The organism is Streptomyces sp. NBC_01454 (assembly GCF_036227565.1).
Taxonomy (GTDB): domain Bacteria; phylum Actinomycetota; class Actinomycetes; order Streptomycetales; family Streptomycetaceae; genus Streptomyces.
In genome coordinates this window covers 7,189,659-7,246,585 of sequence record NZ_CP109460.1, presented here as the reverse complement: position 1 = coordinate 7,246,585, position 56,927 = coordinate 7,189,659, and the positions used below count along the sequence as shown (strand labels likewise).

Annotated in this window: 47 protein-coding genes and 1 pseudogene (1 of these 48 only partly in view); 15 read left to right on the top strand and 33 right to left on the bottom strand. The window is 73.6% G+C overall.

The features are described from left to right. Window positions 1-111, bottom strand: the start of a protein-coding gene (locus tag OIU81_RS32115; protein ID WP_329153455.1) for an ABC transporter ATP-binding protein. It extends 990 nt beyond the left edge of the window; only the first 111 of its 1,101 coding nucleotides appear in the window; it begins with the start codon at window positions 109-111; its stop codon lies beyond the left edge, outside the window. Between the two features lie 260 nt (window positions 112-371). Here OIU81_RS32115 and OIU81_RS32110 point away from each other — a divergent pair. The 4 genes and pseudogenes from OIU81_RS32110 to glpK form a co-directional block, all read left to right on the top strand. Next, a pseudogene (locus tag OIU81_RS32110) lies at window positions 372-809 on the top strand (Zn-ribbon domain-containing OB-fold protein); the annotation flags it as partial. A 207-nt stretch (window positions 810-1,016) separates the two neighbouring features. Next, on the top strand, window positions 1,017-2,204 hold the full coding sequence (locus OIU81_RS32105) for a lipid-transfer protein (protein WP_329155512.1): 1,188 nt from the start codon (window positions 1,017-1,019) through the stop codon (window positions 2,202-2,204). Window positions 2,205-2,417: 213 nt separating this feature from the next. After that, complete coding sequence (locus tag OIU81_RS32100) at window positions 2,418-3,185, top strand: MIP/aquaporin family protein (protein WP_329153453.1); 768 nt, start codon at window positions 2,418-2,420, stop codon at window positions 3,183-3,185. Window positions 3,186-3,294: 109 nt separating this feature from the next. Continuing rightward, complete coding sequence (gene glpK, locus OIU81_RS32095; protein WP_329153451.1) at window positions 3,295-4,851, top strand: glycerol kinase GlpK; 1,557 nt, start codon at window positions 3,295-3,297, stop codon at window positions 4,849-4,851. Between the two features lie 107 nt (window positions 4,852-4,958). Here the strand turns inward: glpK and OIU81_RS32090 are convergent, their stop codons facing one another. From OIU81_RS32090 to OIU81_RS32065, 6 genes are all read right to left on the bottom strand, one after another. Further along, window positions 4,959-5,570, bottom strand: a complete 612-nt coding sequence (locus tag OIU81_RS32090) for a GTP-binding protein (protein WP_329153448.1) — start codon at window positions 5,568-5,570, stop codon at window positions 4,959-4,961. Window positions 5,571-5,795: 225 nt separating this feature from the next. Beyond that, the gene (locus OIU81_RS32085; protein WP_329153446.1) at window positions 5,796-6,407 is read right to left on the bottom strand and encodes a TetR/AcrR family transcriptional regulator; all 612 of its coding nucleotides are present in this window, start codon (window positions 6,405-6,407) and stop codon (window positions 5,796-5,798) included. Between the two features lie 57 nt (window positions 6,408-6,464). After that, on the bottom strand, window positions 6,465-7,334 hold the full coding sequence (locus OIU81_RS32080) for an alpha/beta fold hydrolase (protein ID WP_329153444.1): 870 nt from the start codon (window positions 7,332-7,334) through the stop codon (window positions 6,465-6,467). A gap of 177 nt (window positions 7,335-7,511) precedes the next feature. Continuing rightward, entirely contained in the window at window positions 7,512-7,925 is a 414-nt protein-coding gene (locus tag OIU81_RS32075; RefSeq protein WP_329153442.1) for a DUF742 domain-containing protein, read from the bottom strand. Between the two features lie 96 nt (window positions 7,926-8,021). Continuing rightward, window positions 8,022-8,462, bottom strand: a complete 441-nt coding sequence (locus OIU81_RS32070) for a roadblock/LC7 domain-containing protein (RefSeq protein ID WP_329153440.1) — start codon at window positions 8,460-8,462, stop codon at window positions 8,022-8,024. Continuing rightward, window positions 8,459-11,326 (bottom strand): nitrate- and nitrite sensing domain-containing protein, encoded by a 2,868-nt coding sequence (locus OIU81_RS32065; RefSeq protein ID WP_329153438.1) that lies wholly within the window; start codon window positions 11,324-11,326, stop codon window positions 8,459-8,461. The genes OIU81_RS32070 and OIU81_RS32065 overlap by 4 nt, the downstream gene beginning before the upstream one ends. A 269-nt stretch (window positions 11,327-11,595) precedes the next feature. Between OIU81_RS32065 and OIU81_RS32060 the strand changes: the two genes are divergently transcribed. Continuing rightward, entirely contained in the window at window positions 11,596-12,084 is a 489-nt protein-coding gene (locus OIU81_RS32060; protein WP_443074079.1) for a hypothetical protein, read from the top strand. Between the two features lie 21 nt (window positions 12,085-12,105). Here the strand turns inward: OIU81_RS32060 and OIU81_RS32055 are convergent, their stop codons facing one another. Continuing rightward, window positions 12,106-12,438 (bottom strand): bifunctional 3-phenylpropionate/cinnamic acid dioxygenase ferredoxin subunit, encoded by a 333-nt coding sequence (locus OIU81_RS32055; RefSeq protein WP_329153436.1) that lies wholly within the window; start codon window positions 12,436-12,438, stop codon window positions 12,106-12,108. A 160-nt stretch (window positions 12,439-12,598) separates the two neighbouring features. Between OIU81_RS32055 and OIU81_RS32050 the strand changes: the two genes are divergently transcribed. Then, the gene (locus OIU81_RS32050) at window positions 12,599-13,405 is read left to right on the top strand and encodes an IclR family transcriptional regulator (RefSeq protein WP_329153434.1); all 807 of its coding nucleotides are present in this window, start codon (window positions 12,599-12,601) and stop codon (window positions 13,403-13,405) included. A gap of 228 nt (window positions 13,406-13,633) precedes the next feature. Beyond that, complete coding sequence (locus tag OIU81_RS32045; protein ID WP_329153432.1) at window positions 13,634-14,719, top strand: S-(hydroxymethyl)mycothiol dehydrogenase; 1,086 nt, start codon at window positions 13,634-13,636, stop codon at window positions 14,717-14,719. Between the two features lie 27 nt (window positions 14,720-14,746). Here OIU81_RS32045 and OIU81_RS32040 read toward each other — a convergent pair whose 3' ends face one another. From OIU81_RS32040 to OIU81_RS32005, 8 genes are all read right to left on the bottom strand, one after another. Next, window positions 14,747-19,459, bottom strand: coding sequence for a hypothetical protein (locus tag OIU81_RS32040; RefSeq protein ID WP_329153430.1), 4,713 nt, complete (start codon window positions 19,457-19,459; stop codon window positions 14,747-14,749). 91 nt (window positions 19,460-19,550) lie between these two features. Then, on the bottom strand, window positions 19,551-20,483 hold the full coding sequence (locus OIU81_RS32035) for a hypothetical protein (protein WP_443074078.1): 933 nt from the start codon (window positions 20,481-20,483) through the stop codon (window positions 19,551-19,553). Continuing rightward, entirely contained in the window at window positions 20,480-20,641 is a 162-nt protein-coding gene (locus OIU81_RS32030) for a hypothetical protein (RefSeq protein ID WP_329153428.1), read from the bottom strand. Before OIU81_RS32030 ends, OIU81_RS32035 begins: the two co-directional genes overlap by 4 nt. Continuing rightward, on the bottom strand, window positions 20,641-22,164 hold the full coding sequence (locus tag OIU81_RS32025; protein ID WP_329153426.1) for a hypothetical protein: 1,524 nt from the start codon (window positions 22,162-22,164) through the stop codon (window positions 20,641-20,643). The genes OIU81_RS32030 and OIU81_RS32025 overlap by 1 nt, the downstream gene beginning before the upstream one ends. Window positions 22,165-22,330: 166 nt before the next feature. After that, window positions 22,331-22,975, bottom strand: coding sequence for a pyroglutamyl-peptidase I (gene pcp / locus OIU81_RS32020; RefSeq protein ID WP_329153424.1), 645 nt, complete (start codon window positions 22,973-22,975; stop codon window positions 22,331-22,333). Window positions 22,976-23,069: 94 nt separating this feature from the next. Beyond that, a complete protein-coding gene (locus tag OIU81_RS32015; RefSeq protein ID WP_329153422.1) occupies window positions 23,070-24,038 on the bottom strand; it encodes a DUF979 domain-containing protein in 969 nt (322 codons plus the stop codon). Continuing rightward, window positions 24,035-24,745 carry a DUF969 domain-containing protein gene (locus tag OIU81_RS32010; RefSeq protein WP_329153421.1) on the bottom strand — a complete coding sequence of 237 codons (711 nt, stop codon included), beginning with the start codon at window positions 24,743-24,745 and terminating at the stop codon, window positions 24,035-24,037. The genes OIU81_RS32015 and OIU81_RS32010 overlap by 4 nt, the downstream gene beginning before the upstream one ends. 167 nt (window positions 24,746-24,912) lie before the next feature. Beyond that, complete coding sequence (locus tag OIU81_RS32005; protein WP_329153420.1) at window positions 24,913-25,656, bottom strand: GntR family transcriptional regulator; 744 nt, start codon at window positions 25,654-25,656, stop codon at window positions 24,913-24,915. 301 nt (window positions 25,657-25,957) lie between these two features. Here OIU81_RS32005 and OIU81_RS32000 point away from each other — a divergent pair, with 301 nt between their 5' ends. Genes OIU81_RS32000 through OIU81_RS31990 form a run of 3 tightly spaced genes read left to right on the top strand, consistent with a single transcriptional unit; the run spans window position 25,958 to window position 28,214 of the window. Further along, the gene (locus OIU81_RS32000; protein ID WP_329153419.1) at window positions 25,958-26,734 is read left to right on the top strand and encodes a LamB/YcsF family protein; all 777 of its coding nucleotides are present in this window, start codon (window positions 25,958-25,960) and stop codon (window positions 26,732-26,734) included. Then, the gene (pxpB, locus tag OIU81_RS31995; protein ID WP_329153418.1) at window positions 26,731-27,351 is read left to right on the top strand and encodes a 5-oxoprolinase subunit PxpB; all 621 of its coding nucleotides are present in this window, start codon (window positions 26,731-26,733) and stop codon (window positions 27,349-27,351) included. Before OIU81_RS32000 ends, pxpB begins: the two co-directional genes overlap by 4 nt. Further along, on the top strand, window positions 27,351-28,214 hold the full coding sequence (locus OIU81_RS31990) for a biotin-dependent carboxyltransferase family protein (RefSeq protein WP_329153416.1): 864 nt from the start codon (window positions 27,351-27,353) through the stop codon (window positions 28,212-28,214). Before pxpB ends, OIU81_RS31990 begins: the two co-directional genes overlap by 1 nt. Before the next feature lie 73 nt (window positions 28,215-28,287). On the opposite strand, the gene OIU81_RS31985 is transcribed toward OIU81_RS31990, so the two are convergent. The 5 genes from OIU81_RS31985 to OIU81_RS31965 all read right to left on the bottom strand — a co-directional run bounded on the left by OIU81_RS31985 (window position 28,288) and on the right by OIU81_RS31965 (window position 36,902). Continuing rightward, entirely contained in the window at window positions 28,288-31,923 is a 3,636-nt protein-coding gene (locus tag OIU81_RS31985) for a hydantoinase B/oxoprolinase family protein (protein ID WP_329153415.1), read from the bottom strand. After that, window positions 31,920-32,849, bottom strand: coding sequence for an SGNH/GDSL hydrolase family protein (locus tag OIU81_RS31980; protein WP_329331427.1), 930 nt, complete (start codon window positions 32,847-32,849; stop codon window positions 31,920-31,922). The genes OIU81_RS31985 and OIU81_RS31980 overlap by 4 nt, the downstream gene beginning before the upstream one ends. Before the next feature lie 20 nt (window positions 32,850-32,869). Continuing rightward, complete coding sequence (locus OIU81_RS31975; RefSeq protein ID WP_329153413.1) at window positions 32,870-34,108, bottom strand: glycosyltransferase; 1,239 nt, start codon at window positions 34,106-34,108, stop codon at window positions 32,870-32,872. Beyond that, on the bottom strand, window positions 34,105-35,232 hold the full coding sequence (locus OIU81_RS31970) for a glycosyltransferase family 4 protein (protein WP_329153411.1): 1,128 nt from the start codon (window positions 35,230-35,232) through the stop codon (window positions 34,105-34,107). The genes OIU81_RS31975 and OIU81_RS31970 overlap by 4 nt, the downstream gene beginning before the upstream one ends. Window positions 35,233-35,477: 245 nt before the next feature. After that, entirely contained in the window at window positions 35,478-36,902 is a 1,425-nt protein-coding gene (locus OIU81_RS31965) for a HEAT repeat domain-containing protein (protein WP_329153410.1), read from the bottom strand. Window positions 36,903-37,212: 310 nt separating this feature from the next. Here OIU81_RS31965 and OIU81_RS31960 point away from each other — a divergent pair, with 310 nt between their 5' ends. Then, window positions 37,213-38,679 carry a PP2C family protein-serine/threonine phosphatase gene (locus tag OIU81_RS31960; RefSeq protein WP_329153409.1) on the top strand — a complete coding sequence of 489 codons (1,467 nt, stop codon included), beginning with the start codon at window positions 37,213-37,215 and terminating at the stop codon, window positions 38,677-38,679. Window positions 38,680-38,855: 176 nt separating this feature from the next. Here the strand turns inward: OIU81_RS31960 and OIU81_RS31955 are convergent, their stop codons facing one another. Beyond that, entirely contained in the window at window positions 38,856-40,382 is a 1,527-nt protein-coding gene (locus OIU81_RS31955; RefSeq protein WP_329153407.1) for a DNA-binding protein NsdB, read from the bottom strand. A 285-nt stretch (window positions 40,383-40,667) separates the two neighbouring features. Between OIU81_RS31955 and OIU81_RS31950 the strand changes: the two genes are divergently transcribed. Continuing rightward, window positions 40,668-41,798: an aminoglycoside phosphotransferase family protein gene (locus OIU81_RS31950; RefSeq protein ID WP_329153405.1), complete on the top strand. Its 1,131-nt coding sequence runs from the start codon at window positions 40,668-40,670 to the stop codon at window positions 41,796-41,798. Window positions 41,799-42,283: 485 nt separating this feature from the next. Then, window positions 42,284-44,287, top strand: coding sequence for an N-acetylmuramoyl-L-alanine amidase (locus tag OIU81_RS31945; RefSeq protein WP_329153403.1), 2,004 nt, complete (start codon window positions 42,284-42,286; stop codon window positions 44,285-44,287). Between the two features lie 126 nt (window positions 44,288-44,413). Here the strand turns inward: OIU81_RS31945 and OIU81_RS31940 are convergent, their stop codons facing one another. The 3 genes from OIU81_RS31940 to OIU81_RS31930 form a co-directional block, all read right to left on the bottom strand. Further along, window positions 44,414-44,914: a hypothetical protein gene (locus OIU81_RS31940; RefSeq protein ID WP_129246861.1), complete on the bottom strand. Its 501-nt coding sequence runs from the start codon at window positions 44,912-44,914 to the stop codon at window positions 44,414-44,416. A gap of 98 nt (window positions 44,915-45,012) precedes the next feature. Then, on the bottom strand, window positions 45,013-45,408 hold the full coding sequence (locus tag OIU81_RS31935; RefSeq protein ID WP_329153398.1) for an ACT domain-containing protein: 396 nt from the start codon (window positions 45,406-45,408) through the stop codon (window positions 45,013-45,015). Between the two features lie 190 nt (window positions 45,409-45,598). Further along, window positions 45,599-45,886, bottom strand: coding sequence for a hypothetical protein (locus tag OIU81_RS31930; RefSeq protein WP_329153397.1), 288 nt, complete (start codon window positions 45,884-45,886; stop codon window positions 45,599-45,601). 398 nt (window positions 45,887-46,284) lie between these two features. On the opposite strand from OIU81_RS31930, the gene OIU81_RS31925 reads away from it, so the two are divergent. Further along, window positions 46,285-47,421: an FAD-dependent oxidoreductase gene (locus tag OIU81_RS31925; protein ID WP_329153395.1), complete on the top strand. Its 1,137-nt coding sequence runs from the start codon at window positions 46,285-46,287 to the stop codon at window positions 47,419-47,421. Between the two features lie 108 nt (window positions 47,422-47,529). Here the strand turns inward: OIU81_RS31925 and OIU81_RS31920 are convergent, their stop codons facing one another. From OIU81_RS31920 to OIU81_RS31895, 6 genes are all read right to left on the bottom strand, one after another. Beyond that, complete coding sequence (locus OIU81_RS31920; protein ID WP_329153393.1) at window positions 47,530-48,120, bottom strand: GNAT family N-acetyltransferase; 591 nt, start codon at window positions 48,118-48,120, stop codon at window positions 47,530-47,532. A gap of 578 nt (window positions 48,121-48,698) precedes the next feature. After that, window positions 48,699-48,938, bottom strand: coding sequence for a DUF397 domain-containing protein (locus OIU81_RS31915; protein ID WP_189096904.1), 240 nt, complete (start codon window positions 48,936-48,938; stop codon window positions 48,699-48,701). Between the two features lie 138 nt (window positions 48,939-49,076). Further along, window positions 49,077-50,243, bottom strand: coding sequence for a thiolase domain-containing protein (locus OIU81_RS31910; protein ID WP_329153391.1), 1,167 nt, complete (start codon window positions 50,241-50,243; stop codon window positions 49,077-49,079). Next, a complete protein-coding gene (locus OIU81_RS31905) occupies window positions 50,243-51,325 on the bottom strand; it encodes a thiolase domain-containing protein (RefSeq protein WP_329153389.1) in 1,083 nt (360 codons plus the stop codon). Before OIU81_RS31905 ends, OIU81_RS31910 begins: the two co-directional genes overlap by 1 nt. Next, window positions 51,325-52,281, bottom strand: coding sequence for a Zn-ribbon domain-containing OB-fold protein (locus OIU81_RS31900; RefSeq protein WP_329155506.1), 957 nt, complete (start codon window positions 52,279-52,281; stop codon window positions 51,325-51,327). The genes OIU81_RS31905 and OIU81_RS31900 overlap by 1 nt, the downstream gene beginning before the upstream one ends. 24 nt (window positions 52,282-52,305) lie before the next feature. Continuing rightward, window positions 52,306-53,106, bottom strand: a complete 801-nt coding sequence (locus tag OIU81_RS31895) for a crotonase/enoyl-CoA hydratase family protein (protein WP_329153387.1) — start codon at window positions 53,104-53,106, stop codon at window positions 52,306-52,308. A 163-nt stretch (window positions 53,107-53,269) separates the two neighbouring features. Here OIU81_RS31895 and OIU81_RS31890 point away from each other — a divergent pair, with 163 nt between their 5' ends. Beyond that, entirely contained in the window at window positions 53,270-54,898 is a 1,629-nt protein-coding gene (locus OIU81_RS31890; RefSeq protein ID WP_329153385.1) for an acyl-CoA synthetase, read from the top strand. Between the two features lie 49 nt (window positions 54,899-54,947). Here OIU81_RS31890 and OIU81_RS31885 read toward each other — a convergent pair whose 3' ends face one another. Together OIU81_RS31885 and OIU81_RS31880 are read right to left on the bottom strand one after the other, a co-directional pair. Next, window positions 54,948-55,583: a chorismate mutase gene (locus OIU81_RS31885; protein WP_329153383.1), complete on the bottom strand. Its 636-nt coding sequence runs from the start codon at window positions 55,581-55,583 to the stop codon at window positions 54,948-54,950. 403 nt (window positions 55,584-55,986) lie between these two features. Further along, the gene (locus OIU81_RS31880) at window positions 55,987-56,778 is read right to left on the bottom strand and encodes a DAPG hydrolase family protein (protein WP_329153382.1); all 792 of its coding nucleotides are present in this window, start codon (window positions 56,776-56,778) and stop codon (window positions 55,987-55,989) included. Window positions 56,779-56,927 lie beyond the last annotated feature (149 nt).

The window sequence follows — 56,927 nt, the reverse complement described above, 5'->3', positions numbered from 1 at the left end:
GAATTCCTTGCGGACGGCGGTGAGCCGTACGGCGGGTGCGGCGGCAGTGCGGGCGGGCCGGGTGTCGGTGCGGGTGTCGGTGCGGGCGTCAGGGCGGGCAGCTTCAGCCACGGGCGCTCCCCCTCGTGAACGACGTGATCGCCCGGCGACTGTACCGGGGTTCCGTGCCGGGCGGCACCGTGCCACACTTCTGACGTTCCGTCAGTTCTGGGGTTCTCCGGGATTGCCGGCCGCCGGTCCGCCCGCTGGTGTCAGCTCGCGTCATCCGCGCCTGCCGTGTCCGCCGTCGTTCCGGTCCGCCCTTCCCGGACTGCTGATTGCGGACTGCTGATTCCGGACATCTGATTCCGGTCTGCGCTCGGGGAGGTTCTGTGACACGTGTACGGAAGCCGGCGGTGCCGGGGTGGTTCGATCAGGACGCGGCGGACTTCCGGCTGCTGGGTACCCGGTGCCGGGCCTGCGGCGCGGTGTTCTTCCCCCGCGAGGACACCTTCTGCCGCAACCCCGTCTGCGGGGGCGACGAGCTGGTGGAGGTACCGCTGTCACGGCACGGCACCGTCTGGTCGTACACCGACGCGCGCTATCGCCCGCCCGCCCCGTACGTCTCCGACCCGGACGCCGAGTGGCAGCCGTACGCGCTGGTGGCCGTGGAGCTGACGGCGGAGCGGATGGTGGTCCTCGGGCAGGCCGCGCCGGGCGTCGGCGCGGCGGACCTCGCCGTGGGCACCCCGGTCGAGCTGGTACCCGGGATCCTCGACGAGGACGACGCGCAGGTCTGGACGACGTGGCACTGGCGGCCGGTGGAAGTGGAGGTGGAGGCCGGGCGGGAGCATGCGGCGGCGGGGCCGGAGGACGTGGCGGGCGGGCGAGGGGGCGGCGGCGGAGAAACCGAAACCTCACCTCCACACCCGCCCACCCCCCGAAGGGGGGTGGGCGGCGGGGAAAAACCATCCGGCCCGAGAAAGCCACGGCCCGAGCCGAACCCCGCACCCCCCGCACCCCCCGCACACGGCGATGTGGCCGTCCTCGGCGCCGGGATGCACCCCTGGGGCAAGTGGGGGCGCAGTTTCGTCGAGTACGGCACCAAGGCGGCCAGGGCGGCGCTCGCGGACGCCGGGCTCGACTGGTGTGCCGTGCAGAGCGTGGTCGGGGCGGACACGGTCCGCGGCGGCTACCCCGGGTATGTGGCGGGCGCGGCCTTCGCCAAGGCCCTGGGGTGGCAGGGCGCCCGGGTGACCAGCGTCTACGCGGCCTGCGCCTCCGGCGCCCAGGCCATCGGTACCGCACGGGCGCAGATCCTCGCGGGCCTGGCGGACGTGGCCCTGGTGGTCGGCGCCGACGCGGCGCCCAAGGGCTTCTTCGCCCCGGCGGGCGGTGACCGGCCCGACGATCCGGACTGGCTGCGGTTCCGGGTGCTGGGCGCCACCAACCCCGCGTACTTCGGGCTCTACGCACGCCGCCGGATGGCGCTGTACGGCGATACGGCCGACGACTTCGCGCAGGTGAAGGTGAAGAACGCGGCGGCCGGCGCGGCCAATCCGTACGCCCGCTACCGCACCCCGGTCACCGCACAGCAGGTCGCGGCCTCGGCCGTGGTCGCCGATCCGCTGCGGCTGCTGGACATCTGCGCCACCTCCGACGGCGCCGCCGCACTCGTCCTGACCAGCATGGACTTCGCACGGCGGCACGGCGCGGCGGATCCGGTGCGGATCCGCGCGGTCTCCACGGCCACCCCGCACTACCCGCGGACCGTGCTGGACCTGCCGGACATCGCCACCGACTCCGCGGCCGCTGTGGCCGCCGTGGCGCAGCCCGGGACCGGCTTCCGGGCGTCGATCGCGCGCACCGCCTACGAGGAGGCCGGGATCGGCCCCGAGGACCTCTCGCTGGCCGAGGTCTACGACCTGTCCACCGCGCTGGAGTTGGAGTGGTACGAGGATCTGGGGCTGTGCGGCGCCGGTGAGGGGGCCGGGCTGCTGCGGGACGGGGTGACGGCGCTGGGCGGGCGGCTGCCGGTGAACACCAGCGGCGGTCTGAGCTCGTTCGGCGAGGCGGTGCCGGCCCAGGCCATCGCCCAGGTCTGTGAGCTGACCTGGCAGCTGCGGGGGCAGGCGGGCGGCCGTCAGGTGGCCGGCGCCCGGGTGGGCATGACCGCCAACCAGGGGCTGTTCGGGCACGGATCGGCGGTGGTGGCGGTGCGGTGAGCCGGTGAGGACGGTGAGATCCCGGCACCAAAATCCTCTGGCGTGCGCGACCTTGACGCCCCCTCAGCACCGGTGAACACTTCCGGTTGCCAGTCGGCACTGCCGTACTCAGGCACCCCGGCCCGGTGGCAGCCCCTGCCCGCTGCCCGCCGGTGGCACGCACCCTGCACGCAGGACCGGGGGACGTCCCCGGGCGAGGGCCTAGGAGCCGCCATGTTTTCCAATGGGGACATCTTCGTCGGTGAAGTGATCGGTACCGCGATACTCATTCTCTTCGGCGCCGGTGTGTGCGCCGCCGTCACCCTGCACCACTCCAAGGCGAAGGGCGCCGGCTGGGTCGTGATCGCCTTCGGCTGGGGCATGGGCGTCCTGGCCGGCGCCTACACCGCGGCACCGCTGTCCGGCGGGCATCTCAACCCCGCGGTGACCGTCGGCTCCGCCATCGCGGGCGGCACCCCGTGGTCGAAGGTGCCGCTGTACGTCCTGGCGCAGATGGTCGGCGCGGCGATCGGGGCCGTACTGGCCTGGGCGCTGTACTACGCGCAGTTCGCCGCCAACGCGGAACGGGAGCTCGCCCAGCCGACGCTGGGGATCTTCTCCACCGGCCCGGAGATCCGCAAGCCGGCCGCCAATCTCGTCACCGAGGTCATCGCCACCGCCGGGCTGGTGCTGCCGCTGCTGTGCTTCGGCCAGAACCAGGGCATCGGCATCGGCCAGGTCCCCGGCGCGCGGGCGGGGGTCTACGGCTCGGGCATCAATGTGCTGCTGGTCGCGCTGCTGGTGGTCGGTATCGGGCTGTCGCTGGGCGGGCCCACCGGCTATGCCATCAACCCGGCGCGGGACCTCGGTCCGCGTCTGATGCACGCCGTGCTGCCGATACCCAACAAGGGATCCTCCGACTGGGGTTACGCCTGGATACCGGTGGCCGGACCGCTGATCGGCGCGGTGCTGTCCGGCCTGCTCTACCGACTGGCGTTCTGACTGCGTCTCTCGTGGTTCTGCCGCAGCTCTGCCGTAGCTCTGCCGCAGTTCTGCCGCACGGACCGGCCCCGCTGCACCCACTCACCAGGACGCCAGGAGGCGTGACGGCATGACGGAGCACACCGGGAAGACCGAGAAGACCGGGAAAACCGAGAAATACGTAGCCGCGATCGACCAGGGCACCACCTCCAGCCGCTGCATCATCTTCGACCACGGCGGGGCGATCGTCGCCGTCGACCAGCGCGAGCACCGTCAGATCTTCCCCCGGCCGGGCTGGGTGGAGCACGACGCCACCGAGATCTGGTCGAAGGTGCAGGCCGTAGTGGCGGGCGCGCTGACCAAGGCGGGGCTGCGCGCGGACCAGCTCAGTGCGCTGGGCATCACCAACCAGCGGGAGACCACGGTCCTGTGGGACCGCGCCACCGGGCGGCCGGTGCACCATGCGATTGTCTGGCAGGACACCCGGACCTCCCAGCTGTGCGCGGAACTGGGCGGCACGGACGGCCAGGACCGCTTCCGGGAGGCCACCGGACTACCGCTGGCCAGCTACTTCTCCGGGCCCAAAGCGGCCTGGCTGCTGGACGAGGTGCCGGGACTGCGGGCCCGTGCCGAGCGCGGCGAGATCGCGTTCGGCACCATCGACTCCTGGCTGATCTGGAATCTGACCGGCGGCACCGACGGCGGGGTGCACGTCACGGACGTGACCAACGCGGGCCGCACCATGCTGATGAACCTCAGCACCCTCCAGTGGGATCCGGCGATCCTGTCGGCGATGAACGTGCCGGCCGCGATGCTGCCGGAGATCCGGTCGTCGGCCGAGGTGTACGGCACGGCGGTGGGGCAGCTGCACGGCGTACCGGTGGCCGCCGCGCTCGGCGATCAGCAGGCGGCCGTCTTCGGCCAGACCTGTTTCGGCGTCGGGGAGGCCAAGAACACCTATGGCACCGGCTCGTTCCTGCTGCTCAACACCGGCAACCGTCCGGTGCCGTCCAAGAACGGGCTGCTGACGACCATGGGCTACCAGCTCGGCGGGGAGGCCCCGGTGTACTGCCTGGAGGGGTCGATCGCCATCACCGGCGCCCTGGTGCAGTGGTTCCGCGACCAGCTCGGCCTCATCGCCTCGGCCGACGAGATCGAGCCGCTGGCGGCGAGCGTCCCCGACAACGGCGGCGCCTATGTCGTCCCGGCGTTCTCCGGCCTCTTCGCGCCCTATTGGCGCTCCGACGCCCGCGGAGTGATCACCGGCCTGACCGGCTTCGTCACCAAGGCGCATCTGGCCCGCGCCGTGCTGGAGGCGACCAGCTGGCAGACCCGTGAGGTGGTGGACGCCATGTTCCAGGACTCGGGGGTGCGGATCACCCGGCTCAAGGTCGACGGCGGGATGACCGCGAACACGCTGCTGATGCAGCATCAGGCGGATGTGCTGGGGGTACCGGTCATCCGCCCGGTGATCTCGGAGACCACGTGTCTGGGAGCGGCGTACGCGGCCGGGCTGGCGACCGGTGTCTGGCAGGACCTGGACGAGCTGCGGACCCACTGGCAGCGCGACCAGGAGTGGACACCGCGGATGGACGGACCGACCCGGGACCGCGAGTTCGCCCAGTGGCGCAAGGCGGTGGAGCGCAGCTTCGGCTGGCTGGCGGAGGACGGGTCGGCACCGGCCTAGCCGTTCCCCGGCCCGCGGGCTGACGACGGGACGTCACGGGCACCGCCTGGAGACGTACGGCCCGTACCCCGGACGGCGGGGTACGGGCCGTACTGGGGTGCGCTCCGTCAGGACAGCGCGGGCTCGCGCCGGCCGGCGCCGGTCTCCCTGGCATGCTCGACGACGGAGATCAGCACATCGCGGGCGTCGTCCTTCCGCCGGGCGTCACAGAGCACCACCGGGATGTCGGGGGCCAGGTCCAGGGCGTCGCGTACGGCCTGCGGCGGATAGCGGTCGGCTCCGTCGAAGCAGTTGACGGCGACCGTGAAGGGCAGCCCGCGGCGTTCGAAGTAGTCGATGGCGGAGAAGCTGTCCGCGAGCCGGCGGGTGTCGGCGAGCACCACGGCGCCGAGCGCGCCGCGTGCCAGTTCGTCCCAGAGGAACCAGAAGCGGTCCTGGCCGGGGGTGCCGAACAGGTACAGGACCAGGCCCTCGTTGACGGTGATCCGCCCGAAGTCCATCGCGACGGTGGTGGTGGTCTTGGCCTCCACGCCGTCGAGGTCGTCGACCGGCCGGCCCGCCTCGGTCAGCCGCTCCTCGGTGCGCAGCGGTTTGATCTCGCTGACGGCACCGACCAGGGTGGTCTTACCGACCCCGAAGCCGCCCGCGACCAGGATCTTCAGCGTCACCGGCTCGGCGGCGGCGGACCGGCGGCGTCGATCGGAACGCCCAAAGGCCATGGGATTCTTCTCCTGAATTGCCGGGTGTGCGGGTGGAACTCACGCTTGGTCCCCGGGCGTCGGCGCACGAGGCGACAGGTGCAAGGGAACGGTACAACGTGCTCGGCACGGGGCCCACTTGAGAAGGGTCACGCCCCGGTCACACCACGGGCCCCAAGGCCCCCAACCCGCCCAAAAGGGTGCCGGGCAGGGCGGTGAACGCGGGGCCCCGGCCCCGGCGGGCGCTCAGCGCGGGGCGAGGGCCCGGGGCCGGTCGAGCAGCCCCAGCAGGTTCACCAGGCTGGATTCGATGAAGGCGCACAGCTCGTCCCGGGCGCCGGGCTGCTCCGCCGGCCAGGTGGTCACCGCCTCCTCCGCGAACGCCATCCAGGCGCGGGTGGCGAGTTCGGCCTGCGGGGCGTCCGGCATACCGAGCCGCCGCCGGCCGTCGTGCACCCGGCGGGCGACGGTCTCGCGGGTGGCGCCGACGATGTCGCTGACCGTGGGGTGGCTACCGGCGGCGCCCCGTACCAGGGCGAGATACACCTGCCGGTGCTCCAGGACGTACGCCACGAAGCCCGCGATGAAGGCGCGCATCCAGGCGACCGGCTCCAGGGAGCCGTCCGGTTCCGTCGCGGCGGTGAAGCGGTCGCACGCGGCGCGGACCACCGCACGGTAGAAGTCCCGCTTGGAGTCGAAGTAGTGGAAGAGCAGCCCGCGGGAGATCCCGGCCCGCCGGGCGACCTCATCGGTGGACAGCTCGTCCAGGGAGCGGTCGGCGAGCATCTGCAGCCCGATGCCGACCAGTTGCTCCCTGCGCTGGTCGGGGGTGAGTCGGGTGCTGCGCTTGCCGGACATGCCCGCAGTTTACGGCGACGGGCCGGAACCGCCGTGGGGTCCCGGCCCGTTCCGGCCTCAGGCGTACTGCCCGAGATGGTCCAGGATCTTGGGCGCGACCACGCCGGGGACCTCTTCGGGCAGCCAGTGGCTGGCGCCCTCCAGGGCCTCGAACCGGTAGGGGCCGTCCACCCACTCCCCCGTCGACTCGGCCGCGCCGCGGCCCAGGGCGGTGTCCTCACTGCCCCACAGGAAGAGGGTGGGGACGGTGATCCGGCCGGCCGGGATCGAGATCACCGACTCGGGGGCGCGGTACCAGTTCAGGGTGGCGGTGAGCGCGCCCGGTGCGGTGAGCCGGCGGACATTGCCGTCCACGAGGGCCTCGGGGACCTTGCCGGCGTAGACGGCCCGCAGCCGGGCGGCGTCGTCGGCGAGCAGGGCGCTCTCCGCGGCGCCGTCGTCGCGGCGGAAGAAGCGGACGTAGTCGAGCCGGTGGTGCTGGGTGGTGTCCGTGTCGGCGGCGCGGTTGAGGGCGTCCGGGTGCGGAGTGGCCAGCACGGTCAGGGACTTGAGCCGCTCGGGGTGGGCGCCGGCCAGCGCCCAGGCGACCATGCCGCCCCAGTCGTGGGAGACGAGGTGGAAGCGGTCCGCGCCCTGGGAGTCGGCGAAGGCCAGGGCATCGGCGACGAGTTCGGGGACTGCGTAGTCGGCGATGCGGGGCGGGCGGGCGCGCGGGGAGTAGCCGCGCTGGTCGACGGCGACGGCGCGGTAGCCGGCCGTGCCCAGGGCGGGGAGCACCTCGCTCCAGGAGTCGGCGAACTCGGGCCAGCCGTGCAGCAGCAGGACGAACTCCCCGTCGGCGGGCCCGCAGGCCAGTGCGTCGTAGGTGTGCGGCCCGGCCTGGATCTCCAGGCGTTCGAAGGGGGCCGGGGTCTCGTCCGTGGCCATGGTGACGCCTCTCCTCCTGTTGACTGTTGCTCAACAGGCACCGTACCCCGGCGTTGAGCCGTGCTCAACGAAGCCCCTGCCGCGCGTGGACGGCACGGCCGGCGCCGCCATCCCGCCCCCCGGCAACGGGAGTTCGCGGGGCCGCCGCCGAGCCGGCAGGGGCCGCGCGGCGGGGTGTCACAGCGCGCGCAGGCCGTCGATCACCTCGCGCAGCACCTTCTCGTCCGGCAGCTCGGCCGGCGGTACCGGCCTGCTGACATGGACCAGGTCCGCATCCAGCAGATCCCCGATGAGGACCCGTACGACGCCGACCGGCAGGTCGAGTCCGGCCGCCAGCTCGGCGACCGACAACGGCTCCTGCCGGCACAGCTCCACGATCTCCACATGCTCGGGCGAGAGCATCTGGTCACAGGCCGCCTCGTCCACGCGGCTCTCGGCGATCACCAGCGCGATCAGATCGAGGCGGCCCTCGGCGGCCGTACGGGTGCGGCCGCGGGTCATCGCGTACGGCCGGACGACAGGGCCCGCGTCATCGTCGAACCAGCGGGCCGCTTCCCGGTCCCGCGCCGCCCGGCCGTCCTGCTCGCTCATGCCGGAACCTCTCCGCACTCGGCCCCGCGCCCGCCGGGCGCGCACCGTTGCACAAGGGGCCCGCTGCGCTCGCTCATGGCGTCACCGTCGTCGCGCTCAGGTGGAAGGTACGGACCGGGGCGCGGTGCCCAGGTGCGTGCCCACGCGCTTGACCAACAGCGTCATCTCGTAGGCGACCAGCCCGACATCGGAGTCGGCGTCGGCGAGCACGGCCAGGCAGCTGCCGTCGCCGGCCGCGCTGACGAACAGGAACGCCTCGTCCAGCTCGACCATGGTCTGGCGGACCTGTCCGGCGTCGAAGTGCCGGCCGACGCCCTTGGCCAGGCTGTGGAAGCCGGAGGCGACGGCGGCCAGATGTTCACCGTCCTCGCGGGTCAGGTCCTTCGACGCGCCGGTGGCCAGCCCGTCGCTGGACAGGACGAGTGCCTTGCGGACGGAGCCGACCCGCTCGACCAGTTCGTCCAGGAGCCAGTTCAGCTCACCGGATCCCCTCGCCGAGACCGGTGCGGTGGAAGCTGCTGCCTTCGGTGCGGTCATGGACCGTCCCCTCCCGATGTGGTTCCTGGTGGTGCGGTGGTGCCCGTGCCGTCGCCGTCGTGCCTGGTGGCGTCACGGTCGCCGGCGTCTGTGGTGTCCGGTCCTGTGGTGTCCGGGGCGGTGCCGGCTGTGTCTCTTGGGTCCGTGGCCGCGGGGTCCTCGCCCGGTGGTGGTGCGCTCTCGCGCGGGTCCTCGGCGTTGTCGCGGCGGCCGCGCTGCCAGCCGCGCTGGAGCGAGGCCATCCGGGCGCGGACCGCCTCGGCGTCGCGGTCGTCCTCGGCCGGCGGCCGCGCCGGTGCCTGTTCGGCCTCCGCTGCCGGGTCCTTCTTCAGCTGCGGCGCGAGGCTGGCCTGCCGTACCCGGCGGGGCAGGCCCTGCGGGGTGGTGGGCCCGGACGCCGCACGGTCCTCGACCGGCCGCGGGCCGGCCGGCGTGGGGTCCTGCGGCGCGCCGGTCGATTCCGGCGTCCCGGAGCGGTCCTCGTCGCGGCCCCCGGAGCGGGCGCGTTCGGGGCCGGGCCGTTCGCCGCTGCGCCTGCCCGTCGCGTCACGGTCGTCGACCGTCCTGCCGTGGTCGGACACCAGCACCGGCGGGCGGTGGCGGCGCGGCAGGGGCGCCAGGCCGCCGGGCGCCTGGTCCCGGGTCTGCTGGTGCTGCTCGCCGTCGGGGACGGGCGGCACGGGTGCGATGCTGCGCGGTCCGGCGGCCGGGCCCCTGCGGTCGCGGCCGCGCTCCCGCTTCCGGAAGAGGTTGCCGTCGTCGTCGGCGGCGGCGGGGGCCGGCTCGTCCGGGCCGAGCGGCGCCTCCAGTTCGACCGGTCCGTCGAGGACGGCCGGCGTGCGCCGCTCCCGCACGGGCAGCGGGCCCGGCGCCTGGGAGAGCGCGGCCAGCTTGCCCGCCGCATGCTCCAGTTCATTGCCGACCGGGCCGCCGGGCAGCCCGTCCGGGGTGCCCTCGTCGTCGGTCCGGACGTGCTCGGTCAGCAGCGCCCCCGGGAGGAAGACCACGGCGGTGGTGCCGCCGTACGGCGAGGGCTGCAGGGAGACCCGTACGTTCTGCCGCTGGGCGAGCCGGCTGACCACGAACAGCCCGAGCCGGTCGGTGTCGGACAGCTCGAACTCGGGGGTCTCGGCGAGCCGGAGGTTGGCCTCCAGCAACAGATCGGGGGCCATGCCCAGACCGCGGTCGTGGATCTCCAGGGTGAAGCCGTTGGCGACCCGCTCGCCCAGCACCTGCACGGCGGTGTGCGGCGGCGAGAAGACCGTGGCGTTCTCCAGGAGTTCGGCTATCAGGTGCGTGAGGTCGGACACCGCGGGGCCGTCCACCGCGAGCCGCGGCAGCCGGCGCACCTCGATGCGCTCGTAGTCCTCCACCTCGGCGACCGCCGCGCGCACCACGTCCATCAGCTGGATCGGTTTGCGCCACTGCCGGGAGGGGGCCGCGCCGGAGAGGATGACCAGGCCCTCCGCGTGCCGCCGCATACGGGTGGTCAGATGGTCGATCCGGAAGAGGTCGGCGAGTTCCCCGGTGTCCTCGGTGCGCCGTTCCATGGCGTCCAGCAGGGTCAGCTGGCGGTGCAGCAGGACCTGGCTGCGGCGGGCGAGGTTGACGAAGACCTCGGAGACGCCGCGGCGCATCTCGGCCTGTTTGACGGCGGCCTCGATCGCGGCCCGCTGGAGGGTGTGGAGCGCCTGGCCGACCTGGCCGGTCTCGTCCGGGCCGAATTCGAGCCGGGGCGCCTCGGTCTCCACATCGACCTGTTCGCCGGCCGCCAGGCGGCGCATCACGCTCGGCAGCCGTACGCCGGACACCTCGTGGGCGGTCTTGCGCAGCCGGACCAGGTCCCGGACGTGGCGGCGGCCGATGCGGAAGGAGACGATGACCGAGACCAGCAGCGCGACGAAGCCGAGCACGCCCGCGATGGCGGCCTTGAGCAGGACGTGGGTGGCGACCGGCGCCAACCGGCCCCGGTAGCGCTCCGCGGCGTCCTTGCCCATCCGCTGGAGGTCGCCGAGCACTCGCTGTGCCGCGGTGTGCCACCGCTCGGCGTTGACCGCGTGCGGCCCGCCCTTCGCCCCGGCGGCGATCACCCGGTCCTCGTAGGAGGTCAGTTCGCGCGCCCTCGCCGAGTGCCAGTAGTCCTGGTAGCTGCCGCGGTCGCGGGCGGGCAGGGCGGACAGGCCGGTGCGGTAGAGGAGCCGGCGCTCGGCGACCCGGTCGGACACCGACCGCAGATCGCGCCCGCTCATGCTGCCGGAGGCCAGCACCGCGGACATCAGGGCGTCCTCGCGGGAGAGGGCCTCGCGGGCGCGGGTGACGGTGACCAGCGCCCGGGCCTGTTTGTCCATCTCCACATTCTCCAGGGCGTGGAGCGCGGAAAGGAAGTCATAGCCGGGGTCGACCAGGGAGTTGTAGCTCTCCAGGGCCTCGTCGCGGGTGACGGTGTTGTCCTGGATCTGGGTGCGCAGCGAGGTGAGCGAGGTCAGGTTCTTCAGGACGCCGCGCATCCGGTCGCCGGCCTCACCGGTCAGGTCCTCGCGGGTGTCGCGGGTGTCGGTGTCGGCCCGCAGCGCGGTGACGGCCTCGTCGGTGGCCCGGGTCCGCCGGCGGAGCGCGTCCAGGGCGTCGGCGTCGCGCCGGTCGGCGAGGTACAGCAGACTCTGCCGGCGCTCGTCCTGGAGGGCCAGGATGACGTTCTCCACCGGATAGCCCAGGTGCTGTACGACGTTGCCGACATCCAGCAGCTGATTGGCCTCACGACCGGTGAGATAGGTCGTGAACGCCCACAAGGACGTCAGGGACAGCAGTGGTACGAGCAGCAACGCCACGATCTTCCGGCGGACCGACTTCCCGCGAAAGCGCATGGCCTCCCCTACGTCAACCCCGGCGCACGGGGGTGGTGTTCCGTCAACAAACGGCGCGAGCCTACTACTGTCGAGTGACGTAGCCGAAGGCCTCTCGTGACCTCGGGAAGCGGAGCCGCACGGGATCGTCCTGAGTTGTCCGCCGATTCCCGGACAACCCGCCCCGCGTGCGGCGGAGCGCGCCGGCGCATCGGCGGCCGACGGCAGGCCGGAGCGTTGGCCGGTTTTCCTCTACCCCGGGTAACCCCGCGCGGCTCCGGTACGTGACCATGGAGAGGGATCAGGTGCGACCTCAGGGGAATGTACCGGGCGAAATGCGGGCAGTTACTGAGGAGTCGGACACACGGGGCAGGTGCGGGGAGGCTGACGCGTTCATGGACATCGGCAGACGGCCGTTGTGGCAGGAGGAGCCGGCACCCCGGCCCAGGATGGCGGACCCGGTGCGCACCGCCGCGGTGCGCGCCGTCATCATCGTGGCCCTCACCCTGATTCAGGCCATGGTGGCGTTCCTGTGCACGCTCGCGGCTTCCTGGTTCGCGTTCCCCGCGGTGCTCGGCACGGTCGCCAGCACCGTGGTCGCCACCTGGGCGGTGCTGGACGTCTGGGTCACTCGCCAGGTGTGGGTGCAGCGCAACGGGGTGCAGTCGCAGCCGAGCTCCACGGCCCGGGAGCTGCGCCGTGAGCGGCGCCGCACGCGGCGGCAGCGGCGCCGGGAGTCACGGGAGGGCTCGTCGCGGGCCCCGCGCGCCGCGGCGTGAACGGCCGGACGGGCCCGGGAACTACGCGACGACGGCCGGTTCCCGCACGGCGGGCCGTACATGAATCATGCCGTCCAGGACGCTGACGTCATGGGTGCGCACCGGCCGGCGGGCGGGCAGACAGGCCGCGGCGCCGGTCCGCAGGTCGAACAGGGCGGCATGCAGCGGGCATTCGACGAAACAGCCCTCGACCCAGCCCTCGGACAGCGAGGCGTCCTGGTGGCTGCAGGTGTCGTCGACGGCGTAGAAACCGCCCTCGGCGTGGAAGACCGCGATGGCCGGCGTGGCGTCGTCGATCTCGATCCGTATGGACGCGCCCTCGGGCAGGTCCTCGATGCGGCAGACGGGAATCATCTGGCCCCCCTCGCGCTGATCGGTATCATGTGTTCTGAATAACGCATCGCAGAGCGCGATGCGCAACAGAATCCAAGCCGGGGCCCGAGCCGTCAAGGGCTTGCCGGCAGATGCCTTCAGACGTGCCCCGCGGGGCCACCGGGTGGTGACACGAAGACCCATGTCGAACACGAGCGATACGGCAGACGACCGGTCCGAGGAACGGCGCGGCGGGGCGGGATCCGTCCAGTCCGTGGACCGCGCGGTGAGCGTGCTGGAGATCCTGGCCAAGCTGGGTGAGGCCGGGGTCACCGAGATCGCGGAGGAGCTGGGCGTCCACAAGTCGACCGCGTTCCGGATCCTGGGGGTGCTGGAGCACCGCGGCCTGGTGGAGCAGGAGAAGGAGCGCGGCAAGTACTACCTGGGCGCCGGGGTGCTGCGGCTGGCCGGCGCCGCGGCCATCCGGCTGGACATCTCGCAGGAGGCCCAGCCGGTCTGCCGGGCGCTCGCCGAGGACACCGGGGAGACCGCCAACATCGCGGTGCTGGACGGCGACGCGGCGGTCAACATCATGCAGGCCAGGGGCTCCGCCGCGGTCACCGCCTACAACTGGCTGGGCCGCCGCACCCCGCTGCACGCCACCGCCAGCGGCAAGGTGCTGCTGGCGCATCTGCCGGCGCAGCGCCGGGAGGCCCTGGTGACCCGCAAGCTGCCGCGGTTCACCGAGCACACCCTGACCACGGCGGCCGCGCTGCGCGAGCAGCTGACCACCGCGCTCGCCGACGGATTCGCCTGCACCAACGAGGAGTTGGAGATCGGACTCAACGCCGTGGCGGCGCCGGTGCGGGCGCACGACGGTGCGGTGATCGGGGCGATCGGCCTCTCGGGACCGGCGTACCGGGTGGAGCGTCAGCTGCTGCCGGAGCTGGCGGAGCGGTCCGCGAAGGCGGCCGCCGACCTCTCCCGCCGCATGGGGTACGCGGGTTGAGGCGGCTTGCGGAAAAACACCCCTTGACGGATCCCTTGCGGACTTCCAGCATGTCTCCCATAGCGCAACCAATCGCGCTATAGGCAACACGGAGACAGGGGCGGGGCCACCCGCCGCCGCCCGGCCCCACCCCTCTCACCGCGCACCACTCCCCCACAGGCATCCGTGCCACCGCACGCGTGCTACCCGCCCCTGCCGCCACCGCAGGCGCTGTTTTAGGAGTGAGACATGCCGCACGAAGCCCGCGCCGTCGTCGCCCTCAAGAAGGGCGCCCCCGTCGAGGTGCTGCCGATCCTCGTACCCGATCCCGGTCCGGGCGACGTGCTCGTGACGGTTCAGGCCTGCGGGGTGTGCCACACCGATCTGCATTACCGCGACGGCGCGATCGGCGACGACTTCCCGTACCTGCTCGGCCATGAGGCGGCCGGGGTGATCGAGGAGGTCGGCCCCGGCGTCACCGACCTGGCGCCCGGGGACTATGTGGTGCTCGCCTGGCGGGCGCCCTGCGGACAGTGCCGCTCCTGCCGCCGCGCCCGTCCCTGGTACTGCTTCGCCTCGCGCAACGCCGGGCGGGCCATGACGCTGCTGGACGGAACGGAGCTGACCGCGGCGCTGGGCATCGGCGCCTTCGCCGAGAAGACCCTGGTCGCCGCCGGGCAGGCGGTGAAGGTCGATCCGTCGGCGCGCCCGGAGGCCGCGGGCCTGATCGGCTGCGGGGTGATGGCCGGATACGGCGCCGCCGTGCACACCGCAGGGGTGGGCAGCGGGGACACCGTCGCGGTCATCGGCTGCGGCGGGGTCGGCAACGCCGCCATCGCAGGCGCCTCCCGGGCCGGCGCGCGACGCGTCATCGCCGTCGATCTCGACGACGGAAAGCTGGACGCCGCCGAGCGGTTCGGCGCCACCGACACCGTCAACTCCCGCGGCACGGACCCGGTCGAGGCGGTCCGGGCGCTCACCGGCGGGCACGGCGCGGATGTGGTGATCGACGCGGTGGGCCGCCCGGAGACCTACCGGCAGGCCTTCTACATGCGCGACCTGGCGGGCACGCTGGTCCAGGTCGGGGTGCCCGCCCCGGACATGCGCATCGAGCTGCCGCTGCTCGATCTCTTCTCGCGCGGCGGCGCGCTGAAGTCCTCCTGGTACGGCGACTGTCTGCCCAGCCGCGACTTCCCCGTACTGATCGATCTGTTCCTGAGCGGCAAGCTCGATCTGGAGCGGTTCATCAGCGAGACCATCTCGCTCGAGGACCTCGAAGCGGCCTTCGCCAAGATGCAGCGCGGGGAGGTCCTGCGGTCGGTCGTCGTGGTGTGACCGTCCGTGGGACTCCCGCGCCATGCCTCACCCGGCGGTCTCCGCCGCCTGCTCCCCGGCGGTGGACTCTTCGGGGCGGCGGTACATCCGGGTCGCCGTGATCTGGCCGTGCACCGCCTCGCCGGACGGGTCCGGCTGCGGCAGGCCCGGCCGCAGATGCTCCTCGACGCTGATGTACTTCAGGCCGGCCCGGAGGTCGGCGTCATTGCGCAGCCTGATGACCAGCGGGAACTCCGCGAGCGCGGTGGTGTCGAAGAGGCCGGTGGTGTACAGCAGCTGGACGCCGAGCGCATCGGCGACCGCCCGCTGCAGCTCCAGCAGATAGGTCGCGTTGGCGCGGCCGATGGGGTTGTCCAGGAACAGGGTGCCGGCGTGCCGCTGCTTGTCGCGGCCCCGGTCGTTGCTGCGCAGCGCCGCCATCGTGCAGTACAGCGCGATGGCGGCGGTCAGCAGCTGGCCGCCGGAGAACACATCGCCCATCTGCCCGACCGGCACCCGCTCGGCGCGCAGCACCGCGTCCGGCTTGAGGATCTCCACGGCCACCCCGCGCGGCTGGAGCGCCGCGCCGACCCCGCGCAGCAGCAGGGACATCCCGTCCCGCCGCAGATCGCTGTTCTTCTTCACGGCCGCGCGGGTCGCCTCGTCGATGACCTCGCCCAGCCGCTCGGCGAGCGTGGCCTGGTCGGGGTCCTCGAAGCGGATCCGCAGGAACTCCTGGCCGGACCACTCCCCCAGACCCTCGGGCAGCCGGGACAGCCGCTGGGCGGAGCGCAGCGTCGTCAGCGACGACTCGACCAGCCCGCGGAGCCGGTCGACGATCGAGTCACGGTTGCGCTCCAGCTGCGCCAGCTCGTCGGTGAGCACCCGCAGCCGGGGGGCGAAGGCGTCCGCCCACTTGGCGGCGTGGTCCGGGAGGGCCGAGGCGGGCAGTTCGCGGATCTGCTGGCGGGCGGGGGTACGGACCTGCTCGTAGCGGGTGGAGTTGGCGTGCCGGACGAGGATGTCGCTCGCCTCGCGCACCGCGGACTCGGCGGTGGACAGATCGGCGGCGCAGCCGCGCAGCGAGCGGCGGGACTCGGCGGCGGCCTGCCGGGCCTGCGGCAGAGCGCCGTCGTACACCTCGATCGGCTCGTCCGCCGCGTCCTGTGGGTCGTTGTTGTCGCGCAGCAGATCGCGTAGCAGGGCCGCGGTCTCGTCGAAGCCGCCGGCCGCGTCCTCGGCCGCGCGGTGGGCGCGCAGCAGCTCCTCGTGCTGCCCGCGGGCGCCGTCCAGTGCCTCGGTGGCGGTGGCGAGTTCACCGGAGGCGGTGCGCAGCAGCTCCTTGGCGCGGTCGGCGTCGGCGGGCACCAGCTCCTCGGGCAGCTCGGTGTGCGCCTCGCCGTCGGTGGGGGCGAGGCGTTCGGCCTCGCCGCGCAGCCGGCCGAGCTGCTCACTGGCGGCCGAGGCGCGCGTCTCCAGCATGTGCACCAGGGCTTCGGCGCGGGAGGCGGCGGCCTGCCGGGACGGACCGTCGGCGGCGTCCGGGCTCTCCAGGAGGGCTTCGGCGCGGGTGCGGACCTTGTTGGTGAGGCGGTTGAGCTCGGCGAGTGCGGCGCTCTCGTCCCCCTCGGCGCGGGCCTGTTCGGCGCGCAGATCGGCGCCGACGCCGACCTTCTCGTAGAGCTGGGAGGCGGCGCGGTAGGCCTCGCGCAGGGCGGGCAGCGAGGTGCTCGCCCCGTCGGGGGCCTCGCCCAGGTCGTCCGGGACGCCGGCGATCTCGGCGCGCTCGGCACGCAGCGCGCGGGCGGTGCGGCGGGCGTCGTCGGCGGCGCGCTGGGCTGCCCGGCGGTCCTCGTCGGCGGCCCGGGCACGGTCCACGCACTCCTCCGCGCGGGCCTCGAACTCGGCCGCCTCGTCGACAAGTTCCCGCATCCGGGACTGCCAGGAGGCCCGCTCGCGCAGCCGGTGGGCGAGCCCGGCCAGCAGATCGGCGGCGCGGCGGGCGCGCTGGGCGGTCTCCTGGCGCTCGTCGCGCACCCGGGTGGCCTCGGCCGCGACCTCATCGGTCCCGTCCCGGGCCGTCCGGGCCTCGGCCAGCTCCGCGGCGGCCTCCTCGGCGGCCCGGCCGGTGTCCTCCGCCGCGGCGGCCAGCTCGGCCAGGCGGCCGGCCGGGCAGCCCGTACGCCACGAGCCGAGCCGGGCGGCCAGCGCACGGTCCCCGGCGAGCCGGGCGGCCAGCGCACGGATCTCCTCGTCGCGCTCTATGGCGCGCGCCCGCAGCGCCTGACGCTCCTCGTCCGCGGCGGACTCGTCGTGCATCGCCGGGTTCGGCGGGACGAGAAAGACGTGACAGCCGCCGCTGTCCCGCTCGTCGGGGGCGGGCGCGGGCGCGAGCAGCGCGGCGGCGGTACCGACCGCGACGGCCGAACGGGGCAGCAGCGCGGCCTCGGCGAGCACCTCGCGGGCCCGGGCATGGGTCTCCGGGTCCGTGATGATCACGCCGTCGACGAGCTCGGGGCGGGTGGCGAGTACCCGGGTGTGGTCGGCGGGGTCGACGGACTGGGCGAGATAGCGCCAGCCGGGCAGCGCGGGCACGCCGTGCTCGCCGAGATACTCCACGGCCGCCAGCACATCGGGGCCCGGCGGCAGCAGACCGCCGTCGCCCAGCGCGCCGAGGATGCGGGCATCGTCGGCGGCGGCCGTGCGCAGGTCGAACAGCTGCCGTTCGGCGGCCGCGACGCCCTCTTCCAGGAGTTCGTGCAGCCCGTCGGCGTTACGGTCCAGCTCCTCGGCGGTCAGCGGGCCGGCGGCGGGGCGGTGCGGGGCGCCCTGGTCCGTACCGGACGCACCAGGCGCACCAGGAGCTGCCGTACGGGGAGCGGGCACGCCGATGGCCTTCGCCTCGGACTGCGGGAGCCCGAGGAGGTCGGCGAGCCGCTGCTCGGCGCCGATGGACTCGGCGGCCCGGCGCTCGGCGTCATGGGCCCGCCCGGCGGCCTCGGCGGCGTCCTCGGCGCGGGCCGCGGCGAGTTCGGCGGCGGAGTGCCGGGCGGCGGCCTCACGGGCACGGTCGGTGGCCTGACGGGCGGCCTCACGGGCGGAGTCCCAGGCCTCGACGGCGGTCTTCTCGGCGTCCGAGGCGGCGAGCGCGGCGCGGGCCGGGTCGGCGTCGGGGGCGCTGTCATCCAGCCAGCCGGCCCGGACGGCCTCCGCGGTCTCCTCGGCGACCTCGGCCAGCCGCTGCTTGAGGTGATCGGCCTCGCTGCGGGCGCGCTGGGCGTGGGTGGCGGCCGCGGTGGCGTCGCGGTGCGCGGACTCGCCGGTCTCCTGGAGGGCGGCGGAGCGCTCCTCCTCCTCGTTGGCGATCCGCTCGCCGGCCTCCGCCGCCGTGTGCAGGGCGCGCACGAGGTCGGCGGCGGCGGTGGCGCGGGCGGCGAGCGCGGGGGCCGCGTCCCGCTCGGCCTCGCGGATGGCGACGGCGACCCGTGCGGAGCGGTCGGCGGCGGCGCGGTGCCGCAGCGCGGTCTCGGCGGCCTGCCAGGCGCTGTGCAGCGTACGGGCGTCGTTGAGCTCACGGCGCTGGGCGGCGGCGCCCTTCTCCGCGGCGGCCAGCGCCAGCGAGGCGTGCCGGTAGGCGAGCTCGGCGGAGACCAGGGAGCGGCGCTCGCGGATCCGCTCGGCGTCGGTGACGCGGTGGGCCGCGGTGGCGACCTGTTCGGCCAGCTCGGCGGTGCGGCCGCGCTCCTCGGTGCCGCGGGCGTGCAGCCGCCGGGCCAGGGCGCGGGTGCGGCGCTCGGCGCCGGCATGCACCTCGCGGGCGCGTTCGCGCTGCTCGGCGGCGTCGGCGATGCGGGAGAGCAGGTCGAGGGAGCCGGCGGTGAAGTCCCGCTCGGCAGTGAGTTCGGCGCGCCGGCCGAGTTTGTGGGCGAAGCCGTGCACCAGGTCGGCGAGGCCGTCGGTGTCCCGGGTGTCGGTGACGGCGCGCAGCAGCAGGTCGGTGAAGTCCGAGTCGTTCTTGACCGCGAAGAGGCCGGCGGCCTCGCCCTCGTCGGCGTTCATCTCGCGCTGGTAGCGGAAGAGTTCGGGGTCCAGACCGAGTTCGCCGAGGTGTTCGTTCCAGCGCTCGTGGATCTCTTCCCAGACGACATCGAGGTTGGGGTAGTTCTTTCCGGCCTCGGTGAGGACGTCGCGGAAGCCCTTCATCGTGCGGCGGCGGCCCTGGGCGCCGGAGCTGCCCTCGCCCTCGCCCTGCCGGGGGCGGATGACGGTGGCCTCGGCGACGGGGAGCGAGTCCAGGCTCATCCCGGGGCCGGGCCGGAAGCTGTACCAGGCCTCGGCGAACTTCCGGGGGTCGTTGGAGACCTGCCGGCCGCGCCATTCGCTGACCTTGCCGACGACCACGCTCTCGCCGGTGAGGACGTGCTGCCACTCCAGGGCGACATGGCCGCAGTCGTCGGCGAGCAGGAACTTGCGCAGCACGCCGGAGCTGGCGCCGCCGAGGGTGTTGCGGTGGCCGGGCAGCATCACCGAGAAGATCAGCTTGAGCAGGACGGACTTGCCGCCGCCGTTCTCCAGGAACAGCACGCCCGCGGGTGCCGGGCGGCGCGGCGGGCCGGCCGGTTCGTCCTCGAAGAAGTCCGCCTGCGCCGGTGCCGGTTGGGGTACGGGCGCGCCGACTCCGCGCAGGTCCAGCACGGTGTCGGCATAGCGCGCACCGGCGGGCCCGATGGAGTAGAGACGGACCCGGGACAGCTCGTACATGGCGGACTCTCGTTGTCGTGTCGGAATGCGGGCGGTCGGAACGGGCAGTGGTCGGGCGGCCGGGGGGAACGGCCGCGGTCGGGCGGTGGCGTCAGCCGGAGTGGAAGGGCAGGCCGGCGTCCGAGACCAGGTCGAGGTCGTCGGTGTCCTCGCCCGGCAGCAGCGCGGCGCTGCCGTCGGCGACGGGGACGATGCCCAGCTCCAGGAGCTCGGCCATGGCGGCGCTGCCGGCCATGTCACGGACCTGGAGCTGATAGCGGGCAGTGGTGCGGTAGGCGCCGCCGGAGTCGTCGCCGGTGCGCTGGAGGAAGCCGGAGTCGACGAGGAAGGTGACGGCCTTGGCGATGATCCCGGTGGTCGAACCGGCCAGCCGCCTGGCGTCCTTGGTGGCGCCGGTCGCGCTGCGCCGCGCGTAGATCCGCCAGGCGGACTCCAGGCCGGGGGCGTCGGTGACCGGGTCGGTGTTCTCGCCCTCCTGCTCGGCACGCTCCTCCAGACGGCGACAGGCCTGCCGGACGAAGGCATCCACGCCGTTGACCGTGATCCGGCCGATGTAGCCGTCGTCGGCGAGGTCCTCGGGGCGGGGGAAGGCCAGCGCGGCGACGGCGAGATGGGCCAGGCCGTGCAGGAAGCGGTCGGCGGAGTCGGCCGAGGCGCGGCGGGCGTAGTCCCCCATGCGGACGGCGAAGACGGAGTCCTCGGCGGCGGTGACGGCCATCCCGGCGCGGGTGGAGACCTCCAGGACGACCAGGCCGAGACCGGTGGCGACGGCGTCGGCGAGCCGGGCGAAGGCGGGCTCGTCGCGGTAGCGGCGCAGGAGTTCGCCGTATTCGGCGTCGCGGGCAGGCAGCAGCTTGGGCTGGAGGCCGAAGGAGACCAGCCGGGCGGCGTCCGCGGCGTCGGCGGGGGTGACGGGCGCGGGGCCCGCCGCGGCGGGGGGCCCGGCGTCGGCGGGGGGCACCCAGCCCGGCTCACCGGCCCCGGACACCGGGTCCGGCTGCGGCGCGTCGTCGTACTGGGTCACGGAACAAGCTCCTTGCGGGGGACGGTCTCGGACATCTCGTGGCGGCACGACGGCGGGGCGCCGCCCGGGGCGCGCCGGGCCGGCCGGACCGGGCGGTTGGCGCCGTCGGCCCGGCAGGCGGTGCCGTCGGCCCGGCGGGCGCACCGGGCGCGGGCCATCACGCCACCTCCGAGCGGTCCGCGGCCATGCCGGCGGCGTCCAGCAGTGCCGTGCCGACGATGAGGTCGGCGCCGCCGAATTCGGGGTCTATCAGCTCCTCGCCGTCGTCGACGGCGAAGAGCAGCTGCTGCTCGCCCTGCCGGTAGGCCGTGCCGACCGGCGGGCTGGCGGCGTGCACCGCCAGCAGGGCGACGAGGTAGGGGAGTTCGGGATCGCCGCGGCGTGCCTCGGCGAGGAGTCCGGAGAGCCGGCGCGGGGCGTCGGCGGGCAGCGTCAGCAGCGCCATCGCGGCGTCGAGCTGGGCCTCGCTGAAGCGGCTGTCGTCGGGGGTCGCCACCAGGTCGGGCTCGGGCATCTCGGCGCCGAGGTGCTCGCGCTCCACGGGCGGGGTGAGCAGCACCTCGACGAGGTCGCCGACGCGGACGGCGGAGGGCGTGCGCAGGCCCGTGCCGTGGGTGAAGAAGGCGTCGGTGACCCGGATGGCCTGCTCGGCGGGGAGCGGCAGCACGGGGGCGACGAGCTGGCCGTACAGATCGAGTCCGGAGCGGGCGACCGGGGTGGCGAACGCCTGCCGGTCCTGCTCGGCGCGGAAGAGCGGGCCGGCCTCCAGCAGCCGGGACTGGAGCTGGGTGTGGCGGCGGATGCAGTCCTTGACGATGTCGACGAGCTCGGCGGCGCGGCGCTTGTGCTCGGGCTCCTCGGTCTCGTCGCGGGCCTTGCGGATGTTGGTGAGGATGGCGTTCTCGTGGCGGTAGCGGTCCGCGACGTGGTCCAGCGCCTCGTTGATCATGTCGGGGACGGTTTCCAGCCAGTCGACCGCGCGGACGTTGCGGCGGGTGGCGTCCAGGGTCCGGCGCAGCGTCTCGGCGTACTGCACGGTGCGGTAGCGGGCCTGTTCGGCGGCGAGCTGGGCGTCGGCCAGCCGGCCGCGGTTGATCAGCACCTCCAGCTTGACCTCGGCGGCGATCTGGGCGCTGGTGACGTCCGTGTCGAGCGCGCCGACCAGGACGTTGACCGCTTCGTCGGTGGCCCGCAGATAGACCGTGCCGCCGGCGCCGGGGACCTCCTCGATGAGCTTGAAGTCGTAATCGCGGCGGACATATTCGCCGTCGGTGGTGAAGGTGCCGTAGACGGCGCGGAAGCCGCGGTCCACGCTGCCGACGTTGATCAGGTTCTCCAGCACCCAGCGGGCCACCCGCTCGTGCTCGCCCGCGGGGCGGCGGGAGGCCTGCGCGGCGACCCTCGGGAGCACCCTCGCCACTATTTCCTCGTGGTCGGCGCCGGTGTCGAAGTCCATGTTGAGGGTGACCAGATCGATGACGGCGAGCGCCACCTCCGCCATGGCGTAGACGCCGTATTCGCCCGCGAGGTTGGCCTTGCGCACATCGAGGTCGTGCAGCGGCGCGGTGCACGCCAGCGCGCGCAGCCGGCGGGCCAGGCCCTCGTCGGCGGCCGGGCCCGGCGCGGGCCGCTGAGGGCCGTTGAGCTGGGGCGCAGCGGCCCCCGGGGCGGGAAAAGTCACGTCGCACAGAGTAGGCGCTCGCACTGACAACGGACGAAACGGCGCGGATCCGTGCATGGGTGGAACCGCTGGTGGATCCGTTGACGGGCCGCCCGCGCCCGGCGCACCAGTTTACGACGCGCCCCGCCGCGGCCTGTGGCCAGGTCCTTCACCGCGGTGCCGCCGCTCAGTGGGTGGTGCCACCGGCGACGCGGATGTCGGTGCGGGTGTGTGCGGCGGTGACGGCGATCTCGCACAGGGCCCGGGTGACGGCAGTGACCGGGAGCGACGGCTGGGCGCGGTCGAGGACCTGCTCGGGCGCGTAGGGGACGTGGACGAAGCCGCCGCGCAGATCCGGCAGTTCGGTGGCGATGAGGTGGGCGAGGCCGTAGAAGACGTGGTTGCAGACGAAGGTGCCCGCGGTGTGGGAGACCGACGCGGGCAGCCCGGCGGCACGGACCGCGGCCACGCATGCCTTGACCGGCAGGGTGGAGAAGTATGCGGCGGGGCCGCCGGGCACGATCGGCTCGTCGAGGGGTTCGGCGCCGGAGGCATCGGGGATGCGGGCGTCGTCGAGGTTGAGGGCGACGCGTTCGACGGTGATGTCGGGACGGCCGCCCGCCTGGCCGGCACACACCACGATCTCGGGCCGGGTCTCCTCGATCGCGGCGCGCAGCACCGCGATCGAGGCTCCGTAGACGCAGGGCAGCTCGACGGCGGACATCTCGATGCCGGCCGGCGGTGCCGCCGCGGCGGCGCGTACCGCCTGCCAGGAGGGATTGGTGGATTCGCCGTCGAACGGCGCGAATCCGGTCAGCAGTACCCGGGTCATTCGGTCTTCCTCGGTGCGGTTCGTCCGGCGGCGGGGGCGGTGCACGGTGGCCGGGGCCACCGTGCGGGAGGGTGCGGCAGTCGCGGGCGGTGGTTCAGAAGGCGAACAGCGCCATGATCACGATGTTGCAGCCGAGCAGCACACCCGCGGTGGGCAGCTGCGCCTTGATGGGCCCGTACTGGTCCTTCAGTTCCAGCAGGGCCGCGGGGACGATGTTGAAGTTGGCGGCCATCGGCGTCACGAGCGTGCCGCAGAATCCCGCGAGCATGCCGAGCGCCAGGACGGCGGCGGGGTTGCCGTCGAAGTGGCCGATCAGGACCGGCCAGCCGACGGCGGCGGTCATCACGGGGAAGGCCGCGAAGGCGTTGCCCATGATCATGGTGAACACGAACATGCCCACGCAGTAGACGACGACGGCGAGGTAGAGCGAGTCCTTGGGCAGCACGGAAGTGGTGAGCCTGCCGACCTGGTCGCCGACGCCGGAGACCTGGAAGATGGCGCCCAGCGTGGCCAGCATCTGCGGCAGCAGCATGGCCCAGCCCATCGTCTCCAGCATCGAGCGGCCGGACTCCACGGGCACGGAGATCCGCTTCTCCCGGAGCATGATCATGCCGACGGCGAGCGCGACGACGGCGGCGATGCCCAGGCCCAGGATGGTCTCGCTGCCCTCCTGGAGGACCGGCTGCCCACCGAAGGAGAGGTGCTTGACGCCGATGGCGCAGGCCATGGCCACCACGGGGATGGTGAGCGCGGGGACGAAGAGCTTGTTGCCGAGGCGGGCGGCGGAGGCGGTGCGCTCCTCGGGGGTGGTGGTGCGCGGGGTGCCGCGCCCGGTGAAGCCGAAGCCGGCCAGCACGGCCATCAACAGGACGGCGACGCCCAGCGGCTCGGCCGGCACCTGCTTGGTGACGACCCAGCTGCTGTAGATGAAGCCGGCGCCGATCAGGCCCCAGAAGGCGCCGGTGCCCAGGCGCTTGGGGTTGCTGCGGTCGGTGACCATCCGGGCGGCCATCACCAGGAAGCTGAGGCCCACCAGCCAGTAGAACCACTCTGCCTTGATCACTTGGCGGCCTCCACCACTGCGTTGTCCGGGACGTTGGCGGTGAGCAGTTCGCGTTCCAGCTGCCGGTCCAGTCGCAGCAGCCGCCAGCCGTGGACCACGAAGGCGCACACCGCGGTGGGGATCGCCCACAGCGCGAGCTGCAGCGGTTCGAGGTGGGTGCCGTAGGTGGTGTTGACGAAGCCGGTGATCAGCAGGATCGAGCCGACGGCGAGGAAGACGTCCTCCCCGAAGAACAGACCGACGTTGTCCGCGCTGGCGGAGAACGACCTGACCTTCTCCCGGGTCCGCTCCGGGAGTTCACCGAACCTGCGCTCCGCCGCGCCCTCGGCCATGGGGACGGCCAGCGGGCGGACGGTCTGGGCGTGACCGAAGACATTGGTGAGCCCCACCGCGGCGCCGATCTGGCGCAGGCCCAGATAGAGCGCGAGGTAGCGGCCGGTGGTGAGCCGGGCGAAGCGGGCGATGAGGTTGCGGGCCTGTTCCTGGAGGCCGTAGCGCTCCAGGAGACCGATGACCGGGAGGGTGATCGCGAAGATGGTCACGGCCCGGCTGCCGGCGAAGCCGTTGCCGAAGGCGGCGAGCACCTTGCCCGGTGACAGTCCGCCCAGCAGGCCGGTGGCGATGCCGGCCACCCCCACGACCAGGAGGGGATTGCGCTTCGTGGCGAAGCCGATCACGACCACGAGCACGCCGAGGAGCACGATCATGGATCCGCCTTCCGCGTACGGGGACTGCCGGAGTTCGGGAGTCCGTTGATGAGGAGAAGATTGCAGCGGAGGCTAGGCGATTGTTCAACGATCCGACAAGGGGTCTGCGCGAACGGATATCCAGCGGGCCTTCGGGACACCCGCCGAGACCCTCACACGCCGGGCCCTCACCCCTCCGCGATGCGCTGGGCGTAGGCGCCCGAGAGCTGGCTGCGCGCGTCCTCCAGGTAGGCGTGCAGCAGCCGCTCGGCCTCCGGGGCGTCGCCCGACTGCAGGACCTCGGCGATCTGGCGGTTGCGGGTCAGATAGGGCGCGTAGAAGCGCCGGGGGTCGGCCATGACGTGGAAGACCAGGCGGAGCTCGGCCAGCACCCCCCGCATCAGCTCCTCGGTGCGCGGGCTGCCGGCCAGGGCCACGATTCCCTGATGAAAGCGGATGTTCGCGGTCGAAAGGTCCTGCCACTCCCGGGCCTCGGAGGCGGCCTCACCGGCCTGCACGGCGGCCTCGATCGCCGCGATGGCCTCGGTCGCCGCGGCCCCGTAGGGCCCCTTCCCCAGGCTCCGTACCGCCGCGCACTCCACGAGGGTGCGCACCCGGTAGATGTCGTTCAGGTCCTCGACCGTCACCACCCGCACGAACACCCCGCGGTTGAGCTCGTGCACCAGCAGCCGCTCATGGGTCAGCAGCCGGAAGGCCTCGCGCAGGGTGTTGCGCGAGACGCCCAGCGCGCCGCCGATGCTCTCCTCCGAGAGCCGGGCGCCGGGCGGGAAGTACCCCTCGGCGATCCGGTCGCGCAGGATGTCGGCGACCCGCTCGGCGGTGCTGGCGCGCCCCAGCCGGTCGCGGTCCCGCTCCAGGCCCGCGACCTCGGTGAGCCGCCCCTGATCGTTCTTCGCCGCGCCGCCGGTCATGCCGCTCCCCGCTCTCGTGCCGTACCGGGGCGGCCTGCGTGCCGCCCCGGGGTCGTATGAGCGGAAGTCAATCCCAGACGGGGGGACGAAACAACGCACCTGCCGTCGGATGCCGCACACCTCTTGTCGGATCGTTCAACGATCCCCTACGTTGTCCCCGACGCCGGTCGGCTCGAGCGCCCTCGGGGGAGAGTCGCTGCGGTACGGGCCGGCCGGCCGGGAAGCACCGCCCGCCGCCACCCGCGACGAGCCGCCCGCGCCCGCATCCCACCGGCATCGAGCACCCCTGGAACGGACAGACATGAGCGACCCGGCGGCTCCTTGCGTCATCGACCTCAACGCCGACCTCGGGGAGGGCTTCGGCCGCTGGCAGCTCACCGACGACGAGGCCCTGCTCTCCGTCGTCACCAGCGCCAACGTGGCCTGCGGCTTCCACGCCGGCGATCCGTCCACGATGCGCCGGGTGTGCGAACTGGCCGCCGGGAACGGCGTCGTGATCGGCGCCCAGGTCTCCTACCGCGATCTGGCCGGCTTCGGCCGCCGGGCGATGGACGTGCCGCCGGACGAACTCGCCGACGAGATCACCTACCAGATCGGTGCGCTGGAGGTCTTCGCCCGCGCCGCCGGTGCCCGCGTCGGCTACGTCAAACCGCACGGCGCGCTCTACAACCGCTGTGTCCACGACGCCGAGCAGGCCCACGCCGTCATGGCCGGCATCCGTGCCGCGGGCGGTGCCCTGCCGGTCCTCGGCCTGCCCGGCTCCCGGCTGCACGAGGCGGCCCGCGCGGCGCGACTCCCCGTCGTCGGCGAGGCGTTCGCCGACCGCGCCTACACCGCCGAGGGCACCCTCGTGCCCCGCCGGGAGCCGGACGCGGTGATCCACGACCCGGACGAGGTTGTCAAGCGCGCCCTCGGCATGGCCCGCGACCACGCCGTCACCTCCCGCGACGGCACCCGCGTCGCCCTGACCGCCCGCTCCCTGTGCCTGCACGGCGACACCCCCGGCGCCGCCGGCCTCGCCCGGCGCGTGCGGTCCGAACTCAGCGCGTCCGGCATCCAGGTCCGGAGCTTCGTATGAAACCCCTGCCGGTCGGTGAACACGGGCTGCTGATCGAGCTGGACACCGCGGAGGAGGTCGAGGCGCTGCACGCCGAGCTGCTGCGGCGGGTCGCCGACGGTGCCCTGCCGCCGCTGCGCGAGATCGTGCCGGCCGCCCGTACGGTCTTCCTCGACGGCCTCGCCGCCCCCCGCGGGCTGCTCGCCGACATCGCCTCCTGGCACGTGCCGCCGCCGGCCGCGGGCGACCGCCCGGCCGTGCGGATCCCGGTCCGCTACGACGGCCCCGACCTCGCCGATGTCGCCGCCCTGTGGGACGTCACCCCCGAGGAGGTCGTCCGGCTGCACTCCGCCACGGAGTTCCACGTCGCCTTCTGCGGTTTCGCCCCCGGGTTCGGCTATCTGACCGGACTGCCCGAGCCGCTGCACGTCCCGCGCCGGGACTCCCCCCGCACCAAGGTCCCGGTCGGCTCGGTCGCCCTCGCCGGCCCGTACACCGGCGTCTACCCCCGCTCCTCCCCCGGCGGCTGGCAGCTGATCGGCACCACCGACACCGTGCTGTGGGACCCGCGCCGGGAGCCGGCCGCGCTGCTCGCACCCGGCACCCGCGTCCGCTTCGTCCCGCAGGAGGCCACCTGATGACCGACCGCGCCTTCTCGGTCGTCCGGGCCGGTGCGCTCACCACCGTCCAGGACCTCGGCAGGCCCGGCCATGCCCACCTCGGTGTGCCGCGCGCCGGCGCCCTGGACGCGCCCGCGCACCGCCTGGCCAACCGCCTGGCCGGCAACCCCGGGTCCGCCGCCACCCTGGAGACCACCCTCACGGGCTGTGCCGTACGGGTCCGCACGGCCACCACCGTCGCGGTCACCGGCGCGCCCTGCCCGGTGACCGTCGACGGCCGCCCCGCCCCCTGGGGCGCCCCGGTACGTGTCCCGGCGGGCGCCGTCCTGGACGCGGGTCCGGCCACCCACGGGCTGCGCTCCTACCTCGCCTTCGCCGGGGGCGTCGACACCGAGCCGGTCCTCGGCAGCCGCGCCGCCGATCTGCTCTCCGGCCTGGGCCCCGACCCGCTCACCGAGGGCGCGGTGCTCCCCCTGGGCGCTCCGCACGGCCCGCCGGCCACCGCGGACGCCGTCCCGCACCCGGGCCCGGTGGCCGAGCTGCTGCTTCCGTTCCTGCCCGGCCCGCGCGACGACTGGTTCACCGACGCCGGTCTGCGCACCCTGGTCACCGGCCGGTTCCGGGTCTCCCCGGCCGGCAACCGCATCGGCCTGCACACCGAGGGCCCGGCCCTGGAGCGCGCCCGGGCCGGCGAACTCCCCAGCGAGGGCATGCCGCTGGGCGCCCTCCAGGTCCCGCCGAACGGTCTGCCGGTCCTCTTCCTCCACGATCACCCGACCACCGGCGGCTACCCGGTCATCGGCGTGGTCCCCGAGCGCTTTCTGGCCCCCGCGGCCCAGGCGGTACCCGGGACAACGGTCCGGTTCCTGCGGATGCGTTAGGTGCGCCGCCCGGGCACGCGGAGGTGCTGGGTGTCCCGCGCGGGCACGCCGCCGTCCGTACCGGCCCCCGCGGTCAGCCCTCGTCCGGCGTCCCGTACCCGCCGCCGCCCGGCGTGCGGATCACCAGCACGTCGTCCACGCCGACGTCCGCCGCGTCACAGCCCGCCAGCTCCTCGCGCGAACCGCACGCCCGCTCCAGGGAGTTGGCGCCCAGCGCCCCCGGGGCGCCGCCCGCCATGCCGTACGGGGCGACCCGGCGGTGATTGGTCAGCAGCGCGACGGTCATCGGCTCCAGGAAGCGCAGCCGGCGTTCGACGCCGCAACCGCCGTGCCAGCGGCCCCGGCCGCCGCTGCCGGAGCGGACGGTGAAGGCGTCGACCCGGACCGGGTAGCGCCATTCCAGCACCTCGGGGTCGGTCAGCCGGGAGTTGGTCATATGGGTCTGGACGGCGTCCGCGCCGTGGAAGCCGTCGCCCGCGCCCGATCCGCTGGCGACGGTCTCGTAATACTGCACCCGGTCATTGCCGAAGGTGAGGTTGTTCATGGTGCCCGAGCCCTCGGCCTGGACGCCGAGCGCGGCGTAGAGGGCGCCCGTGACCGCCTGGGAGGTCTCCACATTTCCCGCGACGGTGGCCGCCGGGAAGACGGGGGCGAGCATCGAGCCCTCCGGGATGCGCACCCCTACGGGCTTGAGGCAGCCGCTGTTGAGCGGGATGTCGTCGGCGATCAGGGTGCGGAAGACGTAGAGCACGGCCGCCATCACCACCGAGGTGGGCGCGTTGGCGTTGCCGGGCTGCTGGGGTGAGGTGCCGGCGAAGTCGAGCACGGCGCTGCGGGCGGCGCGATCGACGGTGAGCGCGACACGGATCTCGGCCCCGCTGTCGGTCTCGTAGCGGCAGCTGCCGTCCGACAGCCGCGCGATGATCCGCCGCACCGATTCCTCGGCGTTGTCCTGGACGTGCCCCATGTAGGCCCGGACGACGTCGAGCCCGAACTGCTCGGTCATGCGGCGCAGTTCCTCGATGCCCTTCTCGTTGGCGGCGATCTGGGCGCGCAGATCGGCGAGGTTGGCGTCCGGGGCGCGGGAGGGGTAGCGGCCGGTGGTGAGCAGCTCGCGGGTGGCGCCTTCGCGCAGTTCGCCGTCGCGGACCAGCAGCCAGTTGTCGAAGAGGACGCCCTCCTCCTCGATCGTGCTGCTGAAGGCGGGCATCGAGCCGGGGGTGATGCCGCCGATCTCGGCGTGATGGCCGCGAGAGGCCACCAGGAAGAGCAGGTCGGGAGGGGTGCCGGCGGGGCCGTCCGGGGCGTCCTGCGCGAACACGGGGGTGACGACGGTGACGTCCGGGAGGTGGGTGCCCCCGTGGTACGGGTCGTTGACCGCGTACACATCGCCCGGCCGCATCTCCCCGCCGCGCCGTCCGAGCACCTCCTTGATGGACTCCCCCATCGAGCCCAGATGCACCGGAATGTGCGGAGCGTTGGCGATCAGATTGCCGTCGGCGTCGAAGAGGGCGCAGGAGAAGTCGAGCCGCTCCTTGATGTTGACGGAGTGAGCGGTGTTCTCCAGGCGGACGCCCATCTGCTCGGCGATGGCCATGAAGAGGCTGTTGAAGACCTCCAGCATCACCGGATCAGCCTCCGTGCCGGCCGCGACCCGGTCGGTACGCGGCCGGGTCCGGGTCAGCAGGAGGTGGCCGCCCTCGCCCGCCGCGGCCTGCCAGTCGGGGTCCAGGACCGTGGTCGCGTCCTGCTCGGCGATGATCGCCGGGCCGGTGAGGACATCGCCCGGGCGCAGGTCGCCACGCCGGTGGAGGCTGGTGTCCTGCCACCGTCCGGACGTGTACATCCGGACCGTCGCGGCGGGCCGCAACTCCCCTTCCCGGCCGCCGGGTCCGGCCTCGTACCCCCGTGCGCCGCCGGCCGTGCCGCGCGCCTCGACCGAGACCGCCTCGGCCACCAGCGGCTTGTCCATGGTGAAGGCGTAGCGCGCGCGGTGCGCCCGGACGAAGTCCGCGGTCATGGTGTCGGCGTCGGCCAGCGGGACGCCGAGGGCCGAGTCGGTCCCGGCGTAGCGGATCAGCACCCGGGCCCGCGTGGTGATTGACGCCTCCGGGACCCCGTCGTCGAGGAGTTCGCCCCGGGTCTGCCGGGCGAGCGTGTCACAGACCTCGCGCAGGCGGCGCAGCCCGTCGGGGTCCGTGAACTCCGTCTCGACGGCCTGTTCGCGCATCGCGGTGGCGTCGGCGACACCGATGCCGTACGCGGAGAGCACCCCGGCCAGCGGGGGGACCAGCACCGTGTCGATGCCCAGCGCGTCGGCGACCGCGCAGGCGTGCTGGCCGCCGGCGCCGCCGAAGCTGGTGAGGACGTAGCGGGTGATGTCACGGCCGCGCTGGACGGAGATCTTCTTGACGGCGTTGGCCATGTGGAGCACGGCGATGTCGAGGAAACCGGCCGCGACCTCCTCCGGGCCCCGGTCGTCGCCGGTCTCGGCGGCGGCCCGCGCGGCGAGTTCGGCGAAGCGCGTGCGGACCACCCCGGCGTCCAGCGGCTGGTCGCCGTCCGGTCCGAACACCGCCGGGAAGTGGTCGGGCTGGATGCGCCCGAGCACCACCTGGGCGTCGGTGACGGTGAGCGGTCCGCCCCGTCGGTAGCAGGCCGGCCCCGGGTCCGCGCCGGCGGAGTCGGGACCGACGCGGTAGCGACGGCCGTCGAAGTGGAGGACGGAGCCGCCGCCGGCCGCGACGGTGTGGATGTTCATCATCGGGGCGCGCATCCGCACGCCCGCGACCTCGTTGCCGAAGACCCGCTCGAACTCGCCCGCGTAGTGAGACACGTCGGTGGAAGTGCCGCCCATGTCGAAGCCGATCACCCGGTCGTGCCCGCCGGCCTCGGCGGCGCTGCGGGCCATGCCGACGACACCGCCGGCCGGTCCGGACAGCACCGCGTCCTTGCCGCGGAAGTGATCGGCCTGCCGCAGCCCGCCGTTGGACTGCAGGAACATCAGCCGGATTCCGGGGAGTTCGGCGGCGATCTCGTCGACGTACCGGCCCAGGATCGGGGAGAGGTAGGCATCGACGACGGTGGTGTCCCCGCGTGGCACCAGCTTCATCAGCGGACTGACCTCGTGCGAGCAGCTGACCTGCGTGAACCCCGCGCTCCTGGCCAGTTCGGCGACGGCCCGCTCGTGGTCGGTGTGGCGGTAGCCGTGCAGCAGCACGACGGCGGCGCTGCGCAGGCCGTCCGCGCGGGCCCGGATCAGCGCCCGGCGGACGGGATCGGCGTCCAGCGGCCGGACCAGCTCGCCATGGGCGCCGATCCGCTCCGGTACCTCGATCACCCGGTCGTAGAGCGCCTCGGGCAGCACGATGTGCCGGTCGAAGATCCGCGGGCGGTTCTGGTAGGCGATCCGCAGGGCGTCCCGGAAGCCTTCGGTGGTCAGCAGGACGGTCGGCTCGCCCTTTCGCTCCAGCAGGGCGTTGGTGGCGACGGTGGTGCCCATCTTGACGACGGAGACCCGCTCGGCGGGCACCGGTTCGTCCGGGCCGAGCCCCAGCATCATCCGGATACCGGCGACCGCGGCGTCCCGGTAGCGCTCGGGGTGGTGCGAGAGGAGCTTGCCCGTGACCAGCCGCCCGTCCGGCCGCCTGCCGACGACGTCCGTGAACGTGCCGCCGCGGTCGATCCAGAACTCCCAGCGCCCGGTCATCCTGCCATTGTCGCAGCGCCCTTCACCGACCCGGAGGTTTTCCCCAGCGCGCCGCCGCCCGGCTCGGTCAGGGCGGCCAGCGCGGTGCGGGTGGCGCGCTCGGCCGCGGCGTCCAGCAGCCGGCCGGAGCCGGCCACACCGTGCCGGCACTCCTGGAGGGCCAGGGCGAGCAGGCCGGGCAGCAGATCCGTGCACCGGTCGGCGACCCAGCGGGTACCGCGGGTCGCCATCCACACGGCCGATCCGGCGCGGGTCGGCGGCGGGCCGTCGAGGGCGAGCGCGGGCGGCGGCCCGACGGGCAGGCCGGCGCCGGCGAGCGCCGTGTGGAAGCCGCGGGCCAGCAGCCGGTGGCCGCGCTCGCCGGGGTGCAGCCGGTCCACGCTCCACGAGGCGCGCTCGGTGACCCAGGGGTGGTCGGCGAGGTGCAGATGCACGCCCTGATAGCGGGCGGAGACCGCGTGGACCACGGTGTTCACCGCGCGCATCCGGCGGGCGAGGGGGCGGGACAGCGGTCCGGGCAGCCCCAGCATCCGGCCGGGGTCGGGCAGACAGGCCGTCAGCACCACGGCCCCGTCGGCGCTCAGCGCGCCGTGGGCCCGGTCCAGCGCGGCCGCGACCCGCTCGATGGCGAAGGATGCGCGCAGGGTGTCGTTCGCCCCGACGATCAGTGAGGCGAGCCGCGGACGCAGCTCCCGGGCCACGGGCAGCTGCCGCTCGGCCACGTCCGCCGTCTGTGCGCCGCTGTGCGCCAGGTTCACCAGCTCCACCGCGCCCGGCCGTTCCCCCAGCGTCCCGGCGAGCAGGGCGGCCCAGCCGCGCCAGCCGCCGCCCGCCACGGGATCGCCGAGCCCTTCGGTCAGCGAGTCTCCGAGCGCGACGAAACGGGCCGGAACCGGGAGGCGGCCGCCGCCCGCGGCCGGTGCCACTGTTCCCTCGGACCGCACCGTCACCACCCGCCCCACGGACCGGCCTGGCGCGCCGCGGCCCGGGCGGCGAGCGGACGGACCGGCGGTGCGGGCGCGTCGTGCGCGGCCAGGAAGGCGTCGACGGCGGGCTGCCAGCCGTAGCCCTCGGCCCGTCGGCGGGCGGCCGCGCGCCGGGCGGGCTCGGGCCGGGCCAGCACCCGCTGGACCGCGTCGGCGAACGAGGGCCCGTCGTCCAGGGCCGTGTCACCGCCGCTGCCGACGAGACCGGCCAGCGCCGAGGCCGCGCTGGCGACCACCGGCGTGCCGCAGGCGAGCGCCTCCAGGGCGGCCAGCCCGAACGTCTCGGCCGGTCCGGGCGCCAGCGCGACATCGGCGGCGGCCTGCAATGCGGCGAGGCGGGCCCGGTCGGCGAGGTGGCCGAGGAACGCCGCGGGCAGCCGCTCGTCCCGTGCCCGGTCCTCCAGGCGGGTGCGCAGCGGCCCGTCGCCGACCACCACCAGGGCCGCGTCGACCCCGCGCCGGCGCAGCTGGGCCAGGGCGTCCAGGGCCCGCCCCGGCCGCTTCTCCTGCGACAGCCGGGAACAGAGCAGCAGCAGGACCTCCGCCCGGCCCGCGCTGCGCCGGCGCAGCGCGGCGCTGCGGCAGTCCGGGTGCCAGGCGTCGAGATCGACACCGAGCGGTGCGCGCACCACATTGCGCGCGCCGGCCCGGGTGAACTCCGCCGCCGCCCACTCGGTGGTGCACACGACCCGGCTGTAGGCGTGCGCCGTACGGATGTTGAGCCGGTCCGCGGCGGCGCGGGCGAGCGGCTGCGGGACGCCCCAGGTGCGCAGCACCCCGTCCACGCTCTCGTGCGAGACCATCACCGCGGGGATCCGGGCCCGGCGCGCCCACTCCCCCGTCCAGCGCAGCGTCGTACGGTCGGAGACCTCCAGCCGGTCGGGGGCCAGCGCGTGCAGCAGCCGCTGCAGCCGGGGGCGGTCGGTGAGCATGCGGTAGCCGCCGCTGCCCGGCAGTTCCGGTCCCGGCAGGGTGATCACCCGTCCCTGTGCGGTGGTCTCGTCGCGGATCCCGGCCGTCGCGCCGGTGCCGTCCGGCCGCGGCGGTCCGGGCACGATGAGCACCGGCTCGTGCCCGGCGGCCCGGTAGCCCGCGCCGAGTTCGCGCAGTGCGGTGCGCAGCCCGCCCGAGGCGGGGGTGACGAAGTTGGCGATCCGGACGATGCGCAGGCCCGTCGTGGTGCCGTGACGCGCGGTCATGCCGCCACCGCCGTCCGGTCGCCGAGCACGGCCTCGTAGTGGGCGAGCAGCTGCTCGCCCACCGCCGCCCAGGTGCGCTCCGCGACGGCGCCGCGGGCCGCGGCACCGTACCGGGTGCGCAGCTCGGCGCTGCCCGCCAGGAAGCGCACCGCGTCCCGGAAGGCGGCGCCGTCGCCCGGTGTCACCAACAGCCCCGTACGGCCGTGGTCCACCAGGTCCACCGGACCGCCCGCCCGCGGCGCGACCACCGGCACCCCGGAGGCCATCGCCTCCTGCACGGTCTGGCAGAAGGTCTCATACGGCCCGGTATGGACGAAGACGTCCAACGAGGCGTAGATCCGGGCGAGTTCGTCGCCGGTGCGGCGTCCCATGAAGCGGACCTCCGGCAGCGCGGCCCGCAGCCCGGCGGCACTGGGGCCGTCGCCGACGACGACGGTGCGCACGCCCGGCAGCCGCGAGGTCTCGGCCAGCAGCCGGACGTCCTTCTCGGGCGCCAGCCGCCCCACATACCCCACCAGCAGCTCCCGCCCCGCGGCCAGCGAGCTGCGCAGCACCGCGTCGCGCCGCCCGGGGTGGAACCGTTCGGAATCGACACCGCGCGGCCACAGGTGGACCCGTGGCACACCGTGCTCGGTCAGGTCCCGCAGGGCGGCGCTGGACGGCGCCAGGGTGCGGTCGGCGGCGGCGTGCACCGCCTTGATGCGCCGCCAGGCCGCGGCCCCGCCGCCGCCGAGGTAGGTACGGGCGTACCGCCCCAGGTCGGTCTGGTAGACGGCGATCGCGGGCACCCGCAGCCGGGCGGCGGCCGCCATCGCGCGGGCGCCGAGGACGAAGGGGCTGGCGAGGTGCACCAGGTCGGGGTGGTGCCCGGCGAGCGCGGCGGACAGCCGCCGCCCGGGGAGCGCAATCCGCACCTGCGGATAGCCGGGCAGCGGCACCGAGGGCACACGGACGACGGGACAGGGGCTCTCCTGGATACCGGAGGCCGGCGCGGCGCCACCGAGCGGTGCGATGACGAGCGGATCATGGCCGCGCCGGACGAGGTGCCGGGCGGTCTCCAGGGCGCAGTGGGCAACGCCGTTGACATCGGGCGGGAAGGATTCGGTGACGAGGGCGACACGCATACGGCTGTTCTCGGCGTGCCGTGCGTGGAGGGGGCCAAGGGGATCTTTCCAACCGGAGAACGTCCCATGAGCGTTCCCCCGCGCCCCGGACGGAGCCCCGACGTGCGGCGGTACGGGCGGCCCGGAACGGGAGGGTTAGCTGCGGTTGCCGCGGTTGACGGCGGTCACCGAGGCCGTACGGCCTCGGCGGCAGGGGGTGCGGCGTGCGGCCGTCGCACCCTGGGGCGTCCCGGCCGCACGGCGGCTCACACCGCGGAGGCGTCCGGCCCGAACCGGCTGCGCACCGCCGTCTGTACCTCGGCCTCCTCGGCCGGGTCGGCGGCGAGCCGGCGGAGCTGTTCGACGACCCGGTCGTCGCCGGTGGCGGCGTGCCGGGCGGCCAGTTCCCGGGTGGTCTCCTCGCAGTCCCACAGGCACTCGACGGCGAAGCCGGCCGCGAACCCGGGATCGGTGGCGGCGAGCGCGGCGGCGGCCCGGCCGCGGAGGTGGGAGGAGGACGTTTCGCGGTAGATGTGCCGCAGGACGGGGGCGGCGCAGCCTACGCCGAGCCGTCCGGTGCCGTCGACCAGCTCCCACAGGGCGTCCGCGTCCGGGCCCTCCTCGCGGACGGTCCGGCGCAGCGCGGCCAGTACCAGTTCGGTGTCGTGCGGCCCGCCGCGGCGGGCGAGCACCGCGGCGGCGGAGGCACCCAGCCGGTCCGCGCGCGCCGCCCAGTCGCGGGCCCGCACGACGGCGGCCACGCCACGCATCCGCGCGAACGAGGCGAGCGCGGCGGAGACCAGCAGCTCGGAGGAGAGGGGACAGCCGACCGCGGCCTCGATCAGGTCGAGGGCCTCGCCGTCGCCGCGCTCGGCGAGGTGGTGGAGTGCGGCGGCACGCGCCGCGTCCGGTCCACTACGGGCGACGCGCAACAGCTCGGGGCGGTCCTCGGGACCGGCGACCGCGGCCAGGCAGCGGGCGGCGGCGAGGTGGCGCCGCTCCTCGGGCTCCCGCTCCAGTCCTTCCTGGGCCCACTGGAGAATCTCGGTGACGCTCCAGCCGGGTCGCGGCCCGCGGGGCCGCAGCTGCCGCTGCCAGCGGTCGAAGGAGCCCTGCTCCCCGGCGGCGGCCAGTCGCACACCGTAACGGGGATCCTCGGCCCACAGCCGCCAGGGCCGGGGCTCGAAGGCGTCACGGACCGCGGCGGCCAGTTCGGCCTCGCCCTCCTCGGTCCCGGGGAAGCGGGCGAGGACGGCGGGGGCGAGGGTCATCAGCCCGGCGTCGTCGTCACGCAGCGCGAGCTCGTCCAGGGCCCAGCGCCAGTTGCTGCCGGCGGCGGCATAGCTGCGCAGCAGCAGCCGGGCGGCGTCCCGGCCGTACGCGGCGAGGTGGCCGAGGACCGCGAGGGCCAGGCCGGTGCGCTCCTCGCCGGTGTCGACGAGGTCGTCGGGGTGGAAGAGGTGGCGTTCGATCTCCTCGAGCCCGCCGTCGAGCTGCATGTAGAGGCGCGCGTAGTAGAGCGAGCGGTTCTCGACCTGCCAGTCACGGCGGGGGTCGCGCAGCACGCTGTCGTTGAGTGCCGCGAGCGCCTCGGCCCGCGGCGCCGCGAGGGCATGCAGGGTCCCGTCGCCGCGGCCTCGCTGCAGGAGGCCGAGCAGGGTGCCACTGGGCGCTATGTCTGGATCGAACATGAGGTCAGCATCCGGTGCGGGGGGCAGGCTGGCAACGGGATTTCCGCTGACCGGCATTCTTGCCGGTGACCACGGGCCGTATGCGTCGTTCCCACCATGGATCGGGGGAACGCCTGCTGTACGGCGGCCGAAGCCTAGCCTGGAAGCCGCCATTCCGCCGATTCGCCCCGAGGTTGCCCCGAAAAGCCGGGGGCATATGCCAGGTGCACCACCGTATCGGGTAGTGCCAAATCCCTTACAGACGGTCGCTGCCTGTGCAACAGTCGTTACCGGCCCTTCAGCCCGGCGCCGCCTGATCACGGAGTACGTCATGCCGTCCCCTCTCTTCGCGGATCACTCAGCAGACCGGCCCCCCGAGCGCGACGCGGTCGAGGCACTCATCACGCAGGCCCGCCGCCTGCGCGGTGGTCTCGACGCGGTGCGCCGGGAGTCCGCGGTGGATACCGGCCTCGCCCCCGACCCGCAGCTGCGCTGGCAGCGGGCGCTGTGCGATCTCGCCGCGCACCACCTCGACGACCTCGGGGGCCATCTCGACCAGCTGAGAGAGGGCCTGCCCGCCGAGAGCGACGACGACAGCGCCCCGGAGGCCGCGCCGCCGGCCGCCCCGCCGGAGCCCGCGCCCCACGAGCGCGGCGCACTGCTGCGCCGGGTGGGCAGCGCCGAGTGGAATCTGCTCACCGACGAGGTCAGCTGGTCCGACGAGCTGTTCGCGATGTTCGGCAGGGCACCGTCCGACGGCCCGCTCACCCTCGACGAGCTGCCCTCCCTGGTGCACGCCGAGGACCAGGAGGGCCTGGCCGCGATGGTCACCGACTGTCTGGTGGACGGCCGGCCGATCGACGGCGAATTCCGCATCGTGCGGCCGGACGGCAGTCTGCGCACGGTGCACATGGTGGGCGAGCCGGTGCTCGACGCCGACGGCTGTACCGCCTGCATGTGGGCCGTGCTGCGGGACGTCAGCGAGCTGCGCCGAAGCCAGCAGGCGGTACGCGAGACCCGTGACTCGCTGCACCGCGAGCGGCGGATCGCGCAGACCGAGCACCGGCTTGCGGTCGAGCTGCAGGAAGCCGTGCTGCCACCGTGGCGCGGCTCCCTGCGGTTCCCGCAGGGCGGTCCGATCGCCCTCGATCTCGCCGGGCGCTATCTGCCGTCCGGCACCCGCGCCCTGATCGGCGGAGGCTGGTACGACGCACTGCAACTCCCTGACGGGGAGACGCTGTTGAGCGTCGGCGATCTCACCGGGCACGGCGTCACCGCCACCTCCGGGATGGCGATGGTGCTCGGTGCGCTGCGCGGGATGGCGGTCGCCGGACACCGGCCGGGTCCCCTGATGGGCCTCCTCAACCAACTGCTGGACAGCGCCGCCCAGCCGGCCCTCGGCAGCGCGGTGTGCGGCTGGTTCGACCCCGCTAGCCGCACCCTGGAGTGGGCCCAGGCCGGCCACCCCGCACCGCTGTTGTTCCGTCGCGGCACGGGGCGTGCGCTGGACCCGCCCGACGGCGTGCTCCTCGGGGCGACCTCGGGTGCGGCCTACGCCCAGCACACCGAGCAACTGGAGCCCGGTGACCTGCTCGTACTGCACACCGACGGTCTCGTACCGCGCCGTGCACAGGGCGGGGAGGCCGCCCATGAGGGTGCCGAGCGGCTGCTCGCCCTGGCGCCGCGGTTCGCCGCGGCGCGCAGTGCGCAGGACAGCGTCCGCATCGTCGTCGAGGAGTTCGGCAGCACCGAGCGCGAGGACGACGCGTGTGTGCTGATCGCCAGGGTCGGCGACTGACGCACACCCCACCGGCTGAGGACGGTCCGGCGGATCGTTCGCCGGCCGCCCCGGAGGCATCGATGGGCGGGTGAGACCTGGACAGCGGGGACGGCGGGGCGGAGCACGCTCCGTCGTCCGTCGTGTCACCCCTCGACACGGATGACGCGGCGTGATGCGTGTGGGCATTTTCCGTCTCAGGCCGAGAAGTTCCCCCCGAGGCCCGTGCCGATTCCCGGGCCCAGGCCCGACCCCTTGGTCTTCGGCTTCGCCTTCGGCAGGACATGCTGGATCTCCTCACGCAGGTCCTGGATCTTGGCGAAATTCGCATACTGCCCGGTGAGCCGGAACATCTCACGCAGCCGGTCCCAGGTGCGATGGGAGGAGTTCTCCCCGATGGAGACCAGCGCCAGCCTGGCGTAACGGTCGGCCTGCTCGGGGTCGTCGCCGAGGAAGCAGGCCGAGGCCATCGAGATGTAGTCGAAGATCTGGGACCGCTGACGGCCGTTCTCCCGCAGCTGTAGTGCCTGCTTGGCATGGTGCTGGGCGATCCTGGCGGCGGAGGGGTCGTGGTCGGCGAGGGTACGGAATGCCAGGGCCTGCATGCCGTGCAGATCGGCCTCGTCGAACATCTGCATCCAGCACGGCGGCGGCACATCGCCCTTGTCCGAGACGAACAGCTCCTCCGCCTCGCCCAGGGTGCGCCGCATCGCCTGGCCCTGGCCCTTGGACGCCTGCGCCCAGGCCTCGATGGTGTGCAGCATGGCGCGCGTGCGGGGCAGGTTCTCCTCGCCGGAGCCGGACTTGGCCAGCTTCATCAGGTCCAGCGCGTCGTCGGGGCGGCCCAGATGGACCATCTGACGGGCGGCGCGGGAGAGTGCCTCACCGGCGCGCGGGCGGTCGCCGCCCTCGCGCGCCGCATGCGCCGCGATGATGAAGTACTTCTGGGCGGTGGGCTCCAGACCCACGTCATGGGACATCCAGCCGGCCAGCACCGCCAGATTGGCGGCCACTCCCCACAACCGGCGCTGCAGATGGTCGGGGTGGCGGTAGGCGAGCATCCCGCCGACCTCGTTGAGCTGGCCCACCACGGCCTTGCGCTGCAGTCCGCCGCCACGGGCCGCGTCCCAGGCGCGGAACACCTCGACCGAGCGCTCCAGCGCGTCGATCTCCTGGGAGCCCACGGGGGCCGCCTCGTAGCGGTCGAGGCCGATCTGGTCGAGGTCGTCGGCGGATTCGGAAGCGAACGGATGGGGGTGGCGTGCGCCGGCGGGGGCCGGGTCGGTGTGCAGCCAGTCGTACATGGCGCCGGTGAGTGCGGAGCCCGCGGCGAGTGCGGCGCCCGCACCCACCAAGCCGCGTCGGTTGAGCATGAGGTCCATTCCCGTGAATTCCGTGAGGACCGCAGCGGTCCGTTCGGGAGCCCACGGCAGACCGTCCAGGGTCTGCCGCTTCCCCGAGCGACCCGTTCTTGCGAACCCGAGGTCCTCGATGGTTACGACACGGCCGAGGCGCTCGGTGAACAGGGAAGCCAGAACCTTGGGCACCGGATCGCGCGGGGTCTCCCCCATGTCGATCCAGCGCCGCACTCGCGAGGTGTCGGTCGCCAGCTGCGGATGGCCCATGGCCGCCGCGTGCCGGTTGACCAGTCTCGCCAGCTCGCCTTTGGACCAGCCGGCCAGACCGAAAAGATCCGCGAGACGGGTGTTCGGCTGCCTGTCCACGTCAAGCCCCCAGGTTCCTCGACTGAGTTGACAGTAACGGCCGGTGACAGGGGCTGTGGGCATTCGCCAGGGTTCGCCAGGGTGCGCCAGATGGTCTGCCACCCGCAGCCGCGTGTTCTGTAGACGTGCCGCCCCCGGCCTGGTGGCGGGACCGCATTCCCCAGGGTGCGCGCCCTGCACAGGGACCCTGGATCGGCCTCCTGCACGGGGCCCGTTCACGGGTTCCCACCACCGGGCCGGGGAGCGTATGCAACTCGCCGGCGCACGAAGGGATCTGTTTCACCCATGTATGCAGCATCGTCCGCCGTGACCGCCCCCCGGCCGCACCGTCCGCACCCCACCGGAAGCGGGCCGTATCTCGACCCCGCGCCTTCCGCGGGGGCGGTCACCGGCCTCCCCGGCGGCCGGACCCGGCGGGCGCACGGCACGGGCACCCAGCCGCTCAGCGGTCGGCTCGACCTGTCCGGCCCCCAGGGTGCCCAGCTGCGCGCCGCCGTCGCCTCGGTGCACCGGATCTGCCCGGAGTTCAACCCGGTGCAGGTGCTGCGCCGGAGCGGCAAATCCGTCCTTCTGGTGGGCACCACGGGCCGGATGACCGCGGTGGCCAAGTGCTTACTGGACCAATCCCCCGCCTGGGCGGAACGCTTCCGGCAGGAAATAAGCGCATACCGCGCATTCGTCCGGCATCGTCCGCCGGTTCGGGTGCCGCGGCTGGTGGCGGCCGACCCCGACAACTGCACGCTGATCGTGGAGCGGATGCCCGGCCGGGTCGCCGCCCTGACCCGGCACCCGTCCGAAGCGCCTCCCCGCGCGGACGTCCGTGCCGCGCTCGGCGCGATCTGCCGGATCAACCTGTGGCGTCCGCCGGCCGGGCTGTTCGACACCCCACTGGACTACGCGGGCCGGATCGGCCGCTACCACGACCTGGGGCTGCTCACCGACCGGGACCTGGGCGATCTGCAGAAGCTGCTGCACGGCCTCTCGCACACCCAGGGCCAGTTCTGTCACGGCGATGCGCTGCTGAACAACGTGCTGCTGTCCCCCGCCGGCCCGGTGCTGCTCGACTGGGACAACGCGGGCTGGTATCTGCCGGGCTACGACCTGGCGACGCTGTGGTCGGTGCTCGGCGACGCGCCGGTGGCCCGCCGCCAGATCAGCCAGCTCGCCCAGAACGCCGGCCCGGCCTCGCGGGACGCCTTCCTGGTGAATCTGATGCTGGTGCTCACCCGCGAGATCCGGCGCTATGAGACCGCGATCCAGCGGACCATGCACGAACCCGCGCCGACGGGTGCACCGGGCCCGGGACACCCCGGTGCACCCGCGGCGGGCGAGGAGCAGCGGCTGCTCCTGCGCCGGTTGCACGACGACTGCCAGATGGCGCGCCGTGCGGTACGGGCGGCGGTCGGCACCCGCTGACCGTCGAGGGGGTGCCGGCAGCCCCGACCTGCGCGCTCCGCGGGCGGATGAACGGGGCTGTGCCGGCACCCCCTCGGGGGATGATGAGCGGCGCGTCCGGGCACGGGGCGCGCCGCTCAGTCATGCGCCGCCCCGGCCCCCCGCCGCCGGCCCGGCCCGCGGTCCGCCACTTCCCGAACGCCGGCGCGGCCTCGTTCGCGGGGCGGGCCCGCCCGTGCCTCCGTACCCCTGCCCCACCCCGTCATTTCCCCCACCCCGTCATTGGTCCATTCCACTGACGCCCCGCAGGCCCGGCACGGCTCCGGGAAGACTCCTCGTGAGATGCCCTGACATGCGACATCCCGACCCGGCATGGTGATTGACGGACCGTCGGCACACATATAGCTCTGTGCCGACGGGGGGCTCTAGTCTCGGGTCCCGCCCGTGCGGCCGTTTGCGCACCCACCGTCACACCGCCCGGCTCGGGCCGGCTCGAGGAGGTTGCTTTGCGAGGATCCGCCCCGGAAGACGAGAAGAGATTCCACCGCCCCGCCCTGCGCAGATCCGCCACCGCCGTCGCGGCGGCGGTGCTGCTGCTGCCGCTCTCGGGAACGCCGTCCGCCAGTGCCGGACAGCCCCGGACGGACGGGCTGCAGCAGGCGTTCACGGATGCCGCCGCCCGCTTCCACGTGCCGCGCAGTGTGCTGCTCGGCGTCTCCTACCTGGAGTCGCGCTGGGACGGCCACGGCGGCGCGCCCAGCGTCTCCGGGGGCTACGGCCCGATGCATCTGACCGACGCCCGCACGGCGCTGGCCCGGACGCCGGAGTTCAGCACGGGCGAGGAGGACGCGCGCGGCGACGACGCCCGGCCGCACAAGAGGCCGGCCGCCCCGGCTCGGCGGGCCGCGCTGCCCGCCGAACTCCCCGCCCGGCTGCGCACCTTGGCGACGGCCGCCGAGCTGACCGGGCTGCCCGCGGAGAAGCTGCGGACCGATCCCGCGGCGAACGTGCTCGGCGGGGCGGCGCTGCTCGCCGCCGCGCAGCACGAGCGGGGGCAGTCCGCGTCCGCCGATCCGGCCCGGTGGTACACGGCCGTGGCGCGCTACGGCAGCCAGGACGATGCCCGCGCCGGCAGGGCCTTCGCGGACGAGGTGTACGAGGTGATGCGCCACGGCCAGTCCCGCACGACCGACGCGGGGCAGCGGGTCACGCTGGCCGCCTCGCCGGGGCTGACCCCCGATGCCGCACAGCAGAAACGTCTCGCCTGGCCGGCCGACCGGGGCGCCGCGGCAGCCGCCGCCCGCAAGCTGGAGTGCCCCTGGACCGTCGCCTGTGAGTCGGTGCCCGCGCCGTACGAGGAGTTCGGCGACGGCGACTACGGCAACCACGACAAGGCGGACCGTCCCGAGGACCAGCGGGTCAGCACCATCGTCATCCATGACACCGAGGGGTCCTGGGAGACCACCCTGAAGCTGATCAAGGACCCGGCCTATGTGTCGTGGAACTACACGATCCGCTCCTCGGACGGGCTGATCGCCCAGCATGTGCCGACCAAGGACGTCGCCTGGCACGCGGGCAACTGGTACATCAACTCGCACTCCGTCGGGATCGAGCACGAGGGCTTCCTCGCCGCACCGGACGCCTGGTACACGGAGGCGATGTACCGCGCCTCGGCCCGTCTGGTGAAGTATCTGAGCCGCAAGTACGACGTGCCGCTCGACCGTCAGCACATCCTGGGCCACGACAATGTGCCCGGTACGACCACGGCCACGATCCCGGGCATGCACACCGACCCCGGACCGTACTGGGACTGGGCGCACTACTTCACCCTGCTGGGCAAGCCGTTCCGGGCGACCGCGGGCGCGCGGGGCGGGCTGGTCACCATCCGCCCCGACTACGACCGGAACCAGCCCGCCTACACGGGCTGCGAGAAGCCCGGGGACGCCTGTGACCCGCACGGCTCCACGGCGGTCCGGCTGCACACCGCGCCGAGCGGGAGCGCACCGCTGGTCAGGGACATCGGGCTGCACCCGGACGGCAGTGACTCGACGACCGGGGTGAACGACACCGCCGCCCGTGCCTCGACGGGCCAGCAGTTCGCGGTGGCGGACCGGGACGGTGACTGGACGGCGATCTGGTACCTCGGGCAGCGGGCGTGGTTCCGCAATCCGCACGGCCACCGGGTGGCGGTGAACGCGAAGGGGCTGGTCGCGACGCCGAAGGAGGGCCGCGCGGAGATCCCGGTCTACGGCCGCGCCTACCCGGAGAAGGAGGCCTATCCGGCCGGGGTGCCGTACCAGGCGGTCTCCCCGCTGCCGTACAAGCTCGGCGCCGGCCAGGAGTACGCCGTCGGGGGCCGGATGAGGGGCGACTACTTCTACGCCCCGACCTTCGACCTGTCCAAGCACGCGATCGTGCGCGGCGAGGACGTCTACTACGAGATCCAGCTCGGGCACCGGGTCGGCTATGTACGGGCGGCCGACGTGGACGTGCGTCGCTCGGGGTCCTAGGCGGTACCCCCGGCGCCACGCCGGCCCCGCGCCGGCCCGGCGCCGGCCGGGTGAACGCCTCGCGCCCGGTGGACGGATTCCGTCCACCGGGCGCGAGCATGTCCATTCCGGTACTGCGCCGGGAGGTCAGCCCTGCTGGAAGAGCTCCGCCGGCAGCGGCTTGAGCAGGGCGTAGAGGTCGTCGGTGATCGGCCGGTCCCAGCTGGCGATGGTGACCAGCACCCCGTCGCTGCGGTCGAACTGGGCGCAGGAGATCCGGCTCTCGGAGCACTTGATGCGCTTGACGATCAGCAGGTTGTCCTCGTGCATCACGGGGGTGTCCTCGCTCTCGACGACCGTCACCGGCTCGTCGTTGCCGAGCGCCGCGAGCAGCTGTGCCACCTCGAAGGGCACCTGGTCGTCCGCCAGCTCGCGGGCCGGGGAGCCCTCCGGCAGATTGCCGATGATCATCGCGGGGCCGCGGCCGCCGAACAGGTCGTAGCGGAGGAAGACGCCCTGGCACGTGCCGTCCGGGGCGGGCAGCAGGCCGGCCCCGAGATTGCCCGGCCAGTCCCCGGGGTCCATGGCGAGGACGTCGAAGTCAGGCCCGGCGGGCGTGGCTGCGCTGCGGCGGCGGAGGAAGGACATGCCGCCATCGTACGTGGCCCGGGCGGGCGCGCCGCGCCGACGTCGGGGGTGGGCGACGGCCGGTGCGCGAGGCCCCTCGTCCGCCGCGCCGCCGCTGGTCAGGCCTGGTCGGCCAGCGCGCGGAGCCGGCGCAGTGCCTCGTCCGCCGCGGCATACGGCACGAAGAGGTGATCGTGGCGGAAGCCGGCGACGACATTGCAGCTGAGACCGGCCTGGGCGAGTGCGGTGGCGACGGCGGCGGTGAGTCCGACGGCGTCCAGCGCGGAGTGCACCCGCAGGGTGATCCAGGCGGCGACATAGTCGTACGCCAGGCCCGCGCGGTCGGCCTCTTCCTGGTGGACGACCAGGGTGCGGCCCTCGGGCTCGGTGACCGTGACCACCGGCGTCAGCCCCTCGGGGACCGCACCGGGCACGGTCGTGAACACAAAGCGGCCCGCGTTGACCTCCGGACGCATTCCGCTCAGCAGGGCCCTCAGCTCGCGTTCGCCACTCATACCGCCCACCCTACGGGGCGCCGCGCCGCCCACGGCGCGCGTGGTGACGGCCCGAGGGAAGGCCGAACCGTGTCCCACCCGGAGCCCGCCGCGTCCGGTGTGCTCAACCTCGGGAAGGCGGGGCTGCGTTGGCGACCACTGCGCGCCCCGGACGCGACGGCACCGGACGAGACGACGGTGGCGGCGGGGGTCAGGCGACCAGGCGCAGCCAGGCCGACGCGAGTGCGGCGTGACCGGCCGGCGTCGGGTGCACGCCGTCCGCGGCCCAGTGCTCCGGCCCGGTCGCCGCGGCGAGCGCGGCGAACATGCCGTCCGCGGCGAGCAGGTGCGCGCCGTATGCGCGGGCGAGCGCGCGCACGACCTGGATCTTCGGGTCCAGATCGGCCCGCCACTCTTTCCGGATCTCCTCATCTGTGTACGTGTCACGCGCCTTGACGCGGCCGCTGACCGGCAGGAGGAACGGCTCGATGAGAAGCAAGATCAGAAACGGGCCGCCGGGTCCCCGTCGATCCCGGATCGGTTCTCAGAGCCTGTTCTCACGCAGAAGCGAGCCGAACGCCCTTCTCGGACTTGCGGGCAGGGACAGAACTCTCGGTCGCGAGCCTCCCCCCGATCACCGCTGTACCGATGTTCCGGCCGGGGCCGGGACCGGGACCGGGGCCGGGACCGGGGCCGGGGCCGGTGTCGGGTGGCTGTCGGCGGTGGTCGGTGAGCTGTCGGTGAGCTGTCGAGGGCTGCCGGGACATTGGAGCTGGTGGGCGCCGGCCATCAACGGGCCGGCCCCCCGCATCGCATCGTCCCGACTCACTGGAACGGCGCTCCCGGCGTGACCTGCCGGGAGTCCGCCCAGCGGTCCACATCAGGAAGGAAGCCTCCATGATCACTGACGTCACGATCATCGGTGCCGGGCTCGGCGGCCTCACGCTCGCCCGCGTTCTGCACGTCCACGGAATACCGGCCACGGTCTACGAGGCGGAGACCTCCCCGGCTGCGCGTGCACAGGGCGGGATGCTCGACATCCACGACTACAACGGGCAACTCGCCCTTGAAGCAGCCGACTTGATGGACGAGTTCCGCGGCCTCATTCTGGAGGGCCGCCAGGCACTGCGGTTCCTCGACCCGGACGGGACCGTCCTGATCGACAAAGCCGACGACGGCACGGGGGGACGCCCCGAGGTGCTACGCGGCGAGCTGCGACAGATCCTGCTCGACTCCCTCCCGGCCGGCACCGTCCGGTGGGGGCACAAGGTCACCAGCACCCGTACCCTCGGCGAGGGCCGCCACGAGGTGACGTTCGCCGACGGCAGCACCGTCGTCACCAGCCTGCTGGTCGGCGCGGACGGCGCGTGGTCACGGGTCCGGCCGCTGCTCTCCACCGCCACACCCGAGTACGTCGGCAAGTCGGTCGTCGAGACGTACCTGTTCGACGCCGACGCCCGGCACCCCGCCGCCGCGAAAGCGGTCGGCGGCGGGTCGCTGATGGCGCCCACGCCGGGCAGGGAGATCTTCGCTCACCGGGAAAGGGGCGACACCCTGCACGCCTACGTGTCGCTGTCCGAGCCGCAGGAGTGGTTCGCCGCCATCGATTTCACCGATGCCGCCGTGGCCACCGCGCGGATCGCGCAGGAGTTCGACGGCTGGGCGCCGGAGCTCACCGCGCTGATCACCGACTGCGACACCGCGCCGGTCCTGCGCCCCCTCTACACACTGCCGACGGGGCGCCGGTGGGAGCGGGTGGCGGGGGTGACCCTGCTCGGCGACGCCGCCCACCTCTCGGCCCCGAACGGCGAAGGCGCCAACCTGGCCATGCTCGACGGCGCCGAACTCGGCAAGGCCCTCGCCGCGCATCCCGACGACATCGAGGCCGCGCTCACCGAGTACGAGCAGGCCATGTTCCCCCGCAGCACCGAGGCTGCCACCTTTGAAGGTGCCGAGGCCCACGGGAGCGACTCCGACAACAACACACTTCACGACCTGATCACCGCGCTCATCCGGCACGAGCAGGCCCCATAAGGCATGGGCCTGACGCGATCGCCGTCGTGCGGGCCTCGGGCATCGATGAACCGGCCGAGACGAGGCGCGGTCCCGGTTCGCCTCGGGTCCGGGGCCGCCGGCGCAGGGTCAGATGTCGCCCTGGACGAGCGCGTGCAGATGCTCGTCGTGCCACCCGTCCGCATGCAGCAGTGCGCTGCGCATGGTGCCTTCGAGGGAGAAACCGGCCTTGTCCGCCACGCGGCAGGAGGCCGGGTTGGCCACCGAGTGGCACAGCCGCAGGCGGTGCAGGCCGAGTTCGTTCAGGGCCCACCGGCTGACGCGTCGGGTGGCTTCGACCGCGACACCGGCGCCGCGGGCCGCGGGCCGGAGCCAGTAGACGATTTCGGCGCTGCCGCCGCCGAGGTCGATGTCACCCCAGCCGATGAGTCCCACCGTCTCGCCGCCGTCCGGCCGCGCGATGGCCCAGATCGCGCTGCACTCGGCGCGCCAGCGTTCGTGCATGCGCTGGATCCGCTGGCGCGCGTCTTCCGGTGTCGCCACCACCAGGCGGTTCCACCGGCGTATGGCGGGGTCCTGGCCGGCGGCCACCAAGGCGTCTGCGTCCGAGAGTCGCCACGGACGCAGCTCCAGGCCGCCGGGAAGGCTGAGCACGGGCTGGGTGCTCCGGGCCATGCGACCCACGGGAACGACGTCCGGGATGCGGGAGCTGGAGATCATCGCGGCATCGTGCCACAGCCGTCGGACACCCGGCACCTGACCTCCCATGCCGTGTCGTGCCCGTCAAGGGCCATACAGGCCAAAGGCCGTGGCGTCGGGGGCCGGACCCGTTGGCCCCGTTGCGGCGAGGTCGTGCTTGCCCGGCCGCGGGTGTCCTGCCGCGAGAGAGGAGAACTGGTACGGATTGACGGGGCGGTCGCGCCGCCTTCTGGACTGCCGGCCACCCGGCCGTGGTGGGCGTGGCCGGTATCGCTCCCTGGCTGCCGGGCGGCGACCCGGGGGAGCATCTGGCGGGTCGCCGGGTGCTGATCATCCACGGTGACCGGGACCGCAGTGCGGCGAGCGCCGCCCGATCGGGGCTATCACCCACCCCTTCCGGCGACCTGCGTACACCGCTGCCGTCCCGGGCCGAGAACCTTTCCGGGTCCGGATCACGCGCCGGGTGGGAGGCTGCGGATCCAGAGGATGGCGCCGCGTAGATCGACGACCTCGATGAAGCGGGGGTGCGGGACACCCACACGCACACGGGCTGCCGGATGGGCCGTCCCCCGCATCGTGATCTGAACTCGGCACAGGCTCTACGTCAGATCGAATGCCCCTTCGCGGGCGTCGACGACGAAGGCGTGCCACTCGGCGGGGGTGAAGATCAGTGCCGGGATCTCCGGACTGCGGCGGTTGCGCATCGCGATATAGCCCTCGACGAAGGCGATCTGTACGTCGCCCACGCCCTGGGTGCTCGACTGCCATTCGGCCTGCGCCAGGTCGAGGTCGGGCCTGGGCCCGCCCGCGAGCCGCTGCTCGGTGATGCTGTCGGCCACGATTCCCGCTCCTCCCGGTTCGTCCTCCGCGATCAGCGTAGCCAGTGTGTCCGGGGACGGACAGAGGACGTGGCGCGGTGGTGGGGGCGGGGGTCCGGGGGCGGGCGCACGGGGCGGGGCGCCCGCCCCCCGGGGGTGTCAGGTGGCCGGTGCGTCGGTGCCGACCAGCCACATCGCGAAGAACTGGGAGCCGCCGCCGTACGCGTGGCCCAACGCCCGGCGGGCGCCGTCTACTTGATGGGCGCCGGCCCGGCCACGTACCTGGAGGGCGGCCTCCGCGAAGCGGAGCATGCCGGAGGCGCCGATCGGGTTGGTGGACAGCACTCCGCCGGAGGGGTTGACGGGGAGATCGCCGTCGAGCGCGGTGACGCCGGCCTCGGTGAGTTTCCAGCCCTCGCCCTCGGCGGCGAAGCCGAGGTTCTCCAGCCACATCGGCTCGTACCAGCTGAAGGGGACGTACATCTCCACCGCGTCGATCTGCCGGCGCGGGTCGGTGATGCCGGCCTGCCGGTAGACGTCGGCGGCGCAGTCCTTGCCGGCTTGGGGGGAGACGAAGTCCTTGCCGGCGAAGAGGGTGGGTTCGCTGCGCATCGCCCCGCCGTGCACCCAGGCCGCCGGGTGCGGTGCGCGGGCGGCTCCGGCGCGGTCGGTGAGGATCATGGCGCAGGCGCCGTCGGAGGAGGGGCAGGTCTCGGAGTAGCGGATCGGGTCCCAGAGCATCGGTGAGGCCTGGACCTTCTCCAGGGTGATGTCCTCCTCGTGGAGGTGGGCGTAGGGGTTCTTGAGGGCGTTGCGGCGGTCCTTGTAGGCGACGAGGGAGCCGATGGTGTCGGGCGCGCCGGTGCGGCGCATGTACGCGCGCACGTGCGGGGCGAAGAAGCCGCCGGCGCCGGCCAGCAGGGGCTGCTGGAAGGGGATGGGGAGGGACAGTCCCCACATGGCGTTGGACTCGGACTGCTTCTCGAAGGCGAGGGTGAGGACGGTGCGGTGGACCCGCGCCGCGACGAGGTTGGCGGCGACCAGGGCGGTGGAGCCGCCGACCGAGCCGGCGGTGTGCACCCGCAGCATCGGTTTGCCGACGGCGCCCAGGGCGTCGGCGAGGTACAGCTCGGGCATCATGACGCCCTCGAAGAAGTCGGGGGCCTTGCCGATCACGACGGCTTCGATGTCCGCCCAGGTCAACTCGGCGTCGTCCAGGGCGCGTCGGGCCGCCTCCCGGACGAGTCCGGCGAGGGAGACGTCGCGTCGCGCGGCGACATGGGCGGTCTGGCCGATGCCGGTGACGGCCACGGGCTCCTTGCTCATCACTCCCCCTCCAGGACGGCGACCAGGTTCTGCTGCAGGCACGGCCCCGAGGTGGCGTGCGCGAGGGCGCGGTCGGATGCGCCGCGGTGGATGCGGGCGGCGGCCTCGCCGAGCCGGATCAGACCGGTGGCCATGACGGGGTTGGCGGCCAGTGCGCCGCCGGAGGGGTTGATCCGGACCGTGCCGTCCGCCGCGTCGAGGCCCAGGGCGCGGCGCAGCACGACTTCCTGGGAGGTGAAGGGGGCGTGCAACTCGGCGGTGTCCACGGTGGGGACACCGCCCCTGCCCTTAAGGCCATGGGGGCCTTCGAAGGCGCCGGCGCGCTGCGCGGCGAGCCGGGTGGACGGGGAGTCGGTGAGGTCCCGCACGCCCAGGCTGTGCGCCTCGATGCGGTGGTCGAGGCCGCGGATCCAGGCGGGGCGGGCGGCCAGCCGGCGGGCGGTGTCGCCGGCGGCGAGGACGACGGCGGCGGCGCCGTCGCCGATGGGCGGGCAGTCGCCGCTGCGCAGCGGGGCGACGAGGGGCTCTCCGGCGGGCAGGGCGCCGCGCAGCTGGGCGTGCGGGTTGGACTCCGCGTCGGCGCGGCTGCGGGCGGCGATTCCGGCCAGTTCCCGCTCGTCGGTCAGCTTCGCGTCGATCAGCGCCTGGGCCTGGAGGGCGGCCAGCGCGACGGAGTCGGGCCACAGCGGGGCGACGTAGTACGGGTCGAGCTGGCGGGTGAGGACCTCGCGGAGGTCGCCGGGCGAGGACTTGCCGTACGCGTAGACCAGCGCGGTGTCCGCCTCGCCGGTGAGGATCTTCACCCAGGCCTCGTACAGCGCCCAGGCGCCGTCCATCTCGACATGGGATTCGGAGACCGGCGGCCAGGCGCCGACGCCGTCCAGGGCCATGGTGAAGGAGAAGGCCCGGCCGGCGAGGTAGTCGGAGGAGCCGGAGCAGGTGAAATCGATGTCCCGGGCCGCCAGGCCGGTCTGTGCCAGGACGTCGTGGAGCACCGGCATCAGCATCTCGACCTCGGAGATCTCCGCGCTGTCGCGGACGTGCACGCTCTGCCCGAAGGCGACGATGGCGACCTCGCGCATCACACCAGCTCCTTGTAGCTGTCGTAGTCGGCATCGGGTTCGCCGGTGGGGCGGTAGTGGTCGGGGAAGCGGCCGCCCTCGGTCCACACGGGCTCCACGCGCAGGCCCATGCGGACCCGGTCGTACGGGATGCCGCCGATGCGGGCGTGCAGGGCCAGGTCGGCGCCGTCCAGGGCGATATGGGCGTAGACGTAGGGGACCTCGATGTCGAGATTCGCCGTATGCCGAGCCTTGATGTTGACGATGCAGAAGGTGGTGACGGTGCCGCGGGGGCCGACCTCGACCTGGGTGTCGGTGGCGACGCCGCAGGTGGGGCAGGCGCCGCGGGGCGGGACATAGACCTTGCGGCAGGAGGGGCAGCGTTCGCCGACGGTCCGGTGGCCGGCGAGCGCCTGGAGGTAGCGGGACTGGGCGCGGCCGGGCGCGTAGGTGTAGTCGAGGCGGGCGGGGGCGGTGAGCAGGGTGACGGGGTCGGCGAACTCCCCGCGGTGCACGGCGGGGAGCCCCTCGCCGGCGGGGCCGTCGTCCGGTACGAAGCAGGCGATGTCGGTGATGGCGCCGGTGCGCTCGGCGGCCCAGCGGACGCGGACCCGCATCCCGGTGCGGACGGCGTCGGGGCCGGTGGCGTCCAGTGCGTGCAGCAGTGCGGTGTCGGCGCCGTCGAGCCGGACCAGGACCCAGGCGAAGGGGGTGGTGAGCGGCTGGCCGCGGCGCGGCGCGGGATTCCAGGCCCAGGTGGTGACGGTGCCGGCGCTGCCGACCTCGACCAGCTCACGGAGTTCCTCGGCCGTCACCGGGTCGTATTCGGTGGGCGGGACGACCACCCGTCCGTCGCCCGTCCGCACGCCGAGGACGGTGCGCTCGCGCAGCCCGGTGAGAAAGGCGCTCTGGACGGGGCCGAGCGAGCGGGTGAAGGGGAATTCCACGACGAGGGGCGCCGTGAGGACCTCTGACACCTCTGGCATTCGGTTCTCCTTGGGTCAGGCGCGCCGGAAGACGGGTGGGCGCTTCTCCGCGAAGGCCCGTGAGCCCTCCTTGGCGTCGGCGGTGGCGAAGAGCGGCCAGCCGCGGGCGAGTTCGTCCTTGAGCCCGTCGGCCTCGGTCATCCCGGCGGTCTCGTAGACGGATGCCTTCACGGCTTCGACGGCCAGCGGGCCGCAGCCGTTGATGAGTTCGGCGATCTCCAGGGCCTTGTCCAGGGCGGTACCGTCGGGCACGACCTGGCCGATCAGGCCGATGCGGGCGGCCTCGTCGGCGGGGTAGGGCCGGCCGGTGAGCAGCATCTCCAGGGCGTGGGTGCGGGGGATCTGGCGGGCGAGGCGGACGGTGGAGCCGCCGAGGGGGAACAGTCCGCGCCGGACCTCGAAGAGGCCGAAGGTGGCGCTCTCGCCGGCGACGCGGATGTCGGTGCCCTGGAGGATCTCCGTGCCGCCCGCGACGCAGTGGCCCTCGACGGCGGCGATCACGGGTTTGCGGGGGCGGTGGTGGCGCAGCATCGCCTTCCAGTGCAGGTCGGGGTCGGCGCGCAGCCGGTCGCGGTACTGCTCGCCGGCCATGCCGTCGCCCGCCAGGGCCTTGAGGTCCATACCGGCGCAGAAGGTGCCGTCGGCACCGGTGAGGACGACGGAGCGGATCCCGTCGTCCTCGTCGGCGGCGACCCAGCCGTCGTACAGGCCCACCAGCATCGCCAACGAGAGTGCGTTCTTCGCCTCCGGCCGGTTGAGGGTGAGCACCAGGGTCGCGCCGGTGCGCGCCACGGTCAGATGTTCCGTCCCGCCCATTGTGTCCTCCCGTCTCACGACGCAGAACAGGGTGCAGGAGCCGCACGGCGACTTCAAGGCTTTTCTGACAGGCAGTCAGATTTCTTGGCTGCGGCCCTTCCCAGCTCCTCCGGGCGGCGCTCTAATGACCGCCAAGCCGACGTCCGCCCGGTCTGGAGGAGACGTGGAGTTCAACCTTGCCGACCTCTTCGAGTCGATCGTCGACACGGTCCCCGACCGCGAGGCGCTGGTGTACGTCGAGCACCCGGGCTCCGGCGCCGAACAGCGGCTGACCTACGCCGAGCTGGACCGCGCCGCCAACCGTCTCGCCCATCACCTCACCGAGCACGGCATCGGACCCGGTCAGCACGTCGGACTGCACCTCTACAACGGCGTCGGCTACCTTCAGGCGCTCTACGCCTGCCTGAAAATCCGGGCCGTCCCGGTCAACGTCAACTACCGCTACGTGGAAGAGGAGTTGGCCTATCTCTACCGGGACGCCGATCTGACGGCACTGGTCTTCGACGCGGAGTTCACCGCGCGGGTGGCCGGCGCCCTTCCGCGGGCACCCCGACTGCGGCATCTGGTCCGGGTCGGCACCCCGCCCGAGGGCGCACCCCGGCCGTCGGTCGCCCCCGTCGCGCTGGCCGACGCCGAGGCCGGCGCCTCCCCCGCGCGCGGCTTCGGGCCGCGCTCCGCCGACGACCGGATGATCATCTACACCGGCGGCACCACCGGCATGCCCAAGGGCGTGATGTGGCGCCACGAGGACCTGTTCTTCTCCGGGATGGGCGGCGGGGCCCCGACCGGTGAGCCGGTGCGGCGGCCGCAGGAGCTGGCCGAGCGGGTCGCGGCCGGCGACGACGGCCTGGTGTTCTTCCCCACTCCCCCGCTGATGCACGGCACCTCCACCCTCACCGCGTTCATCGCCTTCCACTTCGGCCAGAAGGTCGTCCTGCACCGCAAGTACGTGCCCGAGGAGGTGCTGCGGACCGTCGAGCGGGAGCGGGTCACCTGCGTGTCGCTGGTCGGTGACGCCATGCTGCGCCCGCTGGTCGACGCGCTCGCCGGGCCGCTCCAGGGCACCGACTGCTCCTCGCTGTTCAGCGTCAGCAGCTCCGGCGCGATCCTGTCGGAGACCGTGCGCGGCCAGTTCCGCGCGCTGCTCCCCGGCGCCCTGCTGCTCAACAACTTCGGCTCCTCCGAATCCGGCTTCAACGGCACCGCCACCGACGACTCGGGCCCCGGCCGGGGCTTCCGGCTCCAGGTCAACTCCCGTACGGCGGTGGTGGACCCGGCGACCAACGAGCCGGTGCCGGCCGGCGAGGTGGGCCGGCTCGCCCAGCACGGGCACGTGCCGCTGGGCTACTACAACGACCCGAAGAAGACCGCCGAGACGTTCTTCGAGACGCACGGTGAGCGCTGGGTGCTGCTCGGCGACATGGCCACCGTCGACGAGGCGGGCATCGTCACCGTCCTCGGCCGGGGCTCGCAGTGCATCAACTCCGGCGGGGAGAAGATCTATCCGGAGGAGGTCGAGCAGGCGCTCAAGGCGCATCCGGACGTCTATGACGCGCTGGTGGCGGGCGTGCCGGACGAGCGGTGGGGCAACCGGGTCGCGGCCGTGATCCAACTGCGGCCGGGCGCCGCGCCGTTGGACCTCGCGGGGATACAGCACCACTGCCGGACCCGGCTGGCGGGCTACAAGATTCCGCGCACCGTCGTCTTCACCGACCACATCCGGCGTTCCCCCAGCGGCAAGGCGGACTACCGCTGGGCGAAGGCGGTGGCGGCGGGCGGGCGGACCGCCTGAGCCGAGCGGTCGGCCCGCCCGCCGCCCGGCACCGGGGCCGGCGCGCGGGTCAGACCGCGGCGCAGACCGACCGCAGGGAACGGGCCAGCGCCACCGTGTGCAGCCCGTCCAGCTTCCGCTCCGCGCGGACCTTTACGGCGGCGGTGGTGAGCAGCGGGGCGCAGGACGGCGCCGAGCGGGCGTGCGGGGAGGCGGCGATGGCCCGCACCAGCTCGCCATTGATGCGGTTGATCTCCTTGCGGACCTCCTGGAGGTCGGGCCGCTCGGTGGGCGCCTGTGCCGGGTTGGCGTCCCACTGGCGGTACAGCCCGCGCTGCACGACCTTGTTGGCCTCGATCTGGTCCCGGAAGATCCGCATCGTCGCCGCGGGGTCGGCGCCCAGCTGCCGGGCCTGGTCCGCCACGGAGTTCAGCACCTCCTGCTCACGGGCCGGGTCGTCGATCGGGCTGCCGGTGCCCCACTTCGCGGCGGCCACCACATCGGCGGTGGCCAGCCGCTCGGCCGACAGCGCGGCGAGCGGCCGGAGCTGGGCGTACGGGGAGTGTGCGGGGGCGGCCGACGAAGCCGGGGCGGCGGCCGGCGGGGTGGCGACCGGGGCCGCGGCGGCCGCCCCGGCTCCGGCGAACAGGACGGTCACGGCGGCGCCGGCTGCCAGGGCGCTCCGTATCGAGGGGGTCAGCTGCACGATGGGCCTTTCTCGCGTTCCCCGGGGCTCCGGGGGAAGTCCTGGTCAAGATAAGGCCGCGAACCTGACAAGACCGGGCAATCATCGTGCCGGGGTGCATTTCCGTGCGGCACGGCCGGGATCCAGCGGACGGGCCCTAGTGGCGTGAGTCGGGAATTCGTCGTTGGATTGGTAGGAACACACAACCGCTCGGCGACGCCGCGGCGGCATGTAGGCGTCAGCCTGGCGGCTCCGCCCGGGGCAGCCGGCCATCCGCTGCGCCGGGTCTGTCGCCGTGACGGTCAGGCACTGGACAGTGGACGCCACTGCTGACGGCACGCACCTGGCGCGGGGCCCAGACGTACGAGGTGAGGCGGGCCCACACCGTGGTTGGTGCCCGCCTCACCAGGGTCGGACGGCGCGTTCAGGGCTGCTGTCCGCCGAATTCGCCGTAGATATCGGCGAGGAAGGTCGACAGGTGGGTGAACTCGATCTGGTCGTGCAGCACGAGCTCGTAGGCCAGGCCCAGTGCCCCGTTGCGAGCCGCGTCGTCCGCCGGGGCGGGGCCCTGGTCGAATATGTAGCGACTGCGCAGCTCGAAGCCCTCAGCGGTGTCCCGCACCAGGTGGATCATGCAACCGTTCTGGATATGGCCGCAGGCGTGGGCCCGGTAGCCGGACTCGGCGAAGCGGCCGGTGTCCATGCCGAGTTCGGCCGGGTCCACGAATTCGACCCACAGTTCGGCGCGGTGCGGGCCGATGTACTCGATGATCTCGTGCCGGCTGCCAATGTAGCGCTCTGCGTCCGTGAGGCCGGGCCGGGTCAGCTTGTCCCGGTCGCGGGGCCCGGACTGCAGGTGGTTGTAGGGGTACCACAGGGAGTACCGCTCCGGCTCCACGGAGTGCCACCAGAACCACCAGGTGAACATCTCCGGGGTACAGCCGGGGAAGTGAGTCAAGCTGGCGACGTAGGGATGGCCGGCCTCGGTGAGGCCGAAGCCGGTCTCACCCTCCAGATAGCCGGGCTCCAGCAGCTTGTTGAGATCGGCGGGGGCCGAGGAGAGCATGGCGCTCGGGCTCATGCGCTCCTTGAGGAACGGCAGGGCCTCGCCGTGGAGCCACAGATCGCCGTTGAAGTACTTGGCGTAGGGCTTGTCCTTGATCCGTTCGGCGTTGTAGCGGAACAGGTCCTGGGTGGGGACCGGGTGGTACGTCACGGGATGCACGATGATCGCCTTTCTGGGGAGTCCGGTTCCGTGGTGTCGGAGTGGCCGGCGCGAGGTCGGTGACGCAGGTGGTGCACGGCCTCATTGCCGACGTGTTCGCCGGCGGCGTTGCCGAGCCGTCCGCAAGGGCCACCCAGGGC

Bases quoted from the DNA above. Each gene is read 5' to 3' on its own strand.
- OIU81_RS32100 (WP_329153453.1), top strand. From the start codon at position 2,418: ATGTTTTCCAATGGGGACATCTTCGTCGGTGAAGTGATCGGTACCGCG.
- glpK (WP_329153451.1), top strand. From the start codon at position 3,295: ATGACGGAGCACACCGGGAAGACCGAGAAGACCGGGAAAACCGAGAAA.
- OIU81_RS32090 (WP_329153448.1), bottom strand. From the start codon at position 5,570: ATGGCCTTTGGGCGTTCCGATCGACGCCGCCGGTCCGCCGCCGCCGAG.
- OIU81_RS32085 (WP_329153446.1), bottom strand. From the start codon at position 6,407: ATGTCCGGCAAGCGCAGCACCCGACTCACCCCCGACCAGCGCAGGGAG.
- OIU81_RS32080 (WP_329153444.1), bottom strand. From the start codon at position 7,334: ATGGCCACGGACGAGACCCCGGCCCCCTTCGAACGCCTGGAGATCCAG.
- OIU81_RS32075 (WP_329153442.1), bottom strand. From the start codon at position 7,925: ATGAGCGAGCAGGACGGCCGGGCGGCGCGGGACCGGGAAGCGGCCCGC.
- OIU81_RS32070 (WP_329153440.1), bottom strand. From the start codon at position 8,462: ATGACCGCACCGAAGGCAGCAGCTTCCACCGCACCGGTCTCGGCGAGG.
- OIU81_RS32065 (WP_329153438.1), bottom strand. From the start codon at position 11,326: ATGCGCTTTCGCGGGAAGTCGGTCCGCCGGAAGATCGTGGCGTTGCTG.
- OIU81_RS32060 (WP_443074079.1), top strand. From the start codon at position 11,596: ATGGAGAGGGATCAGGTGCGACCTCAGGGGAATGTACCGGGCGAAATG.
- OIU81_RS32055 (WP_329153436.1), bottom strand. From the start codon at position 12,438: ATGATTCCCGTCTGCCGCATCGAGGACCTGCCCGAGGGCGCGTCCATA.
- OIU81_RS32050 (WP_329153434.1), top strand. From the start codon at position 12,599: ATGTCGAACACGAGCGATACGGCAGACGACCGGTCCGAGGAACGGCGC.
- OIU81_RS32045 (WP_329153432.1), top strand. From the start codon at position 13,634: ATGCCGCACGAAGCCCGCGCCGTCGTCGCCCTCAAGAAGGGCGCCCCC.
- OIU81_RS32040 (WP_329153430.1), bottom strand. From the start codon at position 19,459: ATGTACGAGCTGTCCCGGGTCCGTCTCTACTCCATCGGGCCCGCCGGT.
- OIU81_RS32030 (WP_329153428.1), bottom strand. From the start codon at position 20,641: ATGGCCCGCGCCCGGTGCGCCCGCCGGGCCGACGGCACCGCCTGCCGG.
- pcp (WP_329153424.1), bottom strand. From the start codon at position 22,975: ATGACCCGGGTACTGCTGACCGGATTCGCGCCGTTCGACGGCGAATCC.
- OIU81_RS32010 (WP_329153421.1), bottom strand. From the start codon at position 24,745: ATGATCGTGCTCCTCGGCGTGCTCGTGGTCGTGATCGGCTTCGCCACG.
- OIU81_RS32005 (WP_329153420.1), bottom strand. From the start codon at position 25,656: ATGACCGGCGGCGCGGCGAAGAACGATCAGGGGCGGCTCACCGAGGTC.
- OIU81_RS32000 (WP_329153419.1), top strand. From the start codon at position 25,958: ATGAGCGACCCGGCGGCTCCTTGCGTCATCGACCTCAACGCCGACCTC.
- pxpB (WP_329153418.1), top strand. From the start codon at position 26,731: ATGAAACCCCTGCCGGTCGGTGAACACGGGCTGCTGATCGAGCTGGAC.
- OIU81_RS31990 (WP_329153416.1), top strand. From the start codon at position 27,351: ATGACCGACCGCGCCTTCTCGGTCGTCCGGGCCGGTGCGCTCACCACC.
- OIU81_RS31985 (WP_329153415.1), bottom strand. From the start codon at position 31,923: ATGACCGGGCGCTGGGAGTTCTGGATCGACCGCGGCGGCACGTTCACG.
- OIU81_RS31975 (WP_329153413.1), bottom strand. From the start codon at position 34,108: ATGACCGCGCGTCACGGCACCACGACGGGCCTGCGCATCGTCCGGATC.
- OIU81_RS31970 (WP_329153411.1), bottom strand. From the start codon at position 35,232: ATGCGTGTCGCCCTCGTCACCGAATCCTTCCCGCCCGATGTCAACGGC.
- OIU81_RS31965 (WP_329153410.1), bottom strand. From the start codon at position 36,902: ATGTTCGATCCAGACATAGCGCCCAGTGGCACCCTGCTCGGCCTCCTG.
- OIU81_RS31960 (WP_329153409.1), top strand. From the start codon at position 37,213: ATGCCGTCCCCTCTCTTCGCGGATCACTCAGCAGACCGGCCCCCCGAG.
- OIU81_RS31950 (WP_329153405.1), top strand. From the start codon at position 40,668: ATGTATGCAGCATCGTCCGCCGTGACCGCCCCCCGGCCGCACCGTCCG.
- OIU81_RS31940 (WP_129246861.1), bottom strand. From the start codon at position 44,914: ATGTCCTTCCTCCGCCGCCGCAGCGCAGCCACGCCCGCCGGGCCTGAC.
- OIU81_RS31935 (WP_329153398.1), bottom strand. From the start codon at position 45,408: ATGAGTGGCGAACGCGAGCTGAGGGCCCTGCTGAGCGGAATGCGTCCG.
- OIU81_RS31925 (WP_329153395.1), top strand. From the start codon at position 46,285: ATGATCACTGACGTCACGATCATCGGTGCCGGGCTCGGCGGCCTCACG.
- OIU81_RS31920 (WP_329153393.1), bottom strand. From the start codon at position 48,120: ATGATCTCCAGCTCCCGCATCCCGGACGTCGTTCCCGTGGGTCGCATG.
- OIU81_RS31910 (WP_329153391.1), bottom strand. From the start codon at position 50,243: ATGAGCAAGGAGCCCGTGGCCGTCACCGGCATCGGCCAGACCGCCCAT.
- OIU81_RS31905 (WP_329153389.1), bottom strand. From the start codon at position 51,325: ATGCGCGAGGTCGCCATCGTCGCCTTCGGGCAGAGCGTGCACGTCCGC.
- OIU81_RS31895 (WP_329153387.1), bottom strand. From the start codon at position 53,106: ATGGGCGGGACGGAACATCTGACCGTGGCGCGCACCGGCGCGACCCTG.